The 57,671-nt window shown below is 40.6% G+C and carries 52 protein-coding genes; 19 read left to right on the top strand and 33 right to left on the bottom strand.

The genetic code is table 11. The features are described from left to right. The first annotated feature begins 98 nt into the window (after positions 1-98). Complete coding sequence (locus tag ABMY41_RS07870) at positions 99-590, top strand: cupin domain-containing protein (RefSeq protein ID WP_105181850.1); 492 nt, start codon at positions 99-101, stop codon at positions 588-590. A gap of 14 nt (positions 591-604) precedes the next feature. Further along, on the top strand, positions 605-952 hold the full coding sequence (locus ABMY41_RS07865) for a cyclophilin-like fold protein (RefSeq protein ID WP_062565934.1): 348 nt from the start codon (positions 605-607) through the stop codon (positions 950-952). 69 nt (positions 953-1,021) lie between these two features. Here the strand turns inward: ABMY41_RS07865 and ABMY41_RS07860 are convergent, their stop codons facing one another. The 3 genes from ABMY41_RS07860 to ABMY41_RS07850 all read right to left on the bottom strand — a co-directional run bounded on the left by ABMY41_RS07860 (position 1,022) and on the right by ABMY41_RS07850 (position 4,053). Next, positions 1,022-2,401 (bottom strand): serine hydrolase, encoded by a 1,380-nt coding sequence (locus ABMY41_RS07860; protein ID WP_349274450.1) that lies wholly within the window; start codon positions 2,399-2,401, stop codon positions 1,022-1,024. A 165-nt stretch (positions 2,402-2,566) separates the two neighbouring features. Continuing rightward, complete coding sequence (locus tag ABMY41_RS07855; RefSeq protein ID WP_349274449.1) at positions 2,567-3,619, bottom strand: NAD(P)-dependent alcohol dehydrogenase; 1,053 nt, start codon at positions 3,617-3,619, stop codon at positions 2,567-2,569. A gap of 11 nt (positions 3,620-3,630) precedes the next feature. After that, entirely contained in the window at positions 3,631-4,053 is a 423-nt protein-coding gene (locus ABMY41_RS07850; protein WP_349274448.1) for a cupin domain-containing protein, read from the bottom strand. Between the two features lie 187 nt (positions 4,054-4,240). On the opposite strand from ABMY41_RS07850, the gene ABMY41_RS07845 reads away from it, so the two are divergent. From ABMY41_RS07845 to ABMY41_RS07830, 4 genes are all read left to right on the top strand, one after another. Beyond that, positions 4,241-4,978, top strand: a complete 738-nt coding sequence (locus ABMY41_RS07845; RefSeq protein WP_349274447.1) for a hypothetical protein — start codon at positions 4,241-4,243, stop codon at positions 4,976-4,978. 151 nt (positions 4,979-5,129) lie between these two features. Further along, positions 5,130-5,642, top strand: coding sequence for a hypothetical protein (locus tag ABMY41_RS07840; RefSeq protein ID WP_349274446.1), 513 nt, complete (start codon positions 5,130-5,132; stop codon positions 5,640-5,642). Positions 5,643-5,678: 36 nt separating this feature from the next. After that, entirely contained in the window at positions 5,679-5,864 is a 186-nt protein-coding gene (locus tag ABMY41_RS07835) for a DUF1289 domain-containing protein (RefSeq protein WP_138600737.1), read from the top strand. Positions 5,865-5,928: 64 nt separating this feature from the next. Then, positions 5,929-6,723: a glycosyltransferase family 25 protein gene (locus ABMY41_RS07830; protein ID WP_349274445.1), complete on the top strand. Its 795-nt coding sequence runs from the start codon at positions 5,929-5,931 to the stop codon at positions 6,721-6,723. Between the two features lie 20 nt (positions 6,724-6,743). Here the strand turns inward: ABMY41_RS07830 and ABMY41_RS07825 are convergent, their stop codons facing one another. Then, positions 6,744-8,525 (bottom strand): PDZ domain-containing protein, encoded by a 1,782-nt coding sequence (locus ABMY41_RS07825; RefSeq protein ID WP_175080656.1) that lies wholly within the window; start codon positions 8,523-8,525, stop codon positions 6,744-6,746. A 201-nt stretch (positions 8,526-8,726) separates the two neighbouring features. Here ABMY41_RS07825 and ABMY41_RS07820 point away from each other — a divergent pair, with 201 nt between their 5' ends. From ABMY41_RS07820 to ilvN, 9 genes are all read left to right on the top strand, one after another. Continuing rightward, positions 8,727-10,262, top strand: coding sequence for a diguanylate cyclase (locus ABMY41_RS07820; RefSeq protein ID WP_349274444.1), 1,536 nt, complete (start codon positions 8,727-8,729; stop codon positions 10,260-10,262). Between the two features lie 71 nt (positions 10,263-10,333). After that, positions 10,334-11,677: a nucleotide 5'-monophosphate nucleosidase PpnN gene (ppnN, locus tag ABMY41_RS07815; protein WP_349274443.1), complete on the top strand. Its 1,344-nt coding sequence runs from the start codon at positions 10,334-10,336 to the stop codon at positions 11,675-11,677. Positions 11,678-11,688: 11 nt separating this feature from the next. Next, positions 11,689-12,462: a flap endonuclease Xni gene (xni, locus tag ABMY41_RS07810; RefSeq protein WP_349274442.1), complete on the top strand. Its 774-nt coding sequence runs from the start codon at positions 11,689-11,691 to the stop codon at positions 12,460-12,462. 71 nt (positions 12,463-12,533) lie between these two features. Then, complete coding sequence (locus tag ABMY41_RS07805) at positions 12,534-12,917, top strand: DUF3192 domain-containing protein (RefSeq protein ID WP_349274441.1); 384 nt, start codon at positions 12,534-12,536, stop codon at positions 12,915-12,917. A gap of 6 nt (positions 12,918-12,923) precedes the next feature. Then, positions 12,924-14,621: a hypothetical protein gene (locus tag ABMY41_RS07800; protein WP_349274440.1), complete on the top strand. Its 1,698-nt coding sequence runs from the start codon at positions 12,924-12,926 to the stop codon at positions 14,619-14,621. 215 nt (positions 14,622-14,836) lie between these two features. Continuing rightward, complete coding sequence (locus ABMY41_RS07795; protein WP_054563906.1) at positions 14,837-15,844, top strand: isocitrate dehydrogenase; 1,008 nt, start codon at positions 14,837-14,839, stop codon at positions 15,842-15,844. Between the two features lie 262 nt (positions 15,845-16,106). Beyond that, the gene (locus ABMY41_RS07790; protein ID WP_349274439.1) at positions 16,107-17,081 is read left to right on the top strand and encodes a transposase; all 975 of its coding nucleotides are present in this window, start codon (positions 16,107-16,109) and stop codon (positions 17,079-17,081) included. Between the two features lie 783 nt (positions 17,082-17,864). Further along, positions 17,865-19,589: an acetolactate synthase 3 large subunit gene (locus ABMY41_RS07785; RefSeq protein ID WP_063707503.1), complete on the top strand. Its 1,725-nt coding sequence runs from the start codon at positions 17,865-17,867 to the stop codon at positions 19,587-19,589. Continuing rightward, positions 19,589-20,086 (top strand): acetolactate synthase small subunit, encoded by a 498-nt coding sequence (ilvN, locus tag ABMY41_RS07780; protein WP_054551998.1) that lies wholly within the window; start codon positions 19,589-19,591, stop codon positions 20,084-20,086. The genes ABMY41_RS07785 and ilvN overlap by 1 nt, the downstream gene beginning before the upstream one ends. Positions 20,087-20,169: 83 nt before the next feature. Here the strand turns inward: ilvN and ABMY41_RS07775 are convergent, their stop codons facing one another. The 15 genes from ABMY41_RS07775 to ABMY41_RS07705 all read right to left on the bottom strand — a co-directional run bounded on the left by ABMY41_RS07775 (position 20,170) and on the right by ABMY41_RS07705 (position 31,382). Then, positions 20,170-20,445, bottom strand: coding sequence for an HU family DNA-binding protein (locus tag ABMY41_RS07775; RefSeq protein ID WP_004586404.1), 276 nt, complete (start codon positions 20,443-20,445; stop codon positions 20,170-20,172). 204 nt (positions 20,446-20,649) lie between these two features. Next, positions 20,650-21,183 (bottom strand): DUF3833 domain-containing protein, encoded by a 534-nt coding sequence (locus ABMY41_RS07770; protein WP_349274438.1) that lies wholly within the window; start codon positions 21,181-21,183, stop codon positions 20,650-20,652. Next, positions 21,176-21,673: a chalcone isomerase family protein gene (locus tag ABMY41_RS07765; protein ID WP_251601787.1), complete on the bottom strand. Its 498-nt coding sequence runs from the start codon at positions 21,671-21,673 to the stop codon at positions 21,176-21,178. Before ABMY41_RS07765 ends, ABMY41_RS07770 begins: the two co-directional genes overlap by 8 nt. A 55-nt stretch (positions 21,674-21,728) precedes the next feature. Then, positions 21,729-22,223: a DUF2878 family protein gene (locus ABMY41_RS07760; RefSeq protein WP_175080136.1), complete on the bottom strand. Its 495-nt coding sequence runs from the start codon at positions 22,221-22,223 to the stop codon at positions 21,729-21,731. After that, a complete protein-coding gene (locus ABMY41_RS07755) occupies positions 22,201-23,463 on the bottom strand; it encodes a cyclopropane-fatty-acyl-phospholipid synthase family protein (RefSeq protein ID WP_175080137.1) in 1,263 nt (420 codons plus the stop codon). Before ABMY41_RS07755 ends, ABMY41_RS07760 begins: the two co-directional genes overlap by 23 nt. A 4-nt stretch (positions 23,464-23,467) precedes the next feature. After that, a complete protein-coding gene (locus ABMY41_RS07750; protein ID WP_105181835.1) occupies positions 23,468-24,217 on the bottom strand; it encodes a DUF1365 domain-containing protein in 750 nt (249 codons plus the stop codon). After that, on the bottom strand, positions 24,210-25,466 hold the full coding sequence (locus tag ABMY41_RS07745; RefSeq protein ID WP_349274437.1) for an FAD-dependent oxidoreductase: 1,257 nt from the start codon (positions 25,464-25,466) through the stop codon (positions 24,210-24,212). The genes ABMY41_RS07750 and ABMY41_RS07745 overlap by 8 nt, the downstream gene beginning before the upstream one ends. Next, positions 25,463-26,173 carry an SDR family NAD(P)-dependent oxidoreductase gene (locus ABMY41_RS07740; RefSeq protein WP_054562359.1) on the bottom strand — a complete coding sequence of 237 codons (711 nt, stop codon included), beginning with the start codon at positions 26,171-26,173 and terminating at the stop codon, positions 25,463-25,465. Before ABMY41_RS07740 ends, ABMY41_RS07745 begins: the two co-directional genes overlap by 4 nt. Beyond that, positions 26,173-26,619 (bottom strand): nuclear transport factor 2 family protein, encoded by a 447-nt coding sequence (locus ABMY41_RS07735; RefSeq protein WP_349274436.1) that lies wholly within the window; start codon positions 26,617-26,619, stop codon positions 26,173-26,175. The genes ABMY41_RS07740 and ABMY41_RS07735 overlap by 1 nt, the downstream gene beginning before the upstream one ends. Position 26,620: 1 nt before the next feature. Continuing rightward, the gene (gene phrB, locus ABMY41_RS07730; protein ID WP_349274435.1) at positions 26,621-28,012 is read right to left on the bottom strand and encodes a deoxyribodipyrimidine photo-lyase; all 1,392 of its coding nucleotides are present in this window, start codon (positions 28,010-28,012) and stop codon (positions 26,621-26,623) included. Then, entirely contained in the window at positions 28,012-28,965 is a 954-nt protein-coding gene (locus tag ABMY41_RS07725; protein WP_058584142.1) for a DUF523 and DUF1722 domain-containing protein, read from the bottom strand. The genes phrB and ABMY41_RS07725 overlap by 1 nt, the downstream gene beginning before the upstream one ends. A gap of 10 nt (positions 28,966-28,975) precedes the next feature. Beyond that, complete coding sequence (locus ABMY41_RS07720; RefSeq protein WP_349274434.1) at positions 28,976-29,626, bottom strand: ChrR family anti-sigma-E factor; 651 nt, start codon at positions 29,624-29,626, stop codon at positions 28,976-28,978. Continuing rightward, positions 29,619-30,242, bottom strand: a complete 624-nt coding sequence (locus tag ABMY41_RS07715; RefSeq protein ID WP_054562364.1) for a sigma-70 family RNA polymerase sigma factor — start codon at positions 30,240-30,242, stop codon at positions 29,619-29,621. The genes ABMY41_RS07720 and ABMY41_RS07715 overlap by 8 nt, the downstream gene beginning before the upstream one ends. 62 nt (positions 30,243-30,304) lie before the next feature. Then, entirely contained in the window at positions 30,305-30,883 is a 579-nt protein-coding gene (locus ABMY41_RS07710) for an LON peptidase substrate-binding domain-containing protein (RefSeq protein ID WP_175081585.1), read from the bottom strand. Positions 30,884-31,106: 223 nt separating this feature from the next. Continuing rightward, positions 31,107-31,382, bottom strand: a complete 276-nt coding sequence (locus ABMY41_RS07705; protein ID WP_289097117.1) for a hypothetical protein — start codon at positions 31,380-31,382, stop codon at positions 31,107-31,109. Positions 31,383-31,640: 258 nt separating this feature from the next. Here ABMY41_RS07705 and ABMY41_RS07700 point away from each other — a divergent pair, with 258 nt between their 5' ends. Beyond that, positions 31,641-32,270 (top strand): hemolysin III family protein, encoded by a 630-nt coding sequence (locus ABMY41_RS07700; protein ID WP_175081586.1) that lies wholly within the window; start codon positions 31,641-31,643, stop codon positions 32,268-32,270. On the opposite strand, the gene ABMY41_RS07695 is transcribed toward ABMY41_RS07700, so the two are convergent. Together ABMY41_RS07695 and ABMY41_RS07690 are read right to left on the bottom strand one after the other, a co-directional pair. Further along, the gene (locus ABMY41_RS07695; RefSeq protein ID WP_349274433.1) at positions 32,267-32,575 is read right to left on the bottom strand and encodes an MGMT family protein; all 309 of its coding nucleotides are present in this window, start codon (positions 32,573-32,575) and stop codon (positions 32,267-32,269) included. The genes ABMY41_RS07700 and ABMY41_RS07695 overlap by 4 nt on opposite strands. After that, on the bottom strand, positions 32,559-33,470 hold the full coding sequence (locus ABMY41_RS07690; protein ID WP_054562369.1) for a LysR family transcriptional regulator: 912 nt from the start codon (positions 33,468-33,470) through the stop codon (positions 32,559-32,561). The genes ABMY41_RS07695 and ABMY41_RS07690 overlap by 17 nt, the downstream gene beginning before the upstream one ends. A gap of 116 nt (positions 33,471-33,586) precedes the next feature. On the opposite strand from ABMY41_RS07690, the gene ABMY41_RS07685 reads away from it, so the two are divergent. From ABMY41_RS07685 to ABMY41_RS07675, 3 genes are all read left to right on the top strand, one after another. Continuing rightward, complete coding sequence (locus ABMY41_RS07685; RefSeq protein WP_287243338.1) at positions 33,587-34,672, top strand: efflux RND transporter periplasmic adaptor subunit; 1,086 nt, start codon at positions 33,587-33,589, stop codon at positions 34,670-34,672. Continuing rightward, positions 34,672-37,743, top strand: a complete 3,072-nt coding sequence (locus tag ABMY41_RS07680) for an efflux RND transporter permease subunit (protein ID WP_289097115.1) — start codon at positions 34,672-34,674, stop codon at positions 37,741-37,743. Before ABMY41_RS07685 ends, ABMY41_RS07680 begins: the two co-directional genes overlap by 1 nt. Positions 37,744-38,380: 637 nt before the next feature. After that, on the top strand, positions 38,381-38,944 hold the full coding sequence (locus tag ABMY41_RS07675) for a hypothetical protein (RefSeq protein ID WP_287243341.1): 564 nt from the start codon (positions 38,381-38,383) through the stop codon (positions 38,942-38,944). 36 nt (positions 38,945-38,980) lie between these two features. Here the strand turns inward: ABMY41_RS07675 and ABMY41_RS07670 are convergent, their stop codons facing one another. From ABMY41_RS07670 to ABMY41_RS07615, 12 genes are all read right to left on the bottom strand, one after another. Beyond that, positions 38,981-39,616: an ERCC4 domain-containing protein gene (locus tag ABMY41_RS07670; protein ID WP_287243342.1), complete on the bottom strand. Its 636-nt coding sequence runs from the start codon at positions 39,614-39,616 to the stop codon at positions 38,981-38,983. 73 nt (positions 39,617-39,689) lie between these two features. Continuing rightward, the gene (rluF, locus tag ABMY41_RS07665) at positions 39,690-40,634 is read right to left on the bottom strand and encodes a 23S rRNA pseudouridine(2604) synthase RluF (protein ID WP_175081589.1); all 945 of its coding nucleotides are present in this window, start codon (positions 40,632-40,634) and stop codon (positions 39,690-39,692) included. Between the two features lie 89 nt (positions 40,635-40,723). Then, positions 40,724-41,815: an ABC transporter substrate-binding protein gene (locus ABMY41_RS07660; protein WP_349274432.1), complete on the bottom strand. Its 1,092-nt coding sequence runs from the start codon at positions 41,813-41,815 to the stop codon at positions 40,724-40,726. Positions 41,816-41,858: 43 nt separating this feature from the next. Next, complete coding sequence (locus ABMY41_RS07655) at positions 41,859-42,941, bottom strand: DUF418 domain-containing protein (protein ID WP_349274431.1); 1,083 nt, start codon at positions 42,939-42,941, stop codon at positions 41,859-41,861. 7 nt (positions 42,942-42,948) lie between these two features. Then, entirely contained in the window at positions 42,949-44,163 is a 1,215-nt protein-coding gene (locus tag ABMY41_RS07650) for an HDOD domain-containing protein (RefSeq protein WP_054562379.1), read from the bottom strand. Between the two features lie 91 nt (positions 44,164-44,254). After that, positions 44,255-45,793, bottom strand: coding sequence for a glycogen/starch synthase (locus tag ABMY41_RS07645; protein ID WP_349274430.1), 1,539 nt, complete (start codon positions 45,791-45,793; stop codon positions 44,255-44,257). A gap of 123 nt (positions 45,794-45,916) precedes the next feature. Then, entirely contained in the window at positions 45,917-47,218 is a 1,302-nt protein-coding gene (glgC, locus tag ABMY41_RS07640; RefSeq protein WP_054562381.1) for a glucose-1-phosphate adenylyltransferase, read from the bottom strand. 18 nt (positions 47,219-47,236) lie between these two features. Then, a complete protein-coding gene (locus tag ABMY41_RS07635; RefSeq protein ID WP_175081593.1) occupies positions 47,237-49,759 on the bottom strand; it encodes a glycogen/starch/alpha-glucan phosphorylase in 2,523 nt (840 codons plus the stop codon). After that, positions 49,752-51,809 carry a glycogen debranching protein GlgX gene (gene glgX, locus ABMY41_RS07630; protein ID WP_349274429.1) on the bottom strand — a complete coding sequence of 686 codons (2,058 nt, stop codon included), beginning with the start codon at positions 51,807-51,809 and terminating at the stop codon, positions 49,752-49,754. The genes ABMY41_RS07635 and glgX overlap by 8 nt, the downstream gene beginning before the upstream one ends. Continuing rightward, positions 51,799-54,036: a 1,4-alpha-glucan branching protein GlgB gene (glgB, locus tag ABMY41_RS07625; protein ID WP_287243485.1), complete on the bottom strand. Its 2,238-nt coding sequence runs from the start codon at positions 54,034-54,036 to the stop codon at positions 51,799-51,801. The genes glgX and glgB overlap by 11 nt, the downstream gene beginning before the upstream one ends. Further along, on the bottom strand, positions 54,036-56,012 hold the full coding sequence (gene malQ / locus ABMY41_RS07620; protein ID WP_349274428.1) for a 4-alpha-glucanotransferase: 1,977 nt from the start codon (positions 56,010-56,012) through the stop codon (positions 54,036-54,038). Before malQ ends, glgB begins: the two co-directional genes overlap by 1 nt. A gap of 8 nt (positions 56,013-56,020) precedes the next feature. Continuing rightward, positions 56,021-56,320 carry an isoamylase early set domain-containing protein gene (locus ABMY41_RS07615; RefSeq protein ID WP_175080160.1) on the bottom strand — a complete coding sequence of 100 codons (300 nt, stop codon included), beginning with the start codon at positions 56,318-56,320 and terminating at the stop codon, positions 56,021-56,023. Positions 56,321-57,671: the final 1,351 nt, after the last annotated feature.

Below are 57,671 nucleotides of genomic sequence, written 5' to 3'. Positions count from 1 at the left end.
GGACTAATAGGCAATAACTTGCGTGCATTGTACTTTTTAAAGGCACAGTTTTTAGCCAAAATGAAGATTCGTTCGGTTACAAACACATGGAGAAAAGTATGAAGTATATTATCGGTACCCTTATCTTAACGATGAGTGCATTTAGTCATGCAGAAAACGCCTCTTCACAACGTTTAGAATTACCGCAAATCACAGTGCAAAAAAATGGCACTCAGTACCCAATGACTGGGCTCGACAAGTATTTCACGGGCAAAGTACGCGTCGAGCCTAGTTTCCAAGCTCATGGCGAAGCGAAAGCCGCTGGTGCCATGGTAACATTTGAGCCCGGCGCTCGAACAAACTGGCACACCCACCCTGTTGGCCAAACCTTAATTGTTACATCAGGTATGGGCTGGGTTAATCAGTGGCATGGACAACCTCAGGTTATAAAACCAGGTGACGTTGTACATATTCCTGCTAATGTTAAACATTGGCACGGTGCTACAGATAAAACAGCCATGATGCACTTAGCTATTCAAGAATCAAAAGACGGTAAGGTTGTTGATTGGTTAGAGCCAGTAACAGATAAGCAATATTTAAAAAAGCAGTAAAGATGGTAAGTGAAATGCAAATAAAGTTCACCAGTAACGGCAAAACTATGCAAGCGACTCTAGAAAGTAACAATGCCGCTAAGCATTTTTATCAACTTCTACCATTGACTTTAAAAGTAGAAGACTTCGCCAATGCTGAGAAAATTGCCACTTTACCAGAGAAATTAAATCTACAAGGCTTACCTGCTGGCACCGATGCCAACGCAGGAGACATCACTTATTACGCACCTTGGGGTAACCTTGCGCTCTTTTATAAGCAGCAAAGTTATGCAAATGGTCTTATAAAACTTGGCAAAATAACGGGCGATAGTCAGTTTTTTAAAAGTTTAGGCCAAGCGGATGTCACTATAGAGCCCTTGTAGTAGATACTAACTCTCCAGTTAGCAAAGCTGCTTCTGTACGCCACAAAGCAGCTTTTTTATTGCCTGACTTTATCTGCCCAGTGCTTTTAAAACATCACGAGCAAAATCATGCTCACTAAAGCCTTTAAGCCCTGCAAGGTCGTACCCTCGCCTAACAATCACTAACTGCTCGCTTGGAATGATCACTAAATATTGACCACGGTTGCCTCGCGCTGCAATGGTATCGTTTGGTAACTCAGGAAAACGTTCGTTATAAAGCCACCACTGTGCGCCGTATCCCGGTGCCGTTACAGAGGGTTGAGCAGGGGCAGGTTTACTAATATAACTTAACCAGTCTTTTGGTAATATTTGCTCACCTTGCCAGCGGCCATTATTCAGGTGTAATAGCCCCAAGCGAGCAAGATCCCGCGAAGTAGTCCACACTTGCGATGACAAAATAAAGTCACTTTGCCAATCTGACTCTAAAAACGTGTGCTGCATGCCGATTTTATCGAGTAAATTGTCATATGGGTAACGCAAATAGCTCGCTTCATCGTTGAACGTTTCTCGTAAGGTACGTAGCGCTAACATGGTGTCGTTATTGGCGTATTTCCAACGGCTACCAGGCTTTACTTCTAACGCAGTATGAGTCGCAGTATCAGACACTAAACCGCCGCCCATATAGACACGATCCGTACGATTGCCCGCTTTATTACTGTCTAAACCTGATGCCATGTGAAGCAAGTTTTCAAGGGTAATTTCGCCGCGTGGGTCAAGCGGGTGAGACCAGCTTTCAAGCCCCGTAGGCTTTGTAACATCAAGCCGCTTTTGCGCTACCGCCACACCAATAATGCTCGCGCCAATACTTTTTGCAACAGACCAAGTACGCTGGGCAGTTTCAGGTGTAAAACCTGCTTTATATTGCTCTGCTAGAATCGCATCAGGGCTTGCTATCAAAATTGCCGAAGTTCGTGCGCCTTCACCATAATGACGAGTAAAAGCCTGTGCAATAACCCCATCAAGCGCCTTATTGCCCGTCGCTTTATTAACACCATTTAGCATTTGCCAAGGCTTACCATCATCCTTTTGGTAGGCTAAGTTTTCTTTAAACGGTGCTTGCACGAGTTTTGCAGCTTTAAGGCTTGCCCCTACGGGTAAATCAACACAGCCTAAACGAGGCCGCCACACCGATATGCGCTGCTTATCTTTATCGTAATCAACAATGACTCGTTTGTGCTCAGTATCAATGTTAGCTTTTAGTGTTTTTACAGTGTCTGCTATTAAAGGGTAAATACCGGTAAGTTCATCTATATTGATTTGATCTTTGCTTTTGCCAGCGTTAAACGTGGCACTACAGGTAAAATTGGCGACGTACCCAGCGGCATAAGCGTTTAAAGTTGTATCTGTTTCTTCGCTACAAACAAAAAAGCTAGTGCACAACAACGTACTCAGGAAGGTTATTTTTTTCATTATTACTCCATGGAGGCCAAAGAGTTTAAGTTAGCAAAAGAAAAAAATAATGATATGTTTTTACGGCAGTATTCGCTCTTTAAGCGATAAATAACCGAATAAAAAAGGAACAACAAAAAACGCCATACTGGGTATGGCGTTTGGCTTACTCAATCTAAAAATTATTTAAAATGTCGAGGCATCAATTACATAACGATAGCGCGCTTTTTTCTCCACCACGCTTTGCCATGCATTATTGATTTCAGAGGCTTTGATTAACTGGGTTGCTGGCAGAATATTATTCTTAGCACAGTAATCAACAACTTCTTGCGTTTCTTGCATATCACCAATTAACGAAGCATTAAAGTTTACGCGGCTTGCAGCCAATGCTAATGCATTCATATTTAATGAAAACTCTTCTGGCATGCCCACTTGAGTGTACGTGCCGAATGGTTTTACTAATGAAGCATATTTAGCAATATCATATTTCACTGGCAAGGTATTAATTAAATAATCAAGCTGCGACTTATGCTCGTTGTAAGCGTCTTCACCGTCAACAACACCTACTTTATCGCCTTTTTTCAAGTTGAATTTAAGCAACGGAGAATACGTTGTAATGCCGGCACATAATAAAGGAGCAGCATGCTCTAAACTAATGTTTTCAGGAATATGCACTGCAAAATGATCGCGAACAACAATGTTATTCGAGTAACCACCTTGTGTTATACCTGTCGGTGAGCGCTCATCAGGGTAGCCATAAGTAAATTTTGTTTCTGGGCAATATTGCTCGCCTTGATCTTTACAGCTATTACAGTCAAGATAGCTATCAACCATACAGCCTACACCAGCACGGTCGCCCACTTTAAACTTAGTCACATTCTTACCGACCGCAGTTACAATACCTGCAATTTCATGACCTGGTACTTGAGGGTATTGCTGTGCGCCCCAATGCCCTTTCATCTGATGAATATCTGAGTGGCAAATACTGGCGAATTTAATTTCGATTAAAATATCGTTATCGCCTACTGGGCGTCTTTCGAATTCCCATGGTTTTAGTAAGCCTGAATTATCAAAAGCCGCATAGCCACGAGATTTTATATTGCCATTTGCAAGCTGCTCAGATGATGCTGCAAATGAAGGCGCCGCAAAGCCACCTAATAAAAGGCCTGCACCTAAAGCTGAACTCGTTTTAATAAAATTACGACGTGATAAGTCTTGCGTTTCATGTTTGTCACACATTTCAATGTACCTTATGCTAAATAATCTTCATCTGAAACAGCTTCGAACCAGTCAACAGGTTTACCATCGAATGCTTCTTGAACTGCTACATGCTTCATTGCACTATCAGCAGTCGCACCATGCCAGTGCCTCTTTCCGCAGTTACACCAAATTAAATCACCTGGATTGATGACTGTTTTCTCACCACCCTCACACTGTGTCCAACCTTGACCTTCTGTAACTAGTAATACTTGGCCGAGTGGATGAGAATGCCAATTTGTGCGAGCTCCTTTTGAAAACTCCACCACAGCAACACCAACGCGAGCAGGTGCTGGTGCATTAAATAAAGTACTAATTTGCACTTTACCTGTGAAACATTCTGCTGGCCCTGCAATTGGATCTTGAGAACCTGACTTAATTACTTGCATATCGTTTGTTTGCGCTGAATCACTCATATGTTTCTCCTTGGCTTGCTTAGGTTATGGTCTACTATTTCAGTCTAAAGCATAGTTAAAAACCATAAATGCCTGAAGCTCGCGCTTTCTTGCCTATTTGTGTAAAAAAGTTTTTAAAGCCTTTAAACCTTTTTTATCAGCACCTACGACTAAGCTAATAACACCACACATATGAAAGGGAAGAACCATGTTAAGTACAGTAAAAACGCTTTCACTCATTGCCGCAGGCTTATTATCAGCACAAACATTTGCTTGGGGTGATATGCCACTACAAGAAACTAAAAACCTAACGCTAGATGCAGCCTCATTAAGCGCTTTAAAATTAGAAACAGGCTCTGGTTTTTTACACATTACCGGTAGTGACAGTGATGAAGTAACCGTTAAAGCCGAGATTTATCAAGAAAAGCCTCATGATGAATACTGCTTAAACCTTGAAGCCAAAGGCAATAACGCAGCACTTAGTGCAGGCCAGTGCGATTACCACACCAATAAGCAAACTCGCATTGATTTAACCGTTGCTATCCCTCGCTCATTTAATGTAAATGTGCACGATGGCTCTGGTGAAATTATCATTAGCAAAGTTGCGAATACTGTGATCAACGATGGTTCAGGTTCAATTACCGCAAATGACATTACAGGCACATTAGAAATCAATGATGGTTCGGGTAGCATAGAGGCACGTAATATCAGCCGTGATATTAAAATTCATGACGGCTCAGGTAATATTGATGTTGCCAACGCACAGGGCAATATTGAAGTACATGATGGCTCAGGCGGTATCGACTTAAATGATATTTCGGGTGATGTTGTCGTTTCAGATGGCTCAGGCAGCATTCGCGTTGATACTGCAGCAAACTTTGAGTTACTAAGTGATGGCTCTGGCTCAGTAAAAGTAACCAACATTGCTGGTAAAACTAAGATGTAAGCCCACGCTTCACCGTTATTAGCAACTAAAATGCCTTCCTTTGCGAAGGCATTTTAAATTGTAATTACCAATCTTTATTAGCATTTTTACAAGGGCTTAGGTATCCTTTAGGAAACGTTTAAGGAACTGCTATTTAAAAGGATAGCCTGATATGAAAAAGCCACTCGCCGCCTTACTAACTGGCCTTGTTTTAACAGGTTGTACAGGACTAACAACTGAACAACAAGCGGCCATTGATAACCTAACCCCTTGCGAGAAAATCAACGCCCTATTAGGTGCTTACGACAACCGCTTTGAAGGCTTAAAACGTAGCCGTGTAAATACTAAATACATAGAAACATGGACAGCGAAATACAACCTTATTGCCGATAACTGTCAAATCACGGCGCTTGATAAAGACAATGTTACCTACCGCTGTGTAGGCAACTACGAGCAACAGCAACAAGCTGTCGCTGATCACACTCGTGCAGTTAATTTTACCCAAGCTTGTTTAGCGGGTAATAATTGGCACCAAACACAAAAAGAGTCAGCTGAATCGTTACGCACCACGTTTGTGCTTGACGAAAACAACCCTGTTATCTCAATTCATTCGGGTAAAACCCTATCACGCAAACAGCCTTGGTCTACCACGCTTGAAATTGGTAAGCCAATTGAAGGTAAGTAATACACTCATGAAGGCTATATTAGCCTTCACATCACTATGACAAAATCAAAAAAACCAACCAGCCAATTTAAAACAGATTGCATCGGTCAATGTCATCGCCTAAATGGCTATTGCACTGGCTGTGGTCGCAGTAATGATGAGATTTTTGACTGGATCATTTTATCCGAACAAGAAAAGCAAGCGATTTTAAATACTCCTCGCCCTGACATAAAAGCGAAATAGTTCTGACACCCAAGCGTCATTAAAGCTTGTTAGCCTGATTCAAACTGACCATCAGGTAACGATAATGACCGCTATTTTTGTAATTAACTTAGCAAGCTCTACTGAACGATTAAACCGTGTTAGCCATGAGCTCAACGCACAAAATTTGGCATTTGAACGCCTTGATGCAATTGATGGTAGAGAGCTGTCTGATACAGAGATAGCCAAGCACTATAGTGCTGATTTAAATATAAAAAAATACCATAAGCCATTGAGTAAAGGTGAGATTGGCTGTTACCTGAGTCACAGAAAAGCATGGCAAACCATTGTCGATAGGCAATTAGATTACGCCATTATTTTAGAAGATGACTTTGTTCTCGACCGCTCTATTCACAGTGCAATTGAAAACATTAGTACATTAAAACACCCTTGGCAGCTAATAAAATTGGCCGCTTATAAAGACCGAAATCGGGAAATTGCCTTTACAAAGCCCCTTGCTGATGAGCAACACTTAGTTATTCATAAAAAGCTTATGTCTGGCTGCTGTGCAACTGCTGTTAGTTTTGAAGGTGCAAAAGCGCTATTAAAAGCCACAGCCATATTTGGCCGCCCCGTTGACTGCGATTTACAGCATGTATGGGAAACCGGTGTTTATGGATACTCTTTGCTGCCCTACCCGGTATCACAACCTGATAATTCACAAAGTGATATTCGTGATAGATCAGTAAAAGTTAAAAAGTCGTTTTGGCGACGTAAAAAACAGCAGCTACAAAGTGCACTACTAAACGCAAAATACACTAAGCAGTTTGTAAAAACGCAGCTAGTACCAAACAAAAAGAAAGGAGCCGCAGCTCCTCTCTTACCAATCAAAAATCATTAACGATTTATTTTGCTTGGCTGTTATTTAGCTTGATTTGGGTGGTCAACACCCATCCATGCTTTAAACAATGCCATTTGAGCTGGTGTTGCATCTTTTAATGCTTTGACCTTTTTCTCTTTATCAAAGTCTTCGCTAAGTGTTAGCGTTGTGCTTTGTAATGCATCGCGTCTAATGAAATCAACAGTCACTGTGTCGCCTGCTTTAAACGTTTCGAGGCTGGCTGTTAAATCTTTACCAACATGCTTTTTGTTAAACGCCACGATTTTGTCATCAGTCGTTAAGCCCGCTTGCCATGCAGCGCCACCACGGCGAACATGAGTTAGGGTTAATAACTCACCGCTGTTTTTTGCAAACGAATCAATACTAGGTACTGATTTTGCGCCTTCAGGGCGAATTAAACCTAAGCCTACTTTTGCAAGTAGCTCATCAAAGTCGATAGCAGCTGGCTCATCCACATTCGCTTGCCACCAAGCGCTGTAATCACGACCTGTAAGCTCTTTTAAAATTGCTTTAACATCATCTGGCGTAAAACCATCTGGTAAACGATGCTTGTTGTAAAGCGCGCGGTGAACGTCGCGGTAACTGATTTTGCCATCGCTTTTTTCTAGCAAATCAATATCAAGTGCCATTGAAATCAATGAACCTTCTAAATAGATATTGGTGCTGTAGTTGCGAGCGTGGTCGCCGCCTTGGTTGATCCACTTATCAAAGCTTGTTTCGGTTGCACTTTGTACTTCGCGACCCGGTGTTTGTAAGTGACGATTAACGGTTTTCGTTAACGTACCGAAGAACTCATCAGTTGTTTCAATGCCAGCGCGCACCATTAAGTGATCTTCAAAGTAGCTGGTTGAGCCCTCTGCAATCCATAATGTTTTCGCGTAGTTAATATTGGTGTAGTCATACGGCGCGATACCTTTAGGGCGGTATGCTTTTACGTTCCAAGTGTGAATAAATTCGTGAGCTGCGGTGCTGATAAACGCAAGGTAATCTTTACGAGAACCAAAACGGTCACGTGGGCGCTGGATAATGGTTGAGTTTAAATGCTCTGTTGCACCGCCTGCTCCTGACGTAGCATGCACCATAAATACGTAACGCTCATACGGGTAGTTATCCCAAATTACGTTACCCGTTGTCACTAGCTTTTTAAGGTCAGTTAGCATTTGTTCTACATCGTAGTTGCCTTCACCCCAAATAACGAGTTCGTATTCACGACCATCAACAGTGAACTTATGTAGCTCATTGATACCCGTTTCGATTGGTGAATCAACTAAAATATCGTAATCAGCGGCCTTAAAACTGTGTTTAGAACCCGCATTTTCCATACCCGATACTGAGCGCCATTCTTTTGGTACATTTAGCTCAACTTTAACTGGGTCTTGGCGGAATGATTCGCTGAACATGAAAAAGCCAGATGCATCAATGAAGGCATGACTGTCATCAATATGACGAGCACGTTTACCTAGCTCGTTAGCGTAAACTTGGTAATCTACATTGACTTGAGTAGGTTCGTTTAGATGAACACGCCAAGTGCTGTGGTCAATTTTTTCCCACTTTAAAGCCTTACCATCATCATCTTTTGCTTCGAAAAAGCGCACGCCATTGGCAAGATTTAAAATTTCGTAACGGCCAGTACGCCAAGCTGGAAGTTTAATATCTAAATGTGCTTGTGCTGTTTGCGGAAACTCAACACTTACATTACCTAAATGGTGCTCAGGCTGAGTGATAGACAGTGAGTAGTTCACATCTGCAAACGCACTGCTAGAACAGGCCGCCAAAATAGACATTGCCAAAAACTTTTTCATAACAACTCTTTTTATTACTATCAAAATTGCGAAACAGCCTAACAATTGCGAGAAAAAATGTGAATTAAAAACCGATAAACAGCCATTGCAACAAGTTTGATAGACAAAATAGCTAAGTTTTTGACTTGGAACCTACATTTCGTATTAATTTGTTGTAAACTTAGCTAATAGAAATTTGAATTTTGATGGCGGTATTACTAGGTGCAGCAACAGCATGATGTTCTTAATAAAAAGTTAAAGCAAGCGATCGACGCTCGAACAGTGGTCGAAGATGCGCGCAAACATCAAGTTGAAGTTCTTTCTCAGTTTGCAGCGAAACTATCGCTAAGCTGTAAAGGACTAGACATTGAACTAGACAATCGTTTAGCAAAATTTAGAAATGCCCTTAAAAAAGGGGTTAAATTCGAATTACTCACCCCCTTTATCGATGATGTGCTTGGCCTGTTAAAACAACAAGAAACTAAGCAAATGACACTGCAACGTGAGCTAAATGAAAGCGTCACTGACGCAGGCAAGCAGCTGCAAAAAGTACGAGGCTTGCCTGATGATGCACGTCGTTCGCTACGTTACTTACTCGATCACGAATTAAATAATATTCAGTCTAATCATGACTTTGTGCCACTACTTTCGAAGCTGATTTTAATTTATCATCAAGCCTTACAAGCCAAGCTTGCAACAACAAATACAGCTGAGGCGCAAATAAGACCAGAGCTTGCCACACAGCTGCTTTCTCTTGCCAATGACTTAGTGCTCGAAGATGAAAGTGCCGAGCAAATTAAGACTATCAAAAGTAAAATAACCCACAATGATAGTGTTGACGATCTGCTTGATTCTGCACTGAATATTATCAGCATCGTTACGCGCAATATGAGCAAAGAGCGCCAATCAGCGCAAAGCTTTTTGATCTCATTAAATCAAACAATCGAAGATTTACATCATTCCATTGTTTCTACCAGCAAGCATTCAGAATCTCTGAGCGCTGAATACGACACGCTTAACAAGCAAATCGAAAGCAAAATTAAAAACCTGCATACGCAAACACAGCAAGCGACGTCTATTTCTTCGCTTAAAGAGCTTGTAGAAGAAGAATTAAAATCATTAAGTGATGATTTAATTGCGAAAGAAAAGCTAGAACAAACCGAACGCGAAAGCTTACTCGCTAGCTTTAACGATATTAATAGCCGCATTAGTCATTTAGAAACCAAGCTTTCTACCTATAAGCAGCGCCTAAATGAGCAGCGCTTTAAAAGCTTACTCGATGGCCTAACTAAGTTGCCAAACCGTGCTGCATTTGATGAACGCTTTAACCATGAATTTAACTTATTTAATGTGCAAGAATCAGATATCACCTTTGTAGTGATTGATGTAGACCACTTTAAATCAATCAATGATCAATATGGCCACAGTGCTGGTGATAAAACACTGCAAGTAATTGCTAAAGCATTACAAAAATCAATTCGTAAATCAGACTTTATTGCCCGTTACGGCGGCGAAGAGTTTGTGTTATTAATGAGTGGAATGTCGATTGAAAATGCCGCTGTGCCACTTGAAAAACTGCGCAAAACAATTCAAGGCATTCCGTTTAAATTTAAAAATAAACAAGTAGAAATCACCATTTCTCTTGGTGCAACCCAGTTGAAAAAAGGTGATACCCCGCTGATTGCCTTTGACCGTGCAGATGAAGCACTATACAAAGCTAAGAACGAGGGACGAAATAAAGTTTGCATTAGCAAATAAAGGCCTCATCTAGTATGTGAGGTCTTTGACACACAATGATAAAGGCTCATAGACGAGCCGGGAGAGTGCTTATGTTAAAACAACTGAATCCTACAGGTGTACTGGATTTACTATCGCAACTAGAAGTTGATCTACTCGAACAATCATCCACCAGCGAGCGCTATAAATTATTTAGGAACTGTGTGCTCGCGGTTCTCAATGTGGGCAGCCACACCGATTCAAGCTTAGAAATTTACAATAAATACGAAGACTTTGATATTCGCTTATTAAGCCGCGAACGCGGGATTAAGATCGAACTTGAAAATCCACCCGAATCCGCCTTTGTTGACGGCGAAATTATTACCGGTATTCATGAACATATCTTCTCGGTTATTCGCGATATTCTGTTTATTTGTCAAAAGTACGAAAAAGATTTAACAGAACAAAAAGCCATTACTCATATGGTATTCGATATGCTGCGAAACGCAGGCGCATTGAGAGTAAATAGTGACCCAAGCATGATAGTTTGTTGGGGCGGCCACTCTATTAACGAAGTGGAATACAAATATACCAAACAAGTTGGCTATGAGCTTGGCCTTCGTGGCTTAAACATTTGTACCGGCTGTGGCCCTGGTGCAATGAAAGGCCCAATGAAAGGTGCCACTATTGGCCATGCCAAGCAACGTATTACTAATAACCGTTACTTAGGTTTAACCGAACCAAGCATTATAGCCGCTGAGCCACCAAACCCAATAGTAAACGAGCTGGTGATTTTGCCTGATATCGAAAAGCGTTTAGAGGCTTTTATTCGTACAGCCCATGGCATTATTATCTTCCCAGGTGGGGCGGGTACCGCAGAAGAGCTGTTATACCTCTTAGGTATTTTGCTACACCCAGATAACGAAAAACAATGTTTACCAGTGATCCTTACTGGCCCTAAAGAAAGTGAAAACTATTTTATTGAGCTGTGTAAATTCGTTGAGAAAACGCTTGGTAAAGCGGCGCTAGATAAGTTTGAAGTGATCATCGATGATCCAGAGCGCGTTGGTAAAACGCTTAAAGCGAAGATGGTTGAAGTGCGCGAATACCGCAAGAGCCAAGGTGATGCCTACTACTTTAATTGGACACTAAAAATCGATCATGATTTCCAACAGCCGTTTGCACCAACTCATGCTAATATGTCGAGCTTAGATTTACATTTAGATCAACCAACTCAGCAACTCGCAGCTAATTTACGCCGTGCGTTTTCAGGCATTGTAGCTGGTAATGTTAAAGACGAAGGCTTACAAGCCATCAAACAACATGGCCGATTTGTGCTAAGTGGTGAACCTGCGCTTATGGCTGATATGGACAAACTACTGGCAGCATTTGTTGAGCAAGGCCGAATGAAGTTGCCTGGCAGTAAGTATATTCCTTGCTATGAGATCAAAGCCTAACAGGAGCCTATGTGACAACCCAATTACTTTTAATAGATGCGCTAAATCTTATTAGGCGCATCTATGCTGTTGATAGTAATCAGAGTCATCACAGTGAAGAGCATATGATAAAAGCAAGCTGTGCCCGCGTGGCACATGCTTGCAAAAAGTTACGCCAGCAAACGAATGCGACTCACGCGATTGCCGTGTTTGATGGTGAAAGAAGTTGGCGTTATCACTACTTTGAGGCCTACAAAAGCACTCGTTCACCAATGCCTGACATCCTCAAGCAAAACTTATCACGCTTTAAACAAGCAATTGAAGACACTGGCATTGTGGTGTTTTCACCTGATAATGATGAAGCCGACGATATAATTGCTACTCTTGCTTACAAGGCCGCATCTAATAATGTGCATTCTACTATCGTTTCTACCGATAAAGGGTTTTTGCCGTTTTTATCTGAGCAAATTGCAATATTTGATTACTTCAAAAAACAGTATATTGAGCTTGAAGATATCAAGCAGCGCTTCGATGTACCAAAGCATCGACTTGCTGATTTTTGGGCATTAGCAGGTGATAAAACCAATGATATTCCGGGCGTTAAAGGGATAGGTAATAAGTCGGCGCAGCAATTAATCAACGATTATGAGTCTATAGAAGTGGCCATGAACGATGATGAGCTAAACCCGACTCTTAAACGTAAGCTGAGTTCAGAAATGGACATGTTCGTAATATCAAAAAACCTTGTTATGCTGCGTACCGATATTAACTTAGGCTTTAGTTTAAAGCAGTTAAGGCTCAATTAGTCGCAATCTCGTAGCACAGTTTGCCAACTAAGCGTATACTGAAAATTCGCGTTAGTTTTATAGAGTTACACATGTTTAAAAAGGTTTACCAATATCTGGTACTTGGGTTAGGTGTTTATGCACTGATAGCAACCCTAGTGATCACTTTTTATAAAGATGATCCGCAAGCCATGATCTGGCAAGACCGTGAAGCTTTTAATAAACGCTATATCGCAAAACTATCGATTGATAAGCCCGAAAACCTTAATGCGGTGCTTGATTATTTAGGTAGCCCCGATCTAACCTATGCTAAACGAGTCGAAGACAATGTTTGGCAGATTATTTTTTACCGCACTCAGCATGTTAAATCTGATGGCATAACCACCATCGATGAGTGCACAGGCCTACTATTTAAAAATGGTCAGCTGGTATTATGGGGGCCAAGTGCCTATGAAAGCTATCAACAAGAAACCTAACCGCTTATGATGGAAAACGTGACGCCACGGGAATTGGCACGCTTATTTGATAGTACACACCAGCTACTTAAGCTTTATCATAAAAAGCAAAAATGGTCACAAATTTTCCCTTTATTAAGTAACCTAGCTGAGCGTTATTACCTAATATACCAAGCTTGCCCAAAAGGGATGCAAGCACAACTAAGCTTGTATGTACCGAACCATGGTTACACCACAAACTTAGTTGTAAACCAATGTGTTGTAGCCTGCATTTTGTGCCGCAGCCTTAACTACAACCAAGCCATTAGCGAACAAATTATTAGCTGCTGTTTAGCCAATTACCTTTGCGTTCAATCCCAAAGTAATAAGTTAGCGGCAGGACAGACCCTGACGGCTCAAGATAAAAAGCTTTGGCAGTGTCGCCATCAATTAGCAGCAAAATTACTAAAAGACTCAGGCCCACATACGCTTTCTATTCAGCATTTATTAGCGCGTTTAAATAAATATAAACAAGCCCTATTAAGCGCGCCAAAAATTATGATTTACGATGGCGCAACAACCTTAGTTGCTTTGGCTAATATTATTGCCATGAATACGACTTACCGCGAGTCGGGTGGTCACATTAGTGTGCACAAAGCCTTAGCTGATATTTATTTACGCACCCCTAACGAGTTTGCCCAAAATGCTATAAAAGCACTGATTGCGCATATTGGCCCTTACATTCCGGCCAGTGAAGTAAAGTACGCCGAACAAGTACTTATTTATTTAGCCACAGATGAACATGGCCGCCATATATTGGTTGATGCCAGCCGCCCTGAAAAAATTCGTTGGCATCGCTTCAAAGCAAGCTTAACTATTTTTGACAAACAAAGGCATTGTAAAGACTCTCGTTTGCTATACACAGTTTGGTTTAGTGAAAACATTAACTTTGCTGAGCCACAGCCAATAAATCAGCAGCGCAGGCAGCACTATTTAGAGTTAATTAGCACGTTAAAAGTATCGCAAGAATATAGCTTTCGTGGCTTAAACAAACTTTTAAGCCCCTACCCTGAATTGATAACCCAGCTTACCGTTGCTTCTAAACCCTACAATAAAGAGCAGCAAAGAGCTAAAGACTTGCGCCATTGTTTATCTATGGTCGGATACGATAACGCCCCTGCTATTATCCAAAAAGTATTATTTCAACGCTTGGTTGCAACCACCTCTCACCCGCTTTTTCAGCATATATCTAAGCGCCTTGAGAATATGGTGCGCATTATTCAGGCGTTATTTAAGCACAACGATTCTATTCAATTTGAGCAAGTTACTTTGCCCTTATATGCCTACGTTCTTTATCTTTGCGAACATCAAGCAACCAGAATTTCTCGTAAAACTGTATTTGAGCAGGCCGAAGAGCAAGTAATAAGCCCACCGCTTGCCTGTTTGTTTGGGGTTAGTCACTTAAACCAAGAGCCACTAACGGCGTATTTAAGTCAACTGATTGGCGATAACAGTTGGACACAGCATTTACTTGGTAGTGAGCAACATAAAAAGCAAACACTCGATATCAATGAAAAACATTGGGTCGCGATTAAGCTATTTACTTATTATGTTTTTCAACCCAAAGCGCTATTTAGTAGTTGGCAAGAACAGATTATTTTCGACAGCTTATCGGCTGCTGGATGGCAATCAAAAGCAGATTTTTATGCATATCTGAAAAACTGTGAATTTGCAGACAATTTTTAGATTGTGTTGTTAAAAAGTGCGAAAACGTTAAATAAATATGAACTTTAGTCTGTTTATAGTCAGTATTCACAGGATAAACTGGCAAAAAGCTGAATAAATTGCTATAAAAGCCGCTTAAATTTTCAAACACATCCACGTAAACCCTCTAACAAGTAAATCGCATGCTATTTCGCGATAAGTTTACGTGTTTATCTACTCATAAATAGGAAAAGTAAATGGCTAAACAAACCATCACAGTGATCAAAGGCGACGGCATTGGTCCTAGCATTATTGATTCAGCACTTGAGATCCTTAAAGCTGCAGGTTGCGATTTTGATTATGAATTCGTTGATGCTGGCCTTGCTGCCCTAGAAAAAACTGGTGAGTTACTTCCGCAAGAAACAATCGACACTATCGCGCGTAACAAGATCACTTTAAAAGGTCCTTTAACAACGCCAGTTGGTGAAGGTTTTACTTCAATCAACGTAACTTTACGTAAAAAGTTTGGCCTTTACGCTAACGTACGTCCTGTTAAATCATTCGCAGGTACACAAGCTCGTTACGACGACATCGACATCATCACTATTCGTGAAAATACACAAGGCATGTACTCAGGTCTTGGCCAAGTGGTTTCTGAAGATGGTAACGAAGCAGAAGCAATGTCAAAAATCACCCGTGAAGGTGCAGAAAAAATCGTTACTTTTGCATACGAACTAGCGGTACGTGAAGGTCGTAAAAAAGTAACTGCTGTACACAAAGCTAACATCCTTAAATCAACATCTGGTTTATTCTTAAAAGTTGCACGTGAAGTAGCTGAGCGTTACCCACAAATCGAATCAACAGAAATGATTGTTGATGCAACTTGTATGAAACTAGTTATGACTCCTGATGAGTTTGATGTAATTGTTACTACAAACTTATTCGGTGACATCCTATCTGACCTATGTGCTGGTCTTGTTGGTGGTTTAGGTATGGCTCCTGGCGCAAACATCAGTGAAGATGCAGCAATCTTCGAAGCTGTACACGGTAGCGCACCAGACATCGCTGGTAAAAACCTTGCAAACCCAACGTCAGTGATCTTAGCATCTATCCAAATGCTAGAGCACCTAGGTATGGGCGACACTGCAGAGCGCATCCGTAGCGCAGTTGCTGATGTTATCAAATCAGGCGACCGTACAACTCGCGACCTAGGCGGCAGCCACGGTACTACAGACTTCACTCAAGCTGTAATTGAGCGTCTATAAAAAACATTTGTTTAAGGCTTATGACAAGCTAATAACCCTTAAACACCTCTTTTTCAAAAGCCAGTCTACGACTGGCTTTTTTATTCCCTCTACTAAATTGAATACTTAATTGGACATCCACTTTTATCTTTTAGCTTATTTGGACATCCACTTTTATCTTTTTAGTAAAACCTCAACATAAAACTAGACACCCAACTTAAAATTTCTCACTTCTCAAAATTATGGCTAAACTTGTATTGTTCAACTCAAGGAGGAGAAGAGCATGGCAACCCCACGTAGAAACTTAATTAGCGTTTCAAACACGCCTTACTATCATTGTATTTCACGCTGCGTTCGTCGCGCTTATTTGTGCGGGCAAGACCCACTAACAGGTCGTTCGTATGAACACCGGCGCGATTGGGTTGAAAAGAAACTATTTCAACTTGGCAGGATATTTTGTATTGATATTTGTGCCTACGCGGTTATGAGTAATCACACGCACTTGGTCCTTCACATCGATATAGCAAAAACAAAGCGCCTGAATAATAGAGCGATTCTTATTAGATGGCACAAGTTATTCAAAAGTACATTCCTTTGCCAACGATTCTTAAATGGCGAATTGCTAACACAAGCTGAGCTCGCTGCAGTTAATGCCAGAGTAAATTTATATCGAGAACGGCTCAGCAGCATTAGTTGGTTTATGCGAGTTCTTAATGAGAATATTGCACGAAAAGCGAATCAAGAAGATGAGTGCAAAGGACGATTTTGGGAAGGTCGCTTTAAATCACAAGCTTTACTTGATGAAGCAGCACTTGCCGCTTGCCTTGCATATGTTGATTTGAACCCTGTAAGAGCAAAAGCGGCCGATTTACCAGAAGAATCTGACTACACCAGTATTAAATCTAGAATTTATGCAGCTCAAAATAATAAGCAACCAAAATCGCTTATGAGCTTTGCAGGTAAGCCTCGTAAACATATGCCTAAGGGACTACCATTTGAGCTCAAGACATATCTGCAACTTGTAGATTGGACTGGCCGCTCAATACGAAAAGATAAGCCTGGGAAAATCCCAGAAGAAGCATTACCAATACTTGAAAGATTAAACATTTGTACAGAAAACTGGCTTACACTCACCACTTCTTTTACCCGCTCATTTAAAAATACTGCAGGTAAAGAACAAGCAATCACAGCTTATACTAATCACATGAAGCGAAAACGAAGAAGCTCTATAGCTAATAGCTTAGCCTTATTTACTTAGTTACGGATTCGACACTAGAAGTCAATTTTACAAATCCAACCCTTTAATTCTAGAGGTATAACGACTTTTGCAACTAGCATTTTCCAGTGTGTAAAACTAAAAAATAACTCAGCACATAAGACTGTAATTTAATTAATGACGATGAAAAATCACTATTTTTATAGCAATTCAACTTGTTTTCAATAATTCACATCTATCTTTAGCTGATTCTTATTAAAAATAAGATGGGTGTCTGGTTAAATATTTAAGTTGGCTGTCTTTTCAAAAATTAACCAAACCTTATTGTAGCGAGGTGTTAAGTTGGGTGTCTAATTATAAAAAGAATCCGATTCTGATAGTAGCTAAGTTATGCAAGGCAGTAACGTAAATGCGTTATCTATTGGTATAGTTAGCAATTTGCCACACGAACAATTCAATGCATAGTTCCACCCCAAAATAATGACAACCAAGCATCTAGATGCAACAAAAATATCAAAAAACAAAAATACAGAAAAATTAATGCAAAAAGCCACATTTGCGGTTGACATCAGTTTCCAAAACGCTTAAAAATACTCCTAACATTTTTTAAACAGCAGCCATCTAGTCGGCTGTGCATTTTTTAGAAGAAAATTAAAAAATAATGAATATTCGCCGTCACCTTTTAGTCGTCAACGTTCTCGTACTGGTCTTAGTTACAAGCCCAGCGGGAGGCTATTAAAAGGTGAAAGCACGCTTTTTAAAAAACCCCCGCCATATGCGGGGGTTTTTTTATGCATTTATGCTTGCACACACAGAGGAATGAGGATGAGTACAACTGAATATAATGGATCCGAACTAGTTGTTCGGGCACTTAAAGAATTGAATGTTAAATATATTTTTGGCTACCCAGGTGGGTCAGTTCTTGATTTATACGACGCGTTATTTCAACAAGAAGATATTGAACATATCCTAGTACGTCACGAACAAGCCGCAACACATATGGCTGATGGTTATGCCCGTGCTACCGGTGACGTCGGTGTGGTGCTTGCAACTTCAGGCCCAGGGGCTACAAACTGTATTACTGGTATCGCGACTGCTTATATGGATTCTATTCCAATGGTGGTGTTATCTGGCCAAGTTCCTACTGGTTTAATTGGTGATGATGCATTCCAAGAAACTGATATTGTTGGTTGTTCTCGCCCTATCGTAAAACACAGCTATAACTGTCGAAGTGCAAAAGAGATCCCTGCCATCTTAGCAAAAGCTTTCTACTTAGCCAGCACAGGCCGCCCTGGTCCGGTTGTGGTTGAATTACCAAAAGATATGCTTAATCCTGAGCTAAAGTTCCCATTCGAATTTCCAAAAACCACTGAGCTTCGAACTTATAACCCGAATACTAAAGGTCACTCAAAACAAATTCGTAAAGCAGTGAACGCTATTTTAGAAGCTAAAAAGTTGGTTATTTACTCAGGTGGCGGCATTATTCTATCAAATACCTCTGAGCAACTAACTCACTTGGTTGAATCATTAAATGCGCCAATCACTAACACCTTAATGGGCCTAGGTGGTATCAGCGGTACTCACCCTAACTTTATTGGTATGTTAGGTATGCATGGTAGCCTTGAGGCAAATAAAGCCATGGCAAATGCTGATGTTATTTTAGCTTTAGGCGCTCGATTCGATGATCGGGTAACAAATAACGTTAAAAAGTTCTGCCCTAATGCCACTATCGTTCATGTTGATGTTGACCCAACCTCTATTTCTAAAACAATTAAAGCGCACATCCCGGTTGTTGGCTGCTTGCAAACAGTGCTTGAGCAGTTACAAACGGCGATTGATAAGAGCCCTATTTCAATTGATCGTTCTGCACAAGAAGACTGGTGGCGTCAAATTATTAGCTGGCGTGAACAAAAATGCCTAAGCTACAGCACTGATGGCGATAAAATCAAACCACAAGCCGTTATCGAGGCAATTTACAAAGCAACCAATGGAGATGCTTACATTAGCTCTGATGTAGGTCAGCATCAAATGTTTGCAGCTCAGTATTATCCGTTTAAACACCCTCGCCAATGGATTAATTCTGGTGGCTTAGGCACCATGGGCTTTGGTTTACCTGCGGCAATGGGCGTTAAGCTTGCCTTCCCTGACAAAGAGTCTATCTGTGTGACGGGTGATGGTTCAATCCAAATGAACATTCAAGAACTATCAACATGTTTACAATATAATTTAGCAGTAAAAGTTGTGTCATTGAATAACCGCTCACTGGGCATGGTACGTCAATGGCAAGATATGATGTATTCAGGTCGTCACTCATCTTCTTACATGGAATCACTTCCTGATTTTGTAAAATTAGTAGAAAGCTATGGCCACGTGGGTATTCGTGTTGATCATATTGATGAATTACAGCCTGCTATTGAAAAAGCCATGTCTATTAACGACAGACTGGTATTTTTAGACATCTGTGTAGATGAAAAAGAACATGTTTACCCTATGCAAATCAAGCTAGGGGCAGTCGATGATATGTGGTTACGTAAAGGAGTAAAAGCATAATGCGCCGTATTTTATCAATCTTATTAGAAAACGAACCTGGCTCGTTATCGCGCATTGTAGGCTTATTTTCACAGCGCGCTTACAACATCGATAGCTTGACTGTTGGCACGACTGACGATCATTCTCTTTCGCGTATTACCATTACAACCATGGGTGATGATCGCATCGTTGAGCAAATTACTAAGCAAGTTAACAAACTGGTAGATGTTCTAAAGATTATTGACTTAACCGAAATGGCGCACATCGAGCGTGAGCTATTATTGGTGAAAGTTTTTGCCCAAGATGAAACCACTCGTGCAGCGGTAACGCGTGTTGCTGATGTGTTCCAAGGTGCTATTTTAGATATGGGTCGCCACAGTTACACACTGCAACTTGTAGCGAGCACAGAAAAAATTGAATCTTTCCTTGATACCCTGCGTCATGAATCAGACATTATTGAAGTTGTACGTTCAGGTGCGGTTGGTATTGGTCGTGGTGATAAAGCGTTAAAGGCATAAGCCTTTTTCGCTAGCGCGACAAAACTCCAGATACAAAAAAAAGGGCTATAAGCCCTTTTTTCAATAATTAGTAAGTTACCCTATTAAGGATTAACTTGGTCTTTAAGACCTTTACCCGCTTTAAAGCTTGGGATAGTTGCTGCTGCGATTTGGATTTCTGCACCAGTTTGTGGGTTACGGCCAGTACGCGCTGCGCGCTCTTTTACTGAGAAAGTACCGAAACCAACTAATGCTACTGAGTTACCTTCTTTAAGAGAGCTAGTAACTGCGCCAGTGAATGCATCTAGTGCACGAGTTGCTGCCGCTTTTGAGATTTCTGCATCAGTAGCAATTTTTTCAACTAATTGAGCTTTATTCATTGTTAGATTCCTATTCGTTATTATTTTGCCTTCGCAAAACCTATCTTTATGCATTTTTGAGAAGTTAGCAACAGCAAATTGCTATTTTTACGTAATTTATTCAAAAATGACTACTATTTAACTATCAATCACAAGGTTAGTGACATCAGTATTAATAAAGACTTAATTTAACTTCCATCACATAGTTTTATGATAGCTAAACCATCATTCAATTTTCTCGATAACCAAGGTAACTTCCCCGACCTCAAAGCCAAACTTATCAATAGCGGTACGGTTTATCAAGCGTGATTGTGTTACCAAGTACATCCAATCATCGAAATTTACCACTAAAGTACTACCATCATATGGAAGCTCGACAGAATATGTCCAATGGAACACGCTTCCATTGCTCTCACCCTTTGCTTCGCCAATCACATCTGATGCTGTCCCTGTGATACTGCCATCATCATTAATGGTAATGTACCAAACACGGGTTTGCGTTTCGCCATCATCATAAACAAATTGCTCGTCAATCACTCCCTGATTGCCGTTCCAAGATGCTTGCATGTCAACTACCAGCTTACGAGTTAACTCGCCCTTGTGGTCTTGCACAACGCCGTAGGCTTTGAGCTCACCACTAAAAAACTGCTTAAAGTCAAACTTAGGCTCTGTTCCTTGATAATAATCAACATCTGGCGCAGAGCAGCTGGTAATTAACAGTACCACAGCAAAAATAAAGAGTGCTTTGAGCTTAATCATGTTTCCCTCCAATAAGCTGTTTACGAAGTGATGGTTCAGACGTGTCGGCGCTTAGCCAAATTGCTAAGAAGTTGTCAGCGAATCTATTATCATCGATCTGACCTAGCTCTTTATCATTAAAGTAAAAAGTACCGATCCCTTGCTCGTTGGTTTGAAACGACAACGAATCGTTTTTTTTGATATCAGGCCAAAGGGCTAATAATTGGTTATCGTAAGTACCTACCATGTCATTGAGCTTTAAATGTTGCCATTGCTCGTTGGTTGCTTTGACGATGTCTTTCGCATCGAAATCCCGCAAATAAGTAAGTGTAAGTTTGCTGGGGTGTTGGCCAAACTGATACGAACCCGATGGGGTCTCTAATTTAGCGTTATAAACATCCCAAAACAAATACTCCATTTTCGCTTGGCCAACCGTTTTAAAGCCATTTGCATACACGCCCGCAGAGAACAATAACGCAGCAAATAAACTTAAATTAAGTGACTGTTTCATCAAATAATCCTTAAAGTTGTGTTATCAAACACTACGAAAAACCACCTAAAACTGATCATTTAGCCGTTAAAAATCGCTTATTAATAGCGATAATAGCCATAAACATACTTGCCCAACCTAAGCCATACACAAGCCAAAACTGCCAAAGAACAAGCTCAGTATTAAGTACTTCAAAGCGCATTCCAGCGTAGTAACTAGCAGGAGCAAATAACACACAAACACCCCATGCAATATACCAAGGCAGCTTTTGTAGGAATTGCATCGAAGTATTAATGGTTAAAAGCAGTGCAGCCCAAAGTACAGCAAGCCATAAAGGAAAAGGGCTTACTTTAAAGGCAAGTAAGTTTAAGCTGCTGGCAAGCCATTCATAGCCCAGTGCGAGAGGCAAGCCACATAAGAGTAGCCAACTATCTTGCTGGCGTTGCTTTGATAGGTAAATCATCAAAGCGACAACAGCTAAAGCGGGTATCAGAGAGTTATGCTCAAGGAGTAAGGCCATAAACCATACCCCTTGAAACAGAGCAAAATTAATAATCGAGCGCGATATCATCGCCAGAATGGCCAAAACGAGGTTTACGGGCAACTAAATGAACGGTACTGATAGCACGGGTTCTAAACGCACCTTCACAGTAAGCTAAATAAAATAACCACAAACGATAGAATCGCTGGTCAAATTTGACTTTATCTATTTCAGGCCAGCTAGCGACAAAGCGCTCGCGCCAATCAGCCAGTGTTCTTGCATAGTGAACACCAATATCTTTTACACTATGCACAACCATGTCTGTTTGCTGCTTTATTTGCTTATTCATTTCGTCTAAACAAGGCAAACAGCCACCCGGGAAGATGTACTGCTGGATGAAATCGGAATTTTTAAGGTAGTGGCTGTAACGCTGATCAGCTATGGTGATTGCTTGAATAAGCATTGCACCACTGTCTTTTAGTAAAGACTGACATTTTGCAAAAAAGCCAGGCAAATACTCATGACCGACAGCTTCAATCATTTCGATTGATACAAGCTTATCGTACTTGCCTTCTAAAAGACGATAATCCTGCTTTAATAACGTGATTTTATGCTCTAGGTTAAGCTCTTTGACCTTTTGTTCCACATAAGCATGTTGCTCGTCAGAAATGGTGGTTGTCGTTACATGGCAATCAAAATGCGTTGCGGCATAAATCGCAAAGGCGCCCCACCCTGTGCCAATCTCAATCACCGAATCACCTGGTTGTAAATCAACCTGCTCACAAATCAATGCCAGTTTGTGCTCTTGGGCCTGTTCAAGGCTAGCTTGTTTTGACGGGTAAACAGCGCATGAATACAACATTTCGTCACTTAAAAATGCACTGTATAAATCGTTGCCTAAATCATAGTGCGCCGCAATATTCTTTTTTGAACCGCTTGCTGAGTTTTTATTTTTAATGTGATTAACTCGGTGCGCAATGCCGCTTAAGAAGGCGAATTTTTTCTCGAATGCATCTAGCTGTTCTTGATTAAGGGCAAATATTTCAATAAGTTTAGTGAGGTTGTCACAATCCCAATAGCCGAGAATATACGCCTCTCCGGCACCCACACTGCCAGACAAAGCAAATGACTTATACATAGCAGCATCATTTACCGTGACCGTTGCGTGTAAATCACTTGTAATGTCACCGAATTGCTCTTTTTGATTACCCTCTTTTAGGGTAATGCAACCGACATTGATACTATTGAATGCACCTATTACCAGTTTTTTATAAAGCTTTGTCATCCAGCCGGTCGTTTGGGCTTGCGTTAAATTTGATACTTTTTCCATCACATCACCTAGTTGAATTCTCTTGTTTGCCCGAGTGGCCAATAAATGGCACACGTTTGCAAAACAACTTCAAAGCATGAAGGTAAATACCTTTAAAAATACTTAACGTCATAGCCGGAAACTGTTTAAGCACGGCACTAACCTGCTCTTTCGTGAGAGGGTGCTTTTGCAAACGCAGGGTTGCATCAAACAAAAGAGTGTCGTCTTTTTTATTTTCAATATGAATCATGGTGTTATCAGAATTCATTCTAATATGCCAATGATAGTTCATATCTAAGTTCATGAAAGGTGATACGGAGAAAACCTTTTTAAAGTTCACTTTTTTTTCAAGGGGTACGACATAATAATGACGTTCATTCCAAGGCGTGTTGCTGACTTCAGCAAGCATGTGAGTGAACTCGCCATGACTAGTTTGAAAGAAGAAAAAATTAACCGGGCTAAAATAAATTCCTAAACAGCGCACCTGTCCGAGCATAAAAACATGGGTAAATTCATCGTCAATGCCAAGCTCTTTAATTTTATTAAGTGCACGCTGTTTGAGTGGCAGTTGCATATCGGTTTGATAATTAAAATAGTCGCTCTGATTAAATTTAAGCGCCTTAAAGCCACTTAAGCCAAGCCAAGGGTGAACACCATTAAGTTCATCAGGCTTAGCTAAATCAACCCACATCATATAAAGCGGGTACTTAAAGTGATGCTCTTTGACGGCAAAGCGCCTGTGGCGAACATCACCTACATATATGGCGCTATTCAAACTCGACTCCGAGTTGCTTTGCCACATTTACAGCACTTCTTACACCGTCTTCGTGGAAGCCGTTGTACCAGTACGCACCGCAAAAATAGCTATTATTTTTACCGTCAATAAGAGACTTTTGCTGCTGAGCGGCAATCGACTGTTTATTAAATACCGGATGATGATAAGTAAACTCACGCAGAATTCTGTCTTTTTTAATGCCTTCAAGGTGATTAAGCGTGACACAAAATTGCGTGTCGCTCTTAATGCCTTGCAAAATATTCATCTGATAAGTCACAACAGCAGCTTTGTCTGTGTTGTTATTTAACAGATAATTCCAGCTCGCCCATGCGGCTTTGCGTTTTGGTAGCAGTGTAGTATCAGTGTGTAGTACCACTGAGTTAGCCGTATAAGGTATCGCTGATAGAACACTTTTTTCGTCTTCAGTCGGATCTAATAACAGTTTTAATGCTTGATCTGAGTGGCAAGCAAACACAACTTTATCGAATGATTCACTGTGGCCATCATCAAAATGAACATGCACATTGTCATCTTTTCGAGATACCGAGCTGATATTACTATTTAAACGAATTTTATCAGCAAAACCTTGGATCATAGGTTTAATGTATTCGCGAGAGCCACCCGGAATAACATACCACTGCGGACGATTAGTGATATCCAACAAACCGTGGTTATAAAAAAACTTAACAAAAAACTCTACGCCAACTTGTGCCATCTCTTTAATGCTTGTTGACCAAATAGCAGCGCCCATCGGCAAGATATAATGAAAACGAAAGAACTCGTTAAAGTCATGCTCGTCTAAAAACTCGCCTAAGGTTTGATTTTCCTTGTAATTTTGTTCAGCATGCAATGATTTACATACATCATTAAAGCGAACAATGTCTTTTAAAAGTTTCCAGAATTTAGGGCGTAAGATATTGCGCTTTTGTGCGAACAAACTCCAAAAAGTATGGCCGTTATATTCAAAGCCGGTTTGTTCGTTATGCACACTAAAGCTCATTTGGGTTTTCTGACGCTCAACGCCCAAGCGCTTAAGTAGTTTTTCAAAATATGGGTAAGTTCGGTCGTTAAAGACAATAAAACCTGTATCAACAGCGTACTCAACGCCATCAACTTTTACGTCTATGGTTGCAGTATGGCCACCTATGTAGTCGTTTTTCTCAAATACGGTTACATCGTAGTGCTTATGCAATAGGTGCGCACAGCTTAAACCCGCTATGCCAGATCCAATAACAGCCACTTTTTTCAACGTGATAATCCTTTTGCAAGCTTCAGCCAAAGTGGCGTAGGAAGCATTCTTAAAAATTTTAAAATGAAGGTAAAACGGTGCGGAAAGTGCACTTCTTTGCGCCTTTTCGCGACCCCTTTATAAATATAATTTGCCGCTTTTTCTGCACTCACAGCCATAGGCATAGGAAAGTCATTTTTGTCTGTAAGCGGCGTTTTAACAAAACCTGGGTGAACTAAAGTGACATCGATATCTTTTAAATCAACCGCTAAGCTATTAGCTAAATAACTTACACCGGCTTTAGACGCACCATATGCTTGGCTGCGTGGTAAGGGTAAATAAGTCACACTAGAGCTTACGATCACCAGCTGACCACCGGGCTTTATTTTTGGTAATAACGCCTCCAGGCAATAGCCCATACTGAGCAAGTTGGTCGTGATCACCCGCTCAAACAAACTGCTGTCAAAATTGCGAGCATCATCAATGTATTCACAATTGCCAGCATTTAGAATAACCCGGTCAAATTGTGTATAAGCCACTGTGCTCGAACGAATATCTTGAAGGTCGGTTGCGTCAAACTGGCAAGACTCTATATTTTGATGCTGGCTCAATTTAGCAAGCTTTTCTGTATTTCTACCGCATGCAATGACCTGTTCATTATTGTCTGCATAAAGCTTTGCTAATGACTCGCCAATACCTGAGGTTGCACCTGTAATTAATGTCGTCATTATGCACTCGCTCTTTTATCGATGTATTTCACAGCCGAGCCAAGCACTGGAATATGCCTGTAGAGCATAGCACCTACGTCAAAATAATCGCGATGATTGATTATCTTATCGCCAGCAAATTTTAAACAGCTATGACCCGCAACCGAGATTGCTTGGCCTTTATTGAGCTTTGGATGGCGATAATGCATGGTCCAATAAATAAACGCGATGTCGTCTTTGCTCTGAATATTTTCAGTCACATAGCTGTCTTCGATAGCAAATTCGCAAGAAAGTACATTGGCGTAGAGGTTTTTGAAATAGTCACGCAGCTCCCCAAGACCATTTACCGCATGCAAAGGATCTGCAAACTGGATATCTGGGTGATAAATTTCATCCAGTAACTGTAAATTGTCTTTATTGAGTGATTGATAAACACTAATAAACCTATCAAGGATCGCCTTGTCCATGTCACACCTTAAATGCGTTTAGCGCTCGCTCTCGCGCGGCTTTATGATCAACAATTGCTGGCCAATAACTGCTCGACTTACCCTGTTTCGCTAAATATTCATGCGGAAAATGGATTTGCTTAGCAGGAATTTTTTCCAGCTCTGGTAAATATTTACGGATAAATTCACCATCTGGATCAAATCGCTCGCTTTGGGTGATAGGATTAAAAATTCGAAAATACGGTTGAGCATCACACCCCGTACTTGCAGCCCATTGCCAGCCACCGTTGTTAGAGGCAAGGTCGCCGTCTATAAGATGCTGCATGAAAAAGCGTTCGCCTTTACGCCAATCAATTAATAAGTGCTTGGTTAAAAAGCTCGCGACTACCATGCGTAAACGGTTATGCATCCAGCCAGTTTGCAGTAGCTGCCTCATTGCAGCATCAACTAACGGGTAGCCTGTTTTACCTTCGCACCATGCTTTAAAGTCGCTGTCATCATCACGCCACTTCACGGCGTTGTATTTCTCATTAAAGTTATCGTATTTATTTAGGTTTGGATAAATCGCGATAAGATGGCGGTAAAATTCACGCCAAATCAGTTCGTTAACCCAACAAAATAAGTTACTTTTACTACTGCGTAGTACATCAGGGTGGCGCTGTTGGATCAGTGCCAATAATTGATGAACGCTAATAATGCCAAGTGCTAAGTAAGGGCTTAAACCTGAGGTGCCTTTAATGCTTGGGATATCTCGTTGGTCTTGATATGTTGCGAGTTTTTCTTCAATAAAGCGCGCGCAAACGTGGCTGAGCGTTTCATCATCTACAGGCCACTTTTCTGAGCTTCCGTCTGAGGCTAATAACTCACTTGGCTGCCACTCAATGGGTTCGAACATCTTAGGCGGCTCAGCAAAATAAAAGTGGGTGTCTTGATAAACTTTTAGCCATGCATTTTTAAATGGCGTGAATACTTTAAACATTTCGCCGCTTTGATTTTTGATGCTTCCCGGTGGCGCAATTACATCGCCATCGTATGCGTAAAAAGCAATCCCTTTACTATCAGCGTGCTGTAAAAAGGCTTTATCTCGGTTTACTTCATTAAGCTCATATTCGTTGTTAGCGTATACATTTTTTACTTGATGCAGCTCGCAAAATGAGGCTAATTTTTCAACACAACCGGCGTAATCAGCTGCATCAATAATATGTAATTCAATACCTTTGCTAGCTAAAAGCTCCCCCAAGAAGCTAAGCCTACGCTTTAATAAATCTAGCTGGATAGCAGCCACATCATGCTTTTGCCATTGCTTTTCAGTAATAAAAAATACCGCATTTCTGCAACCATTTTCGATTGCCTGATACAAAGCGTCGTTATTAAAAAGGCGCAGATCGCGCCTAAACCAAAATAATGTATTCATTAAATTCCGTAGCGTAGTTTTAATTCGTTCGGATAGGGGTCAAGATACACTTGCTTAGCAAGATACTCGTTTGGATGCACTTTTAAATGATGCTTAATTAGCGTAAGTGGTACGTAAAGTGGCACTAACCCTTGGCGATATTCATCGATGGCATCACGTAGTTCTTGCTTTTCAACCTTAGAAAGTGATTTCTTAAAGTAACCTTGCAAGTGCATTAATGTATTAGCGTTATTTTTACGTGAAGCTGGTTTTTTAAGGGCTGTCATTAACCCTAAAATATATTCATCAGCCAAAGTTTGGATATCTTCGCCATCAAAAGTGCCAAGTAGATTTCCTAAGCTACGGTAAGCTTCGTAGTTATGTGCCATCAATAAGTACTTATATTGGGCATGAAACTGAGTCAATCTATGTACTGTGAGTGGTTGCTCGCTTAGTGTTTGCCAGTGCTTGTAGGTATAAACACGCATTACAAAGTTTTCGCGAAGATGCATATCATTTAAACGACCGTTTTCTTCGCATGGTAACAATGGGTTATGTGCCATTATTTGCTCTGCAAAAAAACCCACCCCTTCTGAAGTATTGCCTGTACCCGCTTCGTTGTAGATTTTAATACGTTCCATACCGCAACTAGGACTTTTAGCGCAAAACACAAAGCCGCTTAATTCTGCAGTTTGTTCTGTCGCAACACGCTTACCGTATTCTGTTAATTTAGGGCCAACATCGCCTGTGCCATCTGGGCGGCACACTTTAATAGTATCGCCAACACGCACTTGACGAATAGTTGGTCGAGGGATTGGTAGCCCTACCGCTACTTCAGGACAAAACTTTTTATATTCAACATGGTTAGCCAACTCATCCATGCAAAAATTAGATTTTTTGTGCCCGCTATCAAAGCGAACCTTGTCGCCTGCTAAGCAGGCGCTTAAACCAATTTTAATTGTCGATTGCTGCATATAAACTCTACTAATAGATAAGATTTCCAATTGGGTTCAGTAATTTACTAATACCTTTATTGAAGTGTAGGGCACTACTAACAACTGTAAAGCACAAGCACCCTTCAATCGTTTTTGGTGTGTGATTGTGACGACCATCTAACATCATAAAGTCACCTGGTACATAGTGTCCGTCTTCATCACTAAACTCCCCATCTAATAATAATGTGAGCTCAAATCCAGTATGTGTGTGCTCAGGTATTTCACCACCCGCATCAATATGAAGCAGGCTTGCTCGTAATGGGCCATCTTCTAAATCAATTCGAGAGCGGGCAAGTTTACCTATTTGCATAAAATTACTGTGGCCAATACGCGTAAGCGCTCTAGGCAAAGTGTAGGTTTTATCTTTAACATCAACCAACACCTGTTCATGCTCGTACACTTCATCAATTGATTCATCAGCGGTGATGGCATCAAAAAGTGATTTATCGAACATATCATCCAGGTCGCTAGCTGATTCAGTAAATACATTGTCAGCGTTTTTTGCTTCAAGCGCAGCGAGTTCTTTTTGACACACAGGGCACATTTCAACATGAATAGCGACTGCAACACTCAAAGTGGCAGGTAGATTACCTTCACTGAACTTGGCAAGTAATTCGTTGCTAGGATGGTGCTTAATCATGGTGATCTCCCATTTCATTGCGTAACTTCTGCAAGGCTAAGCGAAGACGAGATTTCACTGTGCCTACGGGAATATTTAAATGCTCAGCAAGCTGTTCTTGCGACATATCTTGAAAGTACACCCCGCGGACAACTTCACGTTGCGCAAGCGGTAATTTATCAAGGTATTGTTTAATCTGTTTATCTTCTAAGTGGTCACTAAATTCGTGCTGGCCCGGCTCGGCTTCATCAATCAATGGCCAGATATCTTCACTAATACACTCTTCTTTACTGCTCTTCATTTTTCTTAGCATATCGAAAGAGGCATTACGCATTACTGTGTATACCCACGTTGTCGCTGCACCTTTTTCTTTATGGTAGAGGTGTGCTTTACGCCAAACTGAGGTTAGTGTTTCTTGAACTAATTCCATCGCTTGTGCTTCAGAACCGAACTGCTTTATTCCAAAACGTTTAATTTTTGGTGAGAAATATTGGAAAAGTATTGCAAACGCACGTTTATCACGGTGCTCAGCAACAGCAAATAAAGCATCAGCAAGCTCTTTGCTTGGAGTATCTGGCATGGCAGAGTATTGACCTGTGTTAGGTTTACAACCTGTTTGAAGTTGTTGACTTACCATCTTTATGTCATCCAATTATTGTCGTTAGAAGTAATACGGCAAAAAGTTGATGTTAGATCACATTAATCAGTAAATTCGTTGTTGATTAGAGTATGGAGGAAACTTAGCAAGTTTTCAAAGTTAGATTTATAAGCAAGTTGTTGTTTTTTAACTAACGATATAGGCAAAATTTCAAGCCAGCGGGCAACAACCCAAGCAAGGTTATCGAATTGTGGGTCTTTATATAGGCCTGCTAAATCCGGCTGATTTGCAAATACAGCACGAAGTGTGTCACTCAATAAAGTGTTTTCGTCATTAATTGGCGTACTTACGTACCATGAAGGTGACGTAATTATTTCGATGTCAGCATGTCGAAGTTGCTGCTTATCCTGAAAAGCGTTATGCATAGACACTGCATGCTCAGCATAAACATCAATTAATAATTGACCATTATCATCTTGATTGAAGTCGGTTATTTGCACTAAACAACCAATTTCGGGCAAGTTAAGATCTGTATCGTGTTGGTAAGTGCACAGCACAAAACCAGTGTTATCTTGTACAGCTTCTTTGACCATCGTTAAGTAACGCTGCTCAAAAATTCTTAGCTTGGTGAACCCTTCAGGTAAAATGAAAACCGGTAAAGGAAAAATCGCACGCTTCATAAAGTCTACTATTCTAAAACCACATGCCTTTAATTACGTGCGCTTTTAATCCGCCGATCAATATTTCATGAAATCTTAATATCTACTTTGTACCTTAGAAGTTGAACCATTGTGCAACGTTACGAAATAATTCGATAGATGCATATGCACTGAGTAAACTCAAAACCGGTGCAACCATAAGTAAAAATAAGCTGATTTCACTACTCATTGTCTTGTTTCCTTACTACTTGTTTGTTGCTTTAGGAGCTTGAGCAACTTTTAACTCTTCTTCTTTCGAAGCAATTACATCTTCACTCATGTAAGTATCTAGTAACTTTTGAGCATCAAACTCAATGCTGTTCATTACGCTTTCCTTCAGCTCGTTACTCGCTTGTTGAACATAGCTTTTAACAGATTGTGTAATTGTGTTGCTGATATCTAATTCAAAGTCAGTAGCACTTGCTTGAGTTGACCCTAATACAAGTAACGCAGCAGTAGTTAATTTAAGTGAGTTATTCATAGTGGTATTCCTTGTCTCTTTAAGTAATTAGTCGTAATTACTTAATCAAAGGTTGTGCCACCCTGAAAATAATTTTTAACTTATTGATTTTTAATATTTTAATTATTAATTGGTTTTTTAACCTTATTCAGAGTTGGTTAATAAAACCAATAGGTTTAAATGTTTTGACCAACATTTAGTGAAAAAATAAGTATTGTCAATTTCAGCGCACACTTGTACACTGAAACTGTTTTATTCACTCATTTTTAGTAGATAGATATGACAGAGCAACTCCCTTATTCACGCCAAGAAGAACAACTTAACGTGCTTACTCACGGCATGGGAGTCCTGTTTGCGGTATATGTACTCTGGGACTTAATTTCACAATCTAAAGCTGTGTCAGCTACGGTGAGCGCCATCGTGTATGGCTCAAGCCTACTGGTATTATTTTTAGCCTCGACCTTATATCACGCCAGTACCAGAGAGCGTATACGAGCCATTTATAAAAAATGTGATCACTGTGCAATTTACTTGCTTATTGCCGGTACCTATACGCCTTATTTGGTTATTTCGTTATCTGGGGCTTGGGCAATTGCTGCTTTGGTGTTTATTTGGACTTTAGCGCTTGGTGGCGTTGCATATAAATTACTGGTCAAAAACACGAATAAAAAAGTCTCGCTCGCTACCTATTTATTAATGGGCTGGTTTGCATTAGCACTTGTTTATCCACTTTATTTGAACCTTGATTTAAGCGCTTTATGGTGGCTGCTAGCTGGAGGGATTGCCTACAGTTTAGGCACTGTGTTTTACAGCGCTAAAACCCGCCATTACAGCCATGCAATTTGGCATGTATTTGTGCTAGTTGGCTGTGTTTGTCACTACTTATCAATTAGTTTGTATGTTTATTAGTCCCATTGATGCAGGCGCATATTAATTTTAGCCTTATTAAAAGTAACACCTTCACTGAGTAGTTTTTGTCGTTGCTCAAGGTGTTTATTGCTACCTTCTGGAAACGATATTTTACCTTGGCTATTAACCACCCGATGCCATGGAATGCTTGAGCCCTCGGGCATCACTTTTAATAACCGCCCCACTAGTCTTGAATTATTAGGGTATCCCGCAAGCTTTGCTACTTGCCCATAACTGGCAACTTTCCCCTCTGGAATGGCATAAATAATGGTATAAATTAAATCTTCTTTAGTTGCCTGCTGCACGACTCGACTCCAAATACTGTTTACTGACCTCGCTAAAATCCTGCCAAATAGCTCTTGCAACAGGGCCATGATGAACTGAGTGCTGTCTAAATACACGAATTTCTGCGCCAAACTGGTGTTCACGATCGATAATTTTAATTTGTTGTAATAAACCAGCATCGATTTCCGCTTGGCAATGTTGCAAACTGATCATTGCCCAGCCCGCACCAGAGAGCAAAAACGACTTAACACTGGTTATATCGTCAATTTTCATTAATGCGGAGCCTAGCGTATAAGAAAGCCTATCACTGTCAAAACTCAAGTCACTTTCAAACATGGCTAAACACGGGTAATTTTGAATATCTGCAAAACTGATTTCACTTGGCACTACATCAGGCGCGCTAACTATACCTATATCAAATTTACCAATCGGTAAACTTTCGAGATCCCCTGTTGCATGAAACAAATCAAACCAAGGGCCAATTCCCAAATCAGCCTGATGACTATTAACCTGCTCTAGAGATACAAAGCGCTTACCTGAAGAAATACTAAACTCAGTACTAGCAAAACGTTTGAAGGTTTGGCTGATCACTTGGTTATAACTGTTTTGATGGCAAAGTTGCTCGTAACAAATTTTATAATTGGCTTCATTACCTAGTGCCAGCTCTTTAGCAAGTGAGCTTAACTCACTGTTTGCATTAAGTAATTGCTTGGCCTCACGATAAAAAATACGGCCCTTCTCAGTTAAATGTAACCTGTATTGGCTTCGGTCTAGTAGCTCAAACCCTAGCTCTGATTCTAGCTTCTTAATAGCTAAAGTGAGCGCAGGTTGAGTCTTATGTAATTTAAGTGCGGCTTGGCTCAAACTAGTGCTTTGCACAATAGCATCTAGAATGATTAATTGATTTAAATTCATTAATGGCAAACTATATAAATAAAATTTATGCTGTTTCTAAAATTTAATAATTTTTATTTTATATCTTTGCAGCGTATCCTGCAGCAAATTTATGCTTTTTATCTATGGAGAAGACAATGAGATTGGCAACCGCCGCGTTAATGAGCAGCATGTTATTGCTTCTTGCGGCATGTTCAGAGCAAGCACAGCAAGGTGAAGTAGAGCCGGTAGTACGTCCTGTTAAACTTTTTAATATTGGCAATAATTCAGAGCAAAGCATTCGCAGCTTTCCTGCTGAAGTGGTTGCTAACCAAGGTTCCTATCTCGCTTTTAGAGTAAATGGTGAGTTACTTGAGTTCCCTGCTCTTGCGGGCCAACACGTTGAAAAGGGAGAGCTTTTAGCAAAACTGGATCCTGAAGATTTTCAACTGCAGTACGAAGAACGTAAAGCACGCTTTGAACTTGCTGCGTCTCAACTTGAGCGTGTGCAAAAGCTTTTTAACCGCTCTATTGCCAGTCAATCTGAGTTAGACCAAGCCCTTGCCAATAAACAGGTTGCTGAGTCAGCGCTAAAAATTGCCAAAACCAACCTTGATAATAGTGAATTACGCGCGCCGTTCGCCGGTACTGTGGCAAAGGTATTTGTGAAAAACTTTGAAAATATTCAAGCAAAACAAAATATCCTTCGCCTTGAAACCCGCGACCTAATGGACGTGGTTATTCAAGTACCCGAAAAACTCATTGCACGCATCGATAAAGATGTTCACTACCAACCTGATGTTGTATTTGATGGTTACCCAAACAAGTCATATCAATTAACGGTCAAAGAGTTCGATACCCAAGCCGACCCAATTACTTTAACGTATAAAGTTGTATTTTCATTACCTGTGCCAGAAGATTTTAATCTACTTGCCGGTATGACTGGACGCGTTGATATAGATTTAAGCAAAATCACCAGCTCACAATCACCTTATACACTACTGCCTGTTGAGGCGGTATTCTCAGAACCTACCGAGTCTGAAAACGACAACAGCTATGTGTGGCTGTATGACGAAAACACCGGTTTAGTGCACAAGCAAGCTGTTGAAGTTGGCCAATTACACCGTGATGGCATTGAAGTACTTTCAGGTATTAAAGAAGGCCAAATCGTTGTGGCTGCTGGCGTGCACTTTTTAGAAGAAGGTATGAAAGTGCGTCCATGGCAAAAAGAGCGAGGCTTATAATGAGCTTTGCAGCACTTGCTATTGAAAGAAAAGTCATTAGCTGGATGTTCGCGCTGTTTTTACTGATTGGTGGAACCGTCGCTTACTTTGGCTTAGGACAACTAGAAGATCCTGAATTCACCCTAAAAAAAGCCATGGTGATCACCCTTTATCCGGGCGCGTCACCACAGCAGGTTGAAGAAGAAGTCACCTTCCCTATTGAAAATGCAATTCAACAGCTACCGTATGTTGATTACGTAACCAGTATTTCATCACCGGGTAAATCGCAAATTACCGTCGAGATGAAAAGCAATTATCGTAAACAAGACTTACGTCAAATATGGGATGAGTTGCGTCGCAAAATCAATGATCAAGCATCGTCGATGCCCTCTGGTGTTTATCCTAGTAAAATTATGGATGACTTTGGTGATGTATACGGAGTGATGTATGCAGTCACTGGTGATGGTTATTCTTACGATGAGCTTAAAGATTACGTTGATTATTTAAAACGTGAACTGGTTTTAGTTGATGGCGTTAGTAAAGTAACCGTGGGTGGTGAGCAACAAGCACAAGTCATGGTTGAGATTTCAACCCGCAAACTTGCCCAATTAGGTATTTCGCCTAATCGTATTTATCAGCTTTTACAAACTCAAAATAGCGTGTCGAACGCAGGTAAAGTCCGCGTTGGCGATGAATCAATTCGCTTACACCCAACCGGTGAATTTAAAGACGTAAAAGAGCTCGAAAACTTACTTATTTCTAAGCCAGGTGAAAATGAGCTTATTTACTTAGGTGATGTTGCTACCGTTTTTCGTGAGTACGCCGAAGTCCCTAACAATATTATTCGCTATAACCAACAGCAAGCATTACTGGTTGGCGTGTCATTTAGCACAGGCGTTAACGTTGTTGATGTAGGCGCAAATATTGATGCCCATTTAGCGTCACTGGAATATCAACGACCACATGGTATGGAAATAAACAGCGTTTATAACCAACCTGCTGAAGTAGAAAAGTCAGTAAGTGGCTTTATTATCAGCCTACTTGAAGCCGTTGCCATTGTTATTATCGTGCTTTTAGTCTTTATGGGCTTTAAGAGCGGCGTATTGATTGGTGTAATACTCCTACTGACCGTACTCGGTACCTTCATTTTCATGAAGTTATTTGCCATTGATTTACAGCGAATTTCGCTTGGTGCTTTAATCATTGCCTTAGGGATGCTGGTAGATAATGCCATTGTGGTTACCGAAGGTATATTAATTAACCTCAAGCGCGGACAAACAAAACTGCAAGCGGCGACTAATATTGTTAATCAAACCAAGTGGCCATTACTGGGGGCTACGGTTATCGCAATTACTGCCTTTGCGCCGATTGGCTTGAGTTCAGATGCCAGTGGTGAGTTTGCTGGCAGCTTGTTCTGGGTGTTGTTTATTTCATTGTTACTAAGCTGGATAACAGCTATTACTTTAACGCCTTTCTTCGCTGATTTAATGTTTAAGCAAGCCACTGAAAAACAGCCGCATCACGATGAAGACCCTTATCAAGGTGTTATTTTTAATGTTTATAAAGGCGTGTTACATACAGCAATGCGGTACCGTAAAACCACGCTACTGCTGATGGTGATCCTGCTTGTTAGCTCAGTTTATGGCTTTAAATTTATCAAGCAGTCGTTCTTTCCTGCATCGAATACTCCTATGTTTTATGTCGATTATTGGCATACACAAGGCGCTGATATTCATACCACAATGGATGGTGTTGCAAAGCTCGAAAAATTCTTACAAGCCGACCCATTAGTTGAAGAAATAACCACAACGGTTGGTCAAGGTGCACCGCGTTTCATGCTGACTTACGCACCTGAAAAATCATACCCAGCTTATGGGCAATTGATTATTCGAGTAAAAGACCGCGACGCTGTTACAACCATGATCAAAAAAGTACGCGATTACCAACATGAACATGTACTTGATGCTCAGCTAAAAGTTAAACGTATGGAAATTGGCCCATCAACAGATGCAAAAATTGAAGCGCGTTTTTCTGGTGCTGATCCTGTGGTACTTCGCCAGTTAGCAAAAGAGGCGAAAGATATTCTGCATCAAGATGCGGGAGCATTTAATATTCGTGACGATTGGCGTGCTCGCTCAAAGTTAATTCGTCCGCAATTTAACGAGCAAAAAGCCCGTCGTTTAGGAATTGCCAAATCTGACCTTGATCAACTGCTGTTAACTAGCTTATCGGGTAAACAAGTGGGTGTTTATAAAGACGGCACACAAATGCTGCCAATTATTGCTCGCTCACCTGCTGAAGAGCGCTTAAACGTTGAAAGCCTGCGAGACTTACAAATTTACAGCCCAGTGTTAGGTGTATTTGTACCGGTGACACAAGTGGTTGATGATTTTGTTGTTGAGTGGGAAGACAGCTTGATCATGCGACGTGATCGTAAGCGTACCATCACTGTAATGGCCGACCACGATGTCATTGGCGATGAAACTCCAGCGAAGCTGTTTGCACGTGTTCGCAAAGACATAGAAGCTATTGAACTACCACGTGGTTATGAATTGCAATGGGGCGGCGAATATGAATCGTCAACAGATGCGCAAAAAGCTATTTTCGGTTCATTACCTCTTGGTTACTTAGCCATGTTCGCAATCACAGTGTTACTGTTCAATTCAGTTAAAAAGCCTTTAGTGATTTGGGCAACAGTGCCACTAGCCATTGTGGGTGTATCAGCTGGTTTATTACTAATGAATGCAGCATTTAGCTTTATGGCATTGCTTGGCTTACTGAGCTTAAGCGGTATGCTCATTAAAAACGGCATTGTATTAGTTGATCAAATTAACCTTGAACTCGATAGCGGCAAAGACCCTTACAAAGCAGTGTTTGACTCTGGTGTAAGCCGTGTTCGCCCTGTAGCGATGGCCGCAATTACTACTATCTTAGGCATGATCCCACTGCTATTTGACGTGTTCTTCCAGTCAATGGCGGTAACCATTATGTTTGGTCTTGGTTTTGCAACAGTGCTGACACTAATTGTTGTGCCTGTGCTTTATACCATGCTGTTTAAGATCAAAGTACCTAAACAGCATCATGCTAATTAATACAGATTGACTCTCAACCAAAAGCCCTATCAGCAAACTGTTAGGGCTTTTTCTTTATTACCTTTTATTTTAAAAGGTAATAAAATCCTCCACAGCCAACAAATAAAAATAAGCAACACCAAAAATAAAAACGCACTGGTTCTTGGTGCTTATAAATGGTGCAAATGCTCCCTGTATAACTTCGGCTACCTACACGAATTTTATCCGTTAATAACCCCAACACCCCATAACCAACAAACAATAGAGATGCAATAAAGATAAATACATTCTGAAAGCTAGCCATTGATAACCCTGTTTATTAGTCGTGCAAAATTGGTCAGCTATCAATTATTAACTTATTTATTATTCTCGGTAAAGTCGAATGCAGAGAGCCCGCCTGTGTCTAGCATAAGTATTTTGTTATTTAAGGTGGGTGTCTAGTTACTTTTAAAGTGGGTGTCTATTTAAAGTGGGTGTCCATTTTTGATGTTCTGGTTGTGGTTTTAAATAAATTGGGTGTCTGTTTAATGATTAGCATTAATGTGGATGTCCATTTATGGTGGACTTTTTGTTATTTAAAGTGGGTGTCTATTTAATGATTAACCTATCAGCTTGTGTGCTAACCTATTGCTGCTGATTTAATACTTGAAGGATTAAGATGTTTAGAAATGGTTTTTACTTATTGATTGCAATATTCAGTGGCACCTTAAGCGCCAATGAAAATACATACTTTCAGCATGAGTCTAATGTAGCTTTTCACGTTGCCGTTGAAAGTTTATCTGATGCTGTTTTAGCAATTGAAGGACAAAATGGATTGATATTTAACTCAAGATGGATTTTTGGGGAAATAGGCATACCAATCGCAGATATTTGTGAAAGGCAACAATCACCCGATTTTGAGCTCGGGTGTGATTCTGTTTCAAGCCCGGCTGTTGAATCTCATTACGACTTTCCACAACACAGTCAGATTGCTCTGTATTTTAGACCTAACTTGCTTATGAATGGATTCAAATTGATTGAAGCAAGCGTTAAAAACAATGAAGTAAGACTATTACTATTTGAAGATGACAATACAAAAGAGCTGTTCATTGTAAACAAACATCAACTTAACAATATTATCGAGAAAAAGCTCTCTAAAAATGAATTTAAACCGAAAAGAGACCTTCTGGAAGCTGATGCCATTGCCCCAATAAAGGCTAGAATTGCACCCTACATCCATTAAAACATGAATGTAACTAGTGTAATTAGTTGTCAGTTTTTAAGAGATAAGTGAAACAATTTTTTTCGCTTTACTATCACCCATTCCTTTTACTGCTGATAACTGCTCTATGTCAGCACATAAAACGTTTTTAACTGACCCAAAATGTGCAAGTAAACGCCTCGCAAGTACAGGACCTACATTTGGTAGACCTTGTAAAATAAAGAGCTGTTTTCCTTTTTCTGATTTTGGCCGACGGCCATAACGTGCTAAAGGCTCTTTGAAAGATTTCGCATGTTGATTAGCAGCAAAAACCATCAAAGATACAGATTCATCTGCTGTTGACGAACGCAGAATAGAAATACCATAAACCAGTGTAAGTGTGACTAGAGCACCCAAAATAGCATGGCGATGAATTTTATAACTTGCAATCTGATGGGCTTGTCCTTCAATCAAAATAGCTGTTTTATAACCCGATTTAGCAAGGCGTGAGGCCTGACTAAAAAGGCGACCAGACACTAAAGATTCGACCAAATCACAAATGTGCTTTCTCTCTATTAACAACCAATCATCGACTAAGTAGTCGCCTGTTTTCAAACGAGTAATATGTGACTCTACATTGCAATTTTGTTCTAAAATAACAAGTAAATTACTGTGTTGTTCACGATCATCGACAAGGATTTTAATTTTACTCATCACCACACCCGCTAACTTTATATAATCACAGTATAGTGAGAGATAATCAAAAACTCATTATTGTCTACGATTTTTACTTTTTCAGACTTAATGTACCTGTGCGCTTAGTACTGCTTCGCTTCGTTTGATTTGGTTTTGATGAGGGCGAATTGCCAGCCTTTGATCTTGATTGACCTTGCTTGGCATCACTGCGTGCTTTTTTTACGTATTTAGAAAAGTCGCGCTTTTTTTCTTCTTCATTGCGTGGCTTTTGCTTAGCACGAGCTTGCGTTGGCTGTTTGTTTTCATCAATCGAACGCTCTTCCGTTTTACCTGAGTCGGCAATTGAGTTATTGATCTCAGCCATTTCTTGTTCGGTTAAGTGACGCCACTGCCCTACTTTTAAACCCTTTAGGGTCACGTTCATAATTCGTGTGCGCTTTAGTGTCACCACTTCATAACCTAAATATTCGCACATACGACGTATTTGGCGGTTTAAGCCTTGTGTTAGTACAATGGTAAATTGCTGTGGGCCAGTTTGCTTGACCTTACACTTTTTAGTAACGGTATCCAGGATAGGAATACCGTTTGCCATCTTATTCACGAACTGGCGATTAAGTGGCTTATCAACCGTCACTACGTATTCTTTTTCATGATTATTACCAGCGCGAAGAATTTTATTAACGATGTCGCCTTCGTTAGTTAAGAAAATTAAGCCTTCTGAAGGTCTATCCAAGCGTCCGATTGGGAAAATACGCTCTGGGTAATTAACGGCTTTAACAATATTGCTTTGGATTTTTCGTTCAGTCGTACATGTAATACCAACAGGTTTGTTATAGGCAATATAAACCAGCTTAGGCTTTGCTTTTAAAGGTTTGCCATCTATAAGTACATCATCGGCTTCACTAACTTTTACGCCCATTTCAGGCAAGCTGCCGTTAACAGTAACACGACCTTCTTCAATATATTTATCTGCCTCACGGCGTGAACAAAAACCTGTTTCACTGATAAATTTATTTAATCGCTTTAACTCTGTCATGGCACACTTCTGTCTGGATTTTAAAGCCGCTAGTTTATACCAGAAGCCTTTACCAAGCTAGGTAGAATCTAGGCTCTTTGACTACACTTTTAGTGTAGTGCTGCGTTTTTGGGCTTTTCGCTCAATACACTATGTAGCGTATCAAAATCGAAGGCGTACTCATTGCTTTTGCTGTTTTGCAGTAAGAAGGTTTCAAAAGGGATAACCGACCAATCTTTGATGTTTCTTAGCCAGCTGTAACTTTGAATATTGTGCTTTGTGATCACCCCAAGCTGAAACTTAATCTCATCGTGATTTTGCCAATAAGGGTTGCCATTATGATGATCGACCACGCTAATTAAAGCCCATGCTCCCATCATAAAATGCCCGCCAACACTGGCTGTGAGTTTTTGTTGTTCTATTAAGTCTAAATTATCATCAAGCCAATCAATGCCACCAATGAAATAGGCTTTATCTTTTTTAACTTTTACTGCTTCTAGGGCACCTTGCGCCATCAAATCAGACGCACACCAAATCACATTCGTATCTGGGTATCGTTGTAATAATCGGCTCACTTTATTCTCGGCTTCTTGCTTATTCCAACTGGCATACACAACTTGCTCAAGCTCAACATCTTGTTTTCGTAAATAATGAACAAGGCCGTCACTGCGGGTGTCTGACTCTGTGCCATAATGACCATTAATCGCAACAAAGTGAGGCGTTTGTTTTGTATTTATCGCCTCATCAAGTAAGGCTTTGCCAAGTTGCTCACCCGCTTTGAAGTTATCGTGAAATACTTCACCTAACCAATACTTAAAGCGCTGACGGGGTTTACCCACTTCGTCACGCTCTACGCCAACAATCGTTTCTTCAAGGGTGATAAAATTCACTTTATGTTGTTCAAGCAAGCTCATTGACTGCTCTGCACCACCTGGGTAATTGATTAAAATTGCGTAATCAGGTTTGGGCTTATATTGCAGGTATTGTTTGAGTTCGGCTAATTGAATGTGGCGATTTCCACCGCCATAAATCGTTGTGAGAGAAACATTATTTTGCTTGGCAGCAACCTGCATCACATTAGTCACTTTTTGCCAAAACAAATCAGTTTTAACTGAGGGGTTAACTAACAGCACAGAGAGTTGCTCGCCAGCATAAAGTGGTGAACAGCAAAGCAATGTAAAAACCAACAAGCAAACTCGCATTACCACTCCGCTTTGTTTTTCTTTGATTGTAGTATACGAGGAATTATCTAGACAATTTTCGCCAAATTAATTCACACGGACCATGTGTAAAATACTGACTATACACTTTACAAAAAAACAATTGAAAAACAAGCACAACAGCAATGACCAACCAATAATCCATGCGATCAAAATTAAGTGCTGCGGTTGGGTATGCGACTTTAAAAAACAGAATAAAAATCACTGTTTGCATTAGATATAGCGTTAATGACATGCGACCGGCTTGCTGTAACAGCAACCAGTTACTGGGGGAATTTTTAACTATTTTCACAATGATGTGGCAATAACAAATGGCCATAGCTAAAGCAGCAAGCCAATTAATCGGTTCTACAATCGCGTACATGAATACACTTTGGTCAGGCTCTATCATCAACCTTAGAGCCGTTAAACTTATCGCTGCAGCAGTAATCAACTTAAGCTGAGAGTGTGTTAAACCTTGAACAAATACCCCTTGTTTATATAAATAAACGCCCACCAGCATTAACCCTGCAGCCATCCACATTGTGATGAGTGGCACAGCAATAAGCATTATTATAAAAATCAAAAAGTTACTGACAAACCCTGCAAAATAAGAAGAATAAGCCGCGTCATATGCCATTAAAAAACTCTCAGAGCTTCTCGTTACAGGGCTAAACTCTGGCTCTATAAAGGAGAGTAAAAATGAAATGAAGGCACCAAGAAGTAAAAACAGCATGCCCATACGCAGTATTTTTTCGTCATCTTGCTGGCTAAATTTAAGCGTTAACCAGCCTGCACAAGAATAAATAAACAAAATATCGCCAGCCCACAATAAAAAACCATGGGCAAGGCCTATAAAAGCCAAAACTTTTAGTCGCTTATGTTGCTTCTCGACGCTTTGCCAAAGCTGCCATTGAATAACTAAAGACGCACCAAATAACAAGCAAAAAAGGCTCCTAAAGCGTCCATCAATAAAAGCAGTATTAAAAATGTATATTAGTGAATCTGAAAATGGTGGCGTAGCACTTGGGGTATAATCGTACTCGAACACAGCAAAAGTGTAGATGTTCATAAACATCAAGCCGAGTACTGCAATACCCCGTAAAACATCCATATTTATATTGCGCATAAATCCCTTATAGGTTTTGTCTGCAGCTATCGCTCCAATTTACCGCATTTTCGTATATCTTGGGAAGGTCAGCACTTTCAATACTTAAATAGGCAACAGCCTGTTCAAGTGCCCACCAACTGCCAGTTTCGTAAGCTTTGACGGTTTCTAGTATGTAATAGAGGATATTTTTTTCTTGCATGAGAGCAGCATGAATTTCGTCAGGAAACGGCAATCGATCCAATAGCTTTTCCATTGGCTGATCTAATATGGCATCGAGTAATGAAAACAGTCCCGTTAAAAATGCCTCACCTGTTTGTTGCTTAGCAACACGCTGCGCTATTAATTCGCAAAAGCGCGCTCTAACAACACAAAGCCGAGTAAGCTCGGCTGGTTTTGACTGGGCACTGTGGGCAGTAATAATTAGGCTAACAAACTTTTTCAGTCGTTCATGGCCTAAATATACAAGCGCTTGTTTTAGAGAGCCAATTTTGCTTTTAATAGGAAACACGCCGCTATTAATTAAGCGCAGCAATTTATAGGCAAGTGCGGTATCTAACGAGAACAAGCCCGCAATTTCGCTTATATTTGGGTCTGGGCGCATGACTTCAGCATAAATTGATAACACCAGCGCGTAGTTGTAATCAATATCGCGATGCTGAATCATTTTGGGTTTTGCAAAGAAATAACCTTGGAAAAAATCAAAGCCCATTTTATAAGCTTTGTCGTAATCATCGGCTGTTTCAAGCTTTTCTGCCAAAAGCTTTATTTTTTTATGTTTCTTAAGCTTATTTACAACAGGGGCAATTTCTTCAAAGGGTGTTTGCTGAACATCAAACTTGATAAGACGAATAAGTTTTAAAAAGCGATCCCACTCAGGTTGGTAGACAAAATCATCCAATGCCAACTTGTAGTTATTGTGAAAAAGCTCGCGACAATATTCGTAATTTTCGTCGGTAGGTTCCATAGTTTCGAGTAACTCAATCACCACATCTTGAGTTGGCAAAAATGCGCAAAGGTCCAGCTTCAAAGACTCTGGACCTATATTAATTAATGCTTTTTTGCCCGACGTGATATGACGGGTACCTAAATTGAGCTGGTTTTCCATAATCAGCCGAGCCGTTGCCGTACTCTCTGACACATCAGGAAAACTATTTTTTAAACTATCTCTAAATAGTAGCTCATAGGCAACAACTTGTTGACGACGATTAAAGACCGCTTGCCTAGCAACAAATACAGCCACTCTACCTACTTTTTATATTTTATCTCACACTAAGTAATTAATAGCTGAAATTGACAAAAAAGTCACTTAATTACCATGAATCACGCATTTTTTATTGATATAAGCCTGATAAATAGCCTTCTGCAACGGATTGCCACGTAAAACGGGCATTTTTAGCCTGTTCACATATTGCACACCATTGTTCTGGTTGTGATTTCTTAAGCTCAAGCGCATCGCCAAAACTAGTAACAAGTTCGTAGCTTTGTGATGCTAAACTCTCACCTTGGAAACTAAAACCACTCACATGATGCTCTACCGTATCGCGCAAACCACCCACACCATGGACTAAACACGGCTGACCTGCCCGCATTGCTAACATCTGGCTGATACCACATGGCTCAAATGAACTTGGCATTAAAAATAAATCGCCTAAGTGATACATGTATTCGCCAACAAAATGTGCGTACCCTTTTAAAAATAGCAGGTTTTCTTGGCGAGCCATAACCGATGTCATAATTTGCTCAAGTTCAGCATCCCCTGAGCCTAAAATAATCATATAACCGTTATGTTGTTTTAAGCGCTGACACAGCTCATCTAACACCAGTCCTTTATCATAAGGCTGGCGAAGTAACAGTGCTTTTTGATCAGTTAAGCGACCCACACTGGTTACTAATGGTCCAGAAAAAGGCTGAGTTTTAAATTTAAGTAAGCGTTGATGCGCTATGTAATAGCTTGAATCTAATACCGGGCTTTTTGCCATCCATTGAAATAACGCATTTTCGGCATGTTGATAAAGGCTCGCTAAGCTAATGTCTTCAAGCTTCATTCCAGGGTATTCGCAACCATTAAGAATGCCCACTACGCGGCCTTGTTCATAAGCAGCTTGTAGGTCAGCTTCAAGCCCCTCACCACCAAAGAAGCCTTTTTCTGCATCACTAGGGCGCAATACTTCTTGGCAATAAGTTGGCGATACAAGATGAACTTTATCCACTAGATTAATTGCGCTGCGCATTGGGTTAAAACAATCCAAATAACGTGGATCGCATAACCGTTCGCCGTTATAACCTAGACTTGGGAACCAGGCTTCAAGGCTTGAGCTATCGCCTTTGAAAGGGCGTATCCCTTGCAATGCAAGGTTATGTACTGTGTAAGCTAAAAATAAGTGCGATAGTTTTTTATAGCGGCTGTCTGTTTTTAGTAATAGAGCAACACAAGCACTGTGCCAGTCATGTAAATGCACAACATCCGGCGTACGGATAAGCCCTTGTAATAAGGCCTCACAAACAGCAGCGTTGAAAAGAGCAAATTTACTTGCATCGGTTGCAAAGGGGCGGCCTGGTTCATCATTACAATAAACAGCACCATTATGGCGACTAAATTCCCAATGAGATATAAGCAGTTGCGTTACACCTTCATCACTTTGAGCGAGCTTCCACACATCCAGTTTTTGCATTTGACCTGCAAATGGCACATGTACTACACCTATGTGATGACGCTCTAAATAATCAAAGCCATAATCAGGGATCACCACATCAACAGTAAGGCCTTTTTCTACTAACCCTTTAGGACAATCTCTAACAACATCCGCTACACCACCGACTTTTGCATTCGGTAATGCATCATTCTCTGCAGCTACCATCAATACATGCATGCTTTGCAGTACTCCATAAAACTGTTATACCAATTAGCAATAATACTTAATTAAGCGAATTGGTATTATTCAAATATAAATAAGGGAGGGACATGCCCTCCCTTTTTCATTTAACGCGATTGCTTAAGCAAGTCGTTTATTATCTTGCTCTTGTTGTTTTAACTTTTTTGCAAGTTCATTCAACATATCACGAGTTACCAACACAATACCTTTTTTCGAGACTCTAAAGCCATTTTCTTTGTCAGCTTTGTGATCGTAGCCAATTTCTAGACCTGCTGGGATCTCACAATTACGGTCAATAATAGCACGCCTAATTCGGCAATTTCGCTGTATTTTCGCACCAGGTAAAATCACAGACTCTTCAATTTCACAGAATGAGTGAACATATACATTCGAGAACAGCAGTGACTTTTTAACTTTAGAGCCAGAGATAATACAGCCACCCGAAACTGTTGAATCAACAGCCATTCCACGTCTGTCATCATCATCAAAAATAAACTTAGCAGGTGGCAACTGCTCCTGATAAGTCCAGATTGGCCATTTTGGATCATAAAGGTCAAGCTGAGGCTCTGGCATTACCAGCTCCATGTTAGCTTCCCAGAATGAATCAAGCGTACCCACATCGCGCCAGTATGGTTGACCATCTGTGTTAGAGTCTCTAAACGGATATGCAAACACGTTATGCTCTTCGATGATAGCTGGGATGATATCGTGACCGAAATCACGGCCTGAGCCTTCCGTTTCTGCGTCTTTTTTCAATTGTTCAAATAAGAACTCAGTATTGAAAATATAGTTACCCATTGATGCTAAGCAGGTTCCTGGTTTACCCGGTACAGACGTTGGCTCAGCAGGCTTTTCATCAAAACGACGGACACGATTGCTTTCATCAACCGTCATTACACCAAATGTATCTGCAGCTTCTTCGCAAGGTACTTCAATACAACAAACCGTCATATCAGCACCTGTCTCAACATGTTTTGCCAACAAACCGCCGTAGTCCATACAATATACGTGGTCACCAGAGAGGATCATGACATACTTTGGCAGTTCATGACGGATGATATCCATATTTTGGAATACCGCATCAGCTGTACCGCAATACCACTCGTCACCATATCGCTGAGATGCTGGTAAAATCTCTACAGATTCACCCAATTCTTTTTTAAAGTGACCCCATGCACGGTTTACGTGACGAATTAACGAGTGCGACTTATATTGAGTAGCAATACCAACACGACGAATACCTGAATTAATACAGTTCGACAGTGGAAAGTCGATAATTCGGTGTTTACCACCAAAATACACTGCTGGTTTAGCACGCCAGTCTGTTAATTCATGTAAACGCGAACCTCGCCCCCCTGCTAGGATAAGGGCATACGTTTCTCTGGTTAAACTACTTATGTATCGATTTGCATAACTTGGCATAACTCTCTCCGTCTTAAGCTAGCTGCTTTTCTTCTGTGTGTTTTGCTGTGCACTAGTGTCCAGTAATGGCTCCAAATGCCAGATATCTTCACTGTATTGACTAATGGTTCTATCGCTCGAAAACATGCCACTGGCTGCAGTGTTCAAAATACTCATTTTGGTCCAGTGAGCAGTGTCTAAGTAGGCTTGTTCAACTTGCTCTTGCGCTTCGACGAAGCTGGCAAAATCATGAGCAACTAACCATGGATCGTGCGGGCTCTTAATCGCCGCAATAATGTCGTCAAATAAATTAGGCTCAAACAAATTGAAGTGACCGCTCTCAAGTAATTGCATTACTTTATAGAGGCTGTCAGTTTGGTGAATAATCTGCTCAGGATTATAGTGCGCTTTGATATCATCAATTTGCTCTGCACGTGCACCAAATAAGAAGAAGTTGTCAGCACCCACAGCATCACGAATTTCGATGTTAGCGCCATCTAACGTACCTATAGTCAATGCGCCGTTCATCATGAACTTCATGTTACCTGTGCCAGATGCTTCTTTACCTGCTGTAGAAATTTGCTCAGATAAATCCGTCGCTGGGCAAATAGTTTCCATTGCTGTCACGTTGTAATTAGGTAAAAAAGCAACTCTTAAATACGGTTTAGCAAGCGGATCTTTGTTGATCACTTCTGCTACGTTATTAATTAATTTAATAATTTTCTTCGCCATGTAGTAACCTGGTGCAGCTTTGCCGCCCAATAGCACACAACGAGGAACAATGTTTGCTGTATCGCCTTGGCGAATACGGTCGTAAAGGTGAATAACGTGCAATACGTTTAATAGCTGACGCTTATATTCGTGAATACGTTTCACTTGCACGTCAAACATCATTTCGGCATCAAACTCTACGCCACAGCGGTTTTTCACTAACTCAACAAGGCGTTGCTTATTGCTGTGTTTTACAGCTTGCCATTGTTTATGGAATTTAGGGTCGTCATATAAACGACGTACCTGACTAACTTTACTAAAATCTGCAACCCATTCATCACCAATATGTTGATTAAGCAGTTTAGCCAACTCAGGGTTACAATGTGCTAACCAACGACGAGGTGTTACACCATTGGTTTTGTTGTTGAATTTTTCAGGCCATAGCTGATAAAACTCATTAAATAGGCCCGCTTTAAGTAGCTCAGTGTGAAGTGCAGCCACACCATTCACCGAATAGCTACCAACAATCGCTAAATACGCCATGCGAATTTGTGGCTCAGGGCCTTCTTCGATAAGCGATAGCGCACGTTGTTTTTCAACATCACCTGGCCATGCTAACGCAACTTCAGCGAGGAAACGTGCATTGATTTCGTAGATAATTTCTAAAATACGCGGTAATAATCGAGCAAATAAAGATACTGACCACTTCTCTAATGCTTCAGGAAGTAAAGTGTGGTTTGTATAGGCCATGGTCTTAGTCGTGATAGACCAAGCTTCTTGCCAATCTAGCTCATACTCATCAACCAAAATACGCATAAGCTCAGCGACAGCAATACTTGGATGTGTATCGTTTAATTGAAAAACATGGTAATCAGCAAAATCAGAGAAGTCTTCGCCATGTTTGCTAACCCACGTGTCAATAATGTCTTGTAAGCTCGCTGATGATAAGAAGTACTGCTGACGTAAACGCAGTTCTTTACCGTTCTCACTGCTGTCATTCGGGTAAAGAACCATGGTAATTTGTTCAGCTAAGTTTTTACGCGCTACTGCTTCTGAGTAACTACCCGCATTAAACTCGCTCAAATCAAATTCGTCTGTTGCTTCTGATTTCCATAAACGTAAGGTATTTACAATATCATTCTTGTAACCCGGAATTGGCACATCATAAGGCACAGCTAAAACATCATGAGAATCTAGCCATTGACGGTGCTCACGACCATATTTATCAGTATAACTTTCAACATGACCAAAGAATTTTACGCGCTTTGATTGCTCAGGTGCACTTAGTTCCCACGGGTGTCCCTCACGTAGCCAGTTATCTGGTTGTTCAATTTGATGACCATTTTCAATAGCTTGATTAAACATGCCGTATTCATAGCGAATACCATAACCAACCACAGGTAGTGAAAGGCTTGCACAGCTATCTAAGAAGCATGCAGCTAAGCGCCCTAAACCACCATTACCAAGGCCTGCATCATGCTCAGCCTCAGCAACTTGCTCGAGCTCTGTGCAGTATTCTTGTAACGCTTTAGCGACTTGCTCATCTAAGTCTAAGTTCAAAATCGCATTACCAAGAGCACGCCCCATTAAAAACTCAAGTGATAAGTAAGCTGTTTTACGGCGTTTTTGTTCATGGATTTGCTGTTTGGTCACACGGCAACGAGCAACTAATCGGTCACGAATAGTTAATGCTAATGCATGGTATAAATACAGCTGTGATTTACCCACTTTGTCACGCCCAAGGGTGTAATAAAAATGGCGTGATAAGTCATCATCTAGTGTACTTTCATCAACTGTAGGCGCATCCTGCCAGCCCTTTACAATACATACTTGATCGGCATTTTTAGCCATGATTTAGATCCTCTGAATTGGCGGTAAAAACCCAGCTGCTCATTGCAGCAATCTGGTGTTCCTTATCAACAAATTGTGCTGACATAGGATGAATGCTGGTCAGTGCTAACTGCCACTTTCCTTTATCTAAACTAGGAAGTTGGCACGTTACCGGCTCTGATCCTGCATTTAATATGATCAATAAAGCTTGATTTGTATGCTTGTCGGTCAGGCTGTATATCAACACTTGGCGATCACCTTGATGCCAATCGTCTTGTTGCATATTGGAGCCTGATTCGGTGAACCACGCGACTTCATAACGTGGGTCATTATCGTGAACAAAAAAGCGGTGTTTAAAAATGCTGAACTGCTTACGAATGCGCAGTAAATCGTCAATAAATCGAGTTAGAGGATGACTGAATTGAGAGTCTTTCCATGCAAGCCAGCTTGTACGATTGTTTTGACAATAGGCGTTGTTGTTACCACCTTGTGAGTGTGCCATTTCGCTTCCTAATGAAAGCATAGGCACGCCTTTAGAAAGTAACAAAGTTAACAGCATATTTTTTTGTTGTTGTAAGCGTAATTTGCTCACTTGTGGATCGTTGGTAAACCCTTCGACACCACAATTGAATGAGTGATTGCCACTGTGGCCATCACGATTTTGCTCACCATTGGCTTCGTTGTGTTTATGCTCGTAGCTGACTAAATCAGCAAGCGTGAAGCCATCATGACTGGTGATGAAATTAATACTGTTAAGTGGCCCACGTAGGTTGTGCTCAAACAAGTCAAACGAACCATGTAAACGTTTTGCAAGCTCTCCAATTACGCCCTGCTCTTGTTTCCAAAAGCGTCTTATCGTATCGCGATACTTATCATTCCATTCACGCCAAGGCGCAGGAAAAGCCCCTAATTGGTATCCACCGGGGCCAATATCCCACGGCTCTGCAATCAGTTTAACTTGGCTTAGTACTGGGTCTTGATTAATCGCTTGGAAAAACGCATGCGCCTGATTAAAACCATTTGGGTTACGCGCTAAAATGGTCGCTAAGTCAAAACGAAAGCCATCGACTCCCATCACTTCAACCCAATAACGCAAGCTATCAAGTACCAGCTGTAAAGAGCGAGGCGAATCAATATTTACGGTGTTACCACAGCCGGTATCATTAATATAATGCTGGGGTTTATCAGCAACAGTGCGGTAGTAACCTAGATTGTCTAAGCCACGTAGCGACAAGATAGGTCCATCTGTGCCCGCCTCTGCAGTGTGGTTATAAACCACATCGAGTATTACTTCGATATCTGCTTTGTGAAGCGCCGCCACCATTTCTTGAAACTCGCTAATATCATCATTAACCAGATACTCTTTATGCGGTGTAAAGAAATTAAGTGTGTTGTAGCCCCAGTAGTTTTGTAAGCCTTTGGCTGTTAAAAACTGCTCACTGATAAAAGCATGAACGGGTAATAACTCTAAGCAAGTCACACCAATAGTACGTAGATGTTCAATAAAGCTAGGGTGGCTTAAACCTAAAAATTTACCTTGTAACGATTTTGGGATCTCAGGGTGGCGGCATGTTGCACCAACTACATGGCATTCGTAAATAACTGTTTTTCCCCAGCAATGATTGGGTTTTTTACCTGTGTAAGGTGCCAGTTCACGGACTCGTGATTTTGGCATATCAATAGCATTATTAACCTGACTTAACTTTCCTACAGGCATTTGCCCATAGTGACGTTCACTCCAGGTAAACTCACCATACAAATCTCGAGCATACGGGTCTAACAGCAATTTGTGATTATTAAAAAATAGTCCTTTTTCGGGTGCGTACTCACCATCAGCGCGAAAGCCATACAAGGCGCCACTTTTCAAAGGGCTCACTTTCAGTGTCCAGATGCCACCTTCGTTCATATGCATCGCAAGGGTAAGAATTTCTGAATGACCGCTGCTATCAAATAAGCACAGAGACATATGTTGTGCTTGTGGTGCGTACACAGCAAAGTTTACGCCCTCACCAACAACAGACGCCCCTAAAGGTGAGCTCACACCGACTTCTAGTTCGACACTATGACTCATCGCTCACCTTCTTAAGGTAAATTGTCGCAAGGCCAGGCAAAGAAACACTAATACTTTGATTAAAGCCATGACTTTCTTTCGCTTGGCTTACAATTATTTGCTCTGCATGATTAGTTGCTTCAACGCCGGAACCAAAATAATCCTCTTTGTCGGTATTTAAAATAACTTGATAGGTACCAGCTTTTGGCACACCAATCACGTAGTCGTGATACACCTGCGGCGTTAAATTACAGATCACCACCACAAAATCTTCAGCTTTTTTTGCATAGCGAATAAAGCTAAACATACTTTGCTCAGCATTATTGCTATCAAGCCACGCAAAACCCGCAGGGCTGGTATCCTGCTCGTATAAAGCTGGCGTGCTAGTGTATACAGCATTTAAATCTTTAATCGTTTGCTGCATGCCTCTGTGGCTAATATGTTCAAGTAAATGCCAATCAAGCGATTGGTCGTGATTCCACTCTTTACGCTGGGCGATTTCTGCACCCATAAACAATAATTTTTTACCTGGATGCGCCCACATAAAGGCATAGTATGCACGTAAATTTGCAAACTTTTGCCAGTCGTCTCCTGGCATTTTTTCAATTAATGAGCCTTTACCATGCACCACTTCATCATGGCTAAGCGGTAGAATGTAATTCTCACTGTAGGCGTAAACCATCGAAAACGTCATTTCATGGTGGTGATGCGAACGGTAAATGGAATCGCGCTGCATATAATGCAAACTGTCGTTCATCCAGCCCATGTTCCACTTATAACCAAAACCTAAACCATCATGGTCAACTTGGCGCGTAACACCCGGCCATGCTGTTGACTCTTCGGCCACCATCATAATGCCCGGATTATTTGCATAGCAGCGCATATTGACTTGTTTTAAGCACTCAATGGCGCCTAAGTTTTCTCTGCCACCGTATTGATTTGCAACCCACTGCCCTTCTTCACGGCTATAGTCTAGATAAAGCATTGAGGCAACCGCATCCACGCGTAAACCATCAATGCCAAATTCATGCAGCCAATACATTGCATTCGCAATTAGGAAGCTACGAACCTCTGCGCGATCATAATTGTAGATATAGGTATTCCAATCAGGGTGAAAACCTTGCCTAACATCAGCATGCTCGTATAGATGGGTGCCATCAAAACGATGTAAACCATGAGGATCACTTGGGAAATGACCAGGTACCCAGTCAAGAATAAGGCCAATATCTGCTTCGTGACATTGCTCAACAAAGTAAACAAAATCTTCAAAGCTGCCATAGCGACTGGTTGGGGCAAACAATCCAACAGGTTGATAACCCCAAGAACCATCAAATGGGTACTCGCTGATTGGCATTAATTGTAGATGCGTAAAACCGAGCTCTTTTGTGTAAGGAATAAGATTATCAGCAAGTTCACGCCATGTGAGATAGCGCTCACCATCATCTCGTCTTTGCCAAGAACCCGCATGCACTTCATAAATACTAACAGGCGCATCAATACTGTTTCGTTTTGCACGATTTGCTAACGCCTTTTCAGAAAGCTGAATACCTGTTTTTAGCTTTTGTAGCACTGACGCTGTACCCGGTGCTTGTTGCATCTTAAACGCAAAGGGATCGGCTTTATCAAGCACTTCTCCTGTTAGAGTGGTGATAGCAAATTTATAGCATTGATGCTCTTTAAGCCCAGGAATAAATAACTCCCATACCCCACTGGCAGGATGAAAACGCATAAAATGACGATTACGCTGCCAATAGTTAAATTCACCAATAACCGATACACTACTGGCATTCGGCGCCCACACTGTAAAGCGAACACCATCAACGCCTTGTTGAGTCACAAAATGTGCACCAAAATGTTGATACGCATGCTCTAAACTGCCTTCATTAAACAGATACATTGCCTGTTCATCTAAGCTGCTTTCAAAGCTGTACTCATCGTATTGTTGATGAGTAAATTCATTGCTATAGCTAACATCTAGCTGGTAGTCAGGCTTAGTTTTTGATTTGATATTTGCGATAAATAAATGACTATCACCTTGTTGCTGCGCAACGATTTTTTCTGTGCCAAGCAGAATCGAAACACTGCTTGCGCCAGGCAAAAAGCAACGAATTTCATAGCTTGTAGGGCCACTTTTATGCGCCCCAAGAAAGCTGAAAGGATCTCTAAAACAACCACAGGCTAATGCATCGATTTGTTTTTGATAAATAACAGGTTGTGCACTTTGCTCTTGACGAACACGACTTCGCATTATTGATTCCTTATCGAAATTAAATTGGCTAAGAATGACTGTTGCGCTTCGATAATCTGCGCCGCTGGACGCGACAATAAACGCCGCCAATTTGGGTACTCTTTATCAGTACCGGGGATATTTACAGGCAGTATTTGCTGATCTAAGTCATCTATTTGAATAGTAAATAGCTTTGCTGGTGCTGCCGCTAATGAGGATGCTAACGCTTCATATACCGAAAAGGCATCTGTTTCTAACGATAAATGCTGGTGTGACTCTCGTGCGATAAAATTAAGCATACGATGCTTTTCAATGTTTCTCGCATCGAATTGAGCCCGAGTTTGCTCATCATCAAGCAAACCGTATTGTTGTTTAATCGTAATATCATGGCCAATCCACCAGCCTTTGAATGGTGGTACGTCATGGTTGGCTATCATTAAAAGACTATGAGGAGCAAAATGCTCAGCCGCCAAAAACTCGCCTTGGTGATCTTTTTCAAAGTAGAACAACCCGTTTGAATAGATTGCACTTGCTTTTAATGCTTCACGCACTTCATTAGGTACCACGCCTAAATCTTCGCCAATCACCACACATTGATTGAGGTGAGATTCAATCTTTAGAATTGCTAATAGTTGTTCAAAGGGATAATAGACATAACAACCATCTTGCTGGAAATTATTTTCAAAACACCACCAAAGTCGGCGTATAGCCATAACGTGGTCAATTCTAAGACCACCAACATCTTCCATATTGGTGCGGATAAGTGAGCGGTAAAAAGCAAAGTTGTCTTTACTTAACTTTTGTGGATTAAGTGCCGGTAAGCCCCAATTCTGACCATGTTCAGCCCAAGGGTCTGGCGGAGCTCCAACATGTGCATTTTCGGCAAATAATTCATTTTGGCTCTTGAACTCACTACCATCACCTGCACAGCCAACGGCTAAGTCATTAATAAGACCAATTGCCATACCACTGTCACGAGCAATTTGTTGGCACATATTCAATTGTAAGTGTGCTTGCCATTGCAAGTAACTTGCATAATCACGGTCTCCTACCAACATAGTTGCAAGACTGTGCTTATGGGTTTCACAAAAACGAGTGAACTGCTGTTTTCGCTCTGCTGAAGCAAATTCACAAAAGTGCTGATATAAACAGCTAAACACTTGATATTTAAAGTTACTAACCGATGTATAATCAATGTAAGTCGCATCGGTTTGCGGTTTATCCGCTAACAATTTAATAAGTGCATTATTATTTTTGGCGTCTTCGCATAATGACACTGCAATATACAGCGGGTTCAATAACGCTCGGCTATTTGGACTATAAGGACTCGCCCTCTCTGGGCTGTGTTCAAACAGTAAATGCAGCGGATTAAGCAACACATAATCCATGTTTTTCGTCGCTGCTGCTTTAATAAGCTTTGTTAAGTCAGCGAAGTCACCAATTCCTAACCCCTCTTCATTACATAAGCTATAAAGCTGAATGGATAAGCCCAAACGCTTTTTGTCATCAATAGAGAAGCTTTCTTTAGGTGTGATCCATAGCTGACTGTGAGATTGCTGATCTGCCACAGTAATGAGGGCATCATGATAACCAATTGGCATTTCAGGAACTGGCAATGCAAGCTCAAGATAACGAATGCCGTTTAGGCCATAATCACCAAGAACAGCTAAACCTTGTAAGTTTTCACAAGTAAAATGAATATCAAGCGAAGGCACGCTTAGAGTACATGAGCGTGATAATAAACGCTCATCAACGCGTACTTTCAAAATTGGGTGGTGTGCCTCAATAATGCTTGTATGAGGCAACAAATTCAGCCATGTACCTGCATCTAATGCAAAATTAAGTTGGTTAATTGCATCAGTATCTTGAGTGTCTACACCACAACAACTAAGCGCCTGCATGCGTGTACTTTCATCGAAAATAACATGCTCACCAGTGTATATAGTATATTCATAGCCTATGCCATGCAGGTAATATAACTGCGAAAGTGACTGCATCAAAACACCTAAGCGCGTTGGGTATTAACAATGCTGTTGTCAGTACCAAAACCGTTAGGAATATAACCATCAGCTTGGTGGTCATTGTCCCATGTTTCGCCATTGATTAAGTAACGGAAGTGGAATTCTTGATCAAGCGGTAAGCGCTGCTTGCATTTGAATACTTGTTCTTTTTTATTAAACTTCATAGGCACTGGCTGCCAATCTGTAAACTCAGCAACTAATTGCACTTCATCAGCGTCAGGGTGTTGGAATTCAAAGGTAACTTCGGTTTCGTCTTTAGTCTTAAAAAAACGTTTACTTAACATAGTGGGCTCCAATTCAACCAATTGGTAAATTAATCCTTGCCACAGTACCGCATTCAACGACTTATTAAGCGGAAGCTGTGCGTTTCAGGTATCAAAACTTGTTTACTAAACATCAATTTCGTATCTAGTAAATCAAACCTATATTTACGCATTATGACAGTGCAACTGTTTATTTTTCGCACCAAGAGAGTGCAAAAAACACACAAAACCTACAACAATCATATTGCTGTGTTATTACGAGCAATAACTGAACCAAGTTGATAATAAAATATACTTTATTTTCAGTACCTTTTTTATCAGCTATCATCGCAACTTATAAAAAGTAGATAACAATTTAGGTTGGGTAAAGTGAATAAAATTGAAGTGATAAATTAGAGTAAACACACTAAAAGAGACACTGCTTTATTTTCCAAAAACACATTGCCAATAATCTACAAAAATAATACCTTTATTCTTTTTGCATAGAACTAAAAGCCAGATAAAACACCTTTCAACTCTTAGTGATTATTAACTCTCACATATAAACTAAAAGCAACTTAACCTTTAAAACCAACCGTCAATTAAAACTCCAATTAACGCTTTTAAAAACTATCCCAATACAAATATAAAAACAATAAGTATAATAGCGTAAATATAAATAAAAACCCCAACCTACAAAAGAAGGGAAAGCGCTACTTTTTAGCTGTCTGATAGCAATTTTTTCTTACAGTAATATTCATGAAAAAAGAGCTTTTCTCTTTAAAAAGCCGCAGCTCTACTACTCTCAAAGAATAATAGCGAAAAAGATAAAATATAATTACAAACATCTAATTAATAAAGAAAAAGCAAAGGGTTAGCTTTCTAACCAGAAATCAAACTTTGGATTTAACTTATTAAATCAACTAAAGCTAGCTATCGTTTGTTTGATTAACTTTCTAAATTATTACTTAGGAAAAAGCAATAAAACAACATAAAAGTAGTAATCGGTTTTTTCAATATAAATACATTTACCTACAAAGCTAACGCTAAACACTATGAATTTTCACATTCCGTTATCATCCAAACCCCAAAGTATGAGAAAGGCTTTGTCTATCTCAGTCACACGCAATATACTAACTTCATTCACTGGTGAGGTTTTATGGTAAAACAATAACACCATAACGGTAGTAATTTATGGCCAATGCTCTTCGAATTTTATCTATAAGTATTATAACGTTAATAGCTTTTATATATGGCTTAAATATCCACGGCGGGATCGCACTTTGTAAAAAGGCTTTAACATCCGCCTCTTTTCTGATCTAATAACGCCCACATTGTCACTATCTACTTGTTAATTATGTCGTTATTTAGCCACCTTGAACTTGTGGAAGAT

The organism is Pseudoalteromonas sp. BZA4 (genome assembly GCF_040104395.1).
Taxonomy (GTDB): Bacteria; Pseudomonadota; Gammaproteobacteria; order Enterobacterales; family Alteromonadaceae; genus Pseudoalteromonas.
Note: the sequence above shows the minus strand (reverse complement) of the source record. Positions and strands in the feature narration are given on the sequence as shown.

Bases quoted from the DNA above. Each gene is read 5' to 3' on its own strand.
- ABMY41_RS07865 (WP_062565934.1), top strand. From the start codon at position 605: ATGCAAATAAAGTTCACCAGTAACGGCAAAACTATGCAAGCGACTCTA.
- ABMY41_RS07685 (WP_287243338.1), top strand. From the start codon at position 33,587: ATGAGATTGGCAACCGCCGCGTTAATGAGCAGCATGTTATTGCTTCTT.
- ABMY41_RS07720 (WP_349274434.1), bottom strand. From the start codon at position 29,626: ATGATTAAGCACCATCCTAGCAACGAATTACTTGCCAAGTTCAGTGAA.
- ABMY41_RS07800 (WP_349274440.1), top strand. From the start codon at position 12,924: ATGATGGAAAACGTGACGCCACGGGAATTGGCACGCTTATTTGATAGT.
- ABMY41_RS07770 (WP_349274438.1), bottom strand. From the start codon at position 21,183: ATGATTAAGCTCAAAGCACTCTTTATTTTTGCTGTGGTACTGTTAATT.
- ABMY41_RS07735 (WP_349274436.1), bottom strand. From the start codon at position 26,619: ATGGACAAGGCGATCCTTGATAGGTTTATTAGTGTTTATCAATCACTC.
- ABMY41_RS07760 (WP_175080136.1), bottom strand. From the start codon at position 22,223: ATGATATCGCGCTCGATTATTAATTTTGCTCTGTTTCAAGGGGTATGG.
- ABMY41_RS07700 (WP_175081586.1), top strand. From the start codon at position 31,641: ATGACAGAGCAACTCCCTTATTCACGCCAAGAAGAACAACTTAACGTG.
- ABMY41_RS07765 (WP_251601787.1), bottom strand. From the start codon at position 21,673: ATGAAACAGTCACTTAATTTAAGTTTATTTGCTGCGTTATTGTTCTCT.
- ABMY41_RS07830 (WP_349274445.1), top strand. From the start codon at position 5,929: ATGACCGCTATTTTTGTAATTAACTTAGCAAGCTCTACTGAACGATTA.
- ABMY41_RS07680 (WP_289097115.1), top strand. From the start codon at position 34,672: ATGAGCTTTGCAGCACTTGCTATTGAAAGAAAAGTCATTAGCTGGATG.
- ABMY41_RS07615 (WP_175080160.1), bottom strand. From the start codon at position 56,320: ATGTTAAGTAAACGTTTTTTTAAGACTAAAGACGAAACCGAAGTTACC.
- ABMY41_RS07645 (WP_349274430.1), bottom strand. From the start codon at position 45,793: ATGCATGTATTGATGGTAGCTGCAGAGAATGATGCATTACCGAATGCA.
- ABMY41_RS07705 (WP_289097117.1), bottom strand. From the start codon at position 31,382: ATGAATAACTCACTTAAATTAACTACTGCTGCGTTACTTGTATTAGGG.
- ABMY41_RS07775 (WP_004586404.1), bottom strand. From the start codon at position 20,445: ATGAATAAAGCTCAATTAGTTGAAAAAATTGCTACTGATGCAGAAATC.
- ABMY41_RS07845 (WP_349274447.1), top strand. From the start codon at position 4,241: ATGTTAAGTACAGTAAAAACGCTTTCACTCATTGCCGCAGGCTTATTA.
- ABMY41_RS07790 (WP_349274439.1), top strand. From the start codon at position 16,107: ATGGCAACCCCACGTAGAAACTTAATTAGCGTTTCAAACACGCCTTAC.
- ABMY41_RS07715 (WP_054562364.1), bottom strand. From the start codon at position 30,242: ATGGTAAGTCAACAACTTCAAACAGGTTGTAAACCTAACACAGGTCAA.
- ABMY41_RS07740 (WP_054562359.1), bottom strand. From the start codon at position 26,173: ATGACGACATTAATTACAGGTGCAACCTCAGGTATTGGCGAGTCATTA.
- malQ (WP_349274428.1), bottom strand. From the start codon at position 56,012: ATGCAGTCACTTTCGCAGTTATATTACCTGCATGGCATAGGCTATGAA.
- ABMY41_RS07725 (WP_058584142.1), bottom strand. From the start codon at position 28,965: ATGCAGCAATCGACAATTAAAATTGGTTTAAGCGCCTGCTTAGCAGGC.
- glgX (WP_349274429.1), bottom strand. From the start codon at position 51,809: ATGAGTCATAGTGTCGAACTAGAAGTCGGTGTGAGCTCACCTTTAGGG.
- ABMY41_RS07805 (WP_349274441.1), top strand. From the start codon at position 12,534: ATGTTTAAAAAGGTTTACCAATATCTGGTACTTGGGTTAGGTGTTTAT.
- ABMY41_RS07795 (WP_054563906.1), top strand. From the start codon at position 14,837: ATGGCTAAACAAACCATCACAGTGATCAAAGGCGACGGCATTGGTCCT.
- ABMY41_RS07670 (WP_287243342.1), bottom strand. From the start codon at position 39,616: ATGAGTAAAATTAAAATCCTTGTCGATGATCGTGAACAACACAGTAAT.
- glgC (WP_054562381.1), bottom strand. From the start codon at position 47,218: ATGCCAAGTTATGCAAATCGATACATAAGTAGTTTAACCAGAGAAACG.
- ABMY41_RS07785 (WP_063707503.1), top strand. From the start codon at position 17,865: ATGAGTACAACTGAATATAATGGATCCGAACTAGTTGTTCGGGCACTT.
- ABMY41_RS07840 (WP_349274446.1), top strand. From the start codon at position 5,130: ATGAAAAAGCCACTCGCCGCCTTACTAACTGGCCTTGTTTTAACAGGT.
- ABMY41_RS07870 (WP_105181850.1), top strand. From the start codon at position 99: ATGAAGTATATTATCGGTACCCTTATCTTAACGATGAGTGCATTTAGT.
- ilvN (WP_054551998.1), top strand. From the start codon at position 19,589: ATGCGCCGTATTTTATCAATCTTATTAGAAAACGAACCTGGCTCGTTA.
- ABMY41_RS07675 (WP_287243341.1), top strand. From the start codon at position 38,381: ATGTTTAGAAATGGTTTTTACTTATTGATTGCAATATTCAGTGGCACC.
- ABMY41_RS07655 (WP_349274431.1), bottom strand. From the start codon at position 42,941: ATGCGCAATATAAATATGGATGTTTTACGGGGTATTGCAGTACTCGGC.
- ppnN (WP_349274443.1), top strand. From the start codon at position 10,334: ATGTTAAAACAACTGAATCCTACAGGTGTACTGGATTTACTATCGCAA.
- rluF (WP_175081589.1), bottom strand. From the start codon at position 40,634: ATGACAGAGTTAAAGCGATTAAATAAATTTATCAGTGAAACAGGTTTT.
- phrB (WP_349274435.1), bottom strand. From the start codon at position 28,012: ATGAATACATTATTTTGGTTTAGGCGCGATCTGCGCCTTTTTAATAAC.
- ABMY41_RS07635 (WP_175081593.1), bottom strand. From the start codon at position 49,759: ATGGCTAAAAATGCCGATCAAGTATGTATTGTAAAGGGCTGGCAGGAT.
- ABMY41_RS07850 (WP_349274448.1), bottom strand. From the start codon at position 4,053: ATGAGTGATTCAGCGCAAACAAACGATATGCAAGTAATTAAGTCAGGT.
- ABMY41_RS07825 (WP_175080656.1), bottom strand. From the start codon at position 8,525: ATGAAAAAGTTTTTGGCAATGTCTATTTTGGCGGCCTGTTCTAGCAGT.
- ABMY41_RS07755 (WP_175080137.1), bottom strand. From the start codon at position 23,463: ATGGAAAAAGTATCAAATTTAACGCAAGCCCAAACGACCGGCTGGATG.
- ABMY41_RS07860 (WP_349274450.1), bottom strand. From the start codon at position 2,401: ATGAAAAAAATAACCTTCCTGAGTACGTTGTTGTGCACTAGCTTTTTT.
- ABMY41_RS07690 (WP_054562369.1), bottom strand. From the start codon at position 33,470: ATGAATTTAAATCAATTAATCATTCTAGATGCTATTGTGCAAAGCACT.
- glgB (WP_287243485.1), bottom strand. From the start codon at position 54,036: ATGCGAAGTCGTGTTCGTCAAGAGCAAAGTGCACAACCTGTTATTTAT.
- ABMY41_RS07855 (WP_349274449.1), bottom strand. From the start codon at position 3,619: ATGTGTGACAAACATGAAACGCAAGACTTATCACGTCGTAATTTTATT.
- ABMY41_RS07660 (WP_349274432.1), bottom strand. From the start codon at position 41,815: ATGCGAGTTTGCTTGTTGGTTTTTACATTGCTTTGCTGTTCACCACTT.
- ABMY41_RS07835 (WP_138600737.1), top strand. From the start codon at position 5,679: ATGACAAAATCAAAAAAACCAACCAGCCAATTTAAAACAGATTGCATC.
- ABMY41_RS07710 (WP_175081585.1), bottom strand. From the start codon at position 30,883: ATGAAGCGTGCGATTTTTCCTTTACCGGTTTTCATTTTACCTGAAGGG.